61 protein-coding genes and 1 pseudogene (1 of these 62 cut by a window edge) are annotated in these 54,337 nt (G+C 66.0%); 40 read left to right on the forward strand and 22 right to left on the reverse strand.

Translation table 11 applies throughout. From position 1 onward, the window contains the following. From B9C43_RS27230 to B9C43_RS27245, 4 genes and pseudogenes are all read left to right on the forward strand, one after another. Window positions 1-963: pseudogene (locus B9C43_RS27230) on the forward strand (hypothetical protein); the annotation flags it as partial. Next, the gene (locus B9C43_RS27235) at window positions 963-2,006 is read left to right on the forward strand and encodes a right-handed parallel beta-helix repeat-containing protein (RefSeq protein ID WP_084429883.1); all 1,044 of its coding nucleotides are present in this window, start codon (window positions 963-965) and stop codon (window positions 2,004-2,006) included. The pseudogene B9C43_RS27230 and the gene B9C43_RS27235, both read left to right, overlap by 1 nt. An 81-nt stretch (window positions 2,007-2,087) precedes the next feature. Beyond that, window positions 2,088-2,699 (forward strand): methyltransferase family protein, encoded by a 612-nt coding sequence (locus tag B9C43_RS27240; RefSeq protein ID WP_033387870.1) that lies wholly within the window; start codon window positions 2,088-2,090, stop codon window positions 2,697-2,699. A gap of 23 nt (window positions 2,700-2,722) precedes the next feature. After that, on the forward strand, window positions 2,723-3,463 hold the full coding sequence (locus B9C43_RS27245; RefSeq protein ID WP_143446631.1) for an SIR2 family NAD-dependent protein deacylase: 741 nt from the start codon (window positions 2,723-2,725) through the stop codon (window positions 3,461-3,463). Here B9C43_RS27245 and B9C43_RS27250 read toward each other — a convergent pair. Next, window positions 3,454-4,524, reverse strand: coding sequence for a damage-control phosphatase ARMT1 family protein (locus B9C43_RS27250; RefSeq protein ID WP_033387868.1), 1,071 nt, complete (start codon window positions 4,522-4,524; stop codon window positions 3,454-3,456). The two genes, B9C43_RS27245 and B9C43_RS27250, sit on opposite strands and share 10 nt — an antisense overlap. A gap of 162 nt (window positions 4,525-4,686) precedes the next feature. Here B9C43_RS27250 and B9C43_RS27255 point away from each other — a divergent pair, with 162 nt between their 5' ends. From B9C43_RS27255 to B9C43_RS27310, 12 genes are all read left to right on the forward strand, one after another. Further along, on the forward strand, window positions 4,687-4,974 hold the full coding sequence (locus B9C43_RS27255; RefSeq protein WP_084429885.1) for a hypothetical protein: 288 nt from the start codon (window positions 4,687-4,689) through the stop codon (window positions 4,972-4,974). Next, window positions 4,961-6,370, forward strand: coding sequence for a sensor histidine kinase (locus B9C43_RS27260; RefSeq protein ID WP_235038864.1), 1,410 nt, complete (start codon window positions 4,961-4,963; stop codon window positions 6,368-6,370). The genes B9C43_RS27255 and B9C43_RS27260 overlap by 14 nt, the downstream gene beginning before the upstream one ends. Further along, the gene (locus B9C43_RS27265; RefSeq protein WP_033387866.1) at window positions 6,367-7,026 is read left to right on the forward strand and encodes a response regulator transcription factor; all 660 of its coding nucleotides are present in this window, start codon (window positions 6,367-6,369) and stop codon (window positions 7,024-7,026) included. Before B9C43_RS27260 ends, B9C43_RS27265 begins: the two co-directional genes overlap by 4 nt. A gap of 57 nt (window positions 7,027-7,083) precedes the next feature. Then, window positions 7,084-8,385: an SLC13 family permease gene (locus tag B9C43_RS27270; protein WP_084429887.1), complete on the forward strand. Its 1,302-nt coding sequence runs from the start codon at window positions 7,084-7,086 to the stop codon at window positions 8,383-8,385. Continuing rightward, a complete protein-coding gene (locus B9C43_RS27275; RefSeq protein ID WP_084429888.1) occupies window positions 8,382-9,512 on the forward strand; it encodes a glycerate kinase family protein in 1,131 nt (376 codons plus the stop codon). The genes B9C43_RS27270 and B9C43_RS27275 overlap by 4 nt, the downstream gene beginning before the upstream one ends. A gap of 85 nt (window positions 9,513-9,597) precedes the next feature. Next, a complete protein-coding gene (locus B9C43_RS27280) occupies window positions 9,598-10,326 on the forward strand; it encodes a class I SAM-dependent DNA methyltransferase (RefSeq protein ID WP_084429889.1) in 729 nt (242 codons plus the stop codon). Next, on the forward strand, window positions 10,319-11,359 hold the full coding sequence (locus B9C43_RS27285; protein WP_235038865.1) for a FecCD family ABC transporter permease: 1,041 nt from the start codon (window positions 10,319-10,321) through the stop codon (window positions 11,357-11,359). The genes B9C43_RS27280 and B9C43_RS27285 overlap by 8 nt, the downstream gene beginning before the upstream one ends. After that, on the forward strand, window positions 11,359-12,132 hold the full coding sequence (locus tag B9C43_RS27290; RefSeq protein ID WP_084429891.1) for an ABC transporter ATP-binding protein: 774 nt from the start codon (window positions 11,359-11,361) through the stop codon (window positions 12,130-12,132). Before B9C43_RS27285 ends, B9C43_RS27290 begins: the two co-directional genes overlap by 1 nt. After that, window positions 12,129-13,121, forward strand: coding sequence for an ABC transporter substrate-binding protein (locus tag B9C43_RS27295; RefSeq protein WP_084429892.1), 993 nt, complete (start codon window positions 12,129-12,131; stop codon window positions 13,119-13,121). The genes B9C43_RS27290 and B9C43_RS27295 overlap by 4 nt, the downstream gene beginning before the upstream one ends. Then, window positions 13,118-14,146, forward strand: a complete 1,029-nt coding sequence (locus tag B9C43_RS27300; RefSeq protein ID WP_084429893.1) for a pyridoxal-phosphate dependent enzyme — start codon at window positions 13,118-13,120, stop codon at window positions 14,144-14,146. Before B9C43_RS27295 ends, B9C43_RS27300 begins: the two co-directional genes overlap by 4 nt. Continuing rightward, window positions 14,143-15,315 carry an ATP-grasp domain-containing protein gene (locus B9C43_RS27305; RefSeq protein ID WP_084429894.1) on the forward strand — a complete coding sequence of 391 codons (1,173 nt, stop codon included), beginning with the start codon at window positions 14,143-14,145 and terminating at the stop codon, window positions 15,313-15,315. The genes B9C43_RS27300 and B9C43_RS27305 overlap by 4 nt, the downstream gene beginning before the upstream one ends. A 9-nt stretch (window positions 15,316-15,324) precedes the next feature. Beyond that, the gene (locus B9C43_RS27310) at window positions 15,325-16,107 is read left to right on the forward strand and encodes an alpha/beta hydrolase (protein ID WP_084429895.1); all 783 of its coding nucleotides are present in this window, start codon (window positions 15,325-15,327) and stop codon (window positions 16,105-16,107) included. Here B9C43_RS27310 and B9C43_RS27315 read toward each other — a convergent pair. Then, window positions 16,079-17,248: an MFS transporter gene (locus B9C43_RS27315; protein ID WP_200825710.1), complete on the reverse strand. Its 1,170-nt coding sequence runs from the start codon at window positions 17,246-17,248 to the stop codon at window positions 16,079-16,081. The genes B9C43_RS27310 and B9C43_RS27315 overlap by 29 nt on opposite strands. A gap of 95 nt (window positions 17,249-17,343) precedes the next feature. Here B9C43_RS27315 and B9C43_RS27320 point away from each other — a divergent pair, with 95 nt between their 5' ends. Beyond that, window positions 17,344-17,853 carry an Lrp/AsnC family transcriptional regulator gene (locus B9C43_RS27320; RefSeq protein ID WP_084429896.1) on the forward strand — a complete coding sequence of 170 codons (510 nt, stop codon included), beginning with the start codon at window positions 17,344-17,346 and terminating at the stop codon, window positions 17,851-17,853. Here B9C43_RS27320 and B9C43_RS27325 read toward each other — a convergent pair. The 3 genes from B9C43_RS27325 to B9C43_RS27335 all read right to left on the reverse strand — a co-directional run bounded on the left by B9C43_RS27325 (window position 17,847) and on the right by B9C43_RS27335 (window position 19,208). Further along, window positions 17,847-18,407: a nitroreductase family protein gene (locus B9C43_RS27325; RefSeq protein WP_051896645.1), complete on the reverse strand. Its 561-nt coding sequence runs from the start codon at window positions 18,405-18,407 to the stop codon at window positions 17,847-17,849. The two genes, B9C43_RS27320 and B9C43_RS27325, sit on opposite strands and share 7 nt — an antisense overlap. Window positions 18,408-18,411: 4 nt before the next feature. Continuing rightward, entirely contained in the window at window positions 18,412-18,927 is a 516-nt protein-coding gene (locus B9C43_RS27330; protein WP_084429897.1) for a UbiX family flavin prenyltransferase, read from the reverse strand. A gap of 89 nt (window positions 18,928-19,016) precedes the next feature. Next, the gene (locus B9C43_RS27335; protein ID WP_033387851.1) at window positions 19,017-19,208 is read right to left on the reverse strand and encodes a hypothetical protein; all 192 of its coding nucleotides are present in this window, start codon (window positions 19,206-19,208) and stop codon (window positions 19,017-19,019) included. Between the two features lie 177 nt (window positions 19,209-19,385). Here B9C43_RS27335 and B9C43_RS27340 point away from each other — a divergent pair, with 177 nt between their 5' ends. Further along, window positions 19,386-19,922 carry a TetR/AcrR family transcriptional regulator gene (locus B9C43_RS27340; protein ID WP_084430365.1) on the forward strand — a complete coding sequence of 179 codons (537 nt, stop codon included), beginning with the start codon at window positions 19,386-19,388 and terminating at the stop codon, window positions 19,920-19,922. Beyond that, a complete protein-coding gene (locus B9C43_RS27345; RefSeq protein ID WP_084429898.1) occupies window positions 19,919-21,082 on the forward strand; it encodes an FAD-dependent monooxygenase in 1,164 nt (387 codons plus the stop codon). Before B9C43_RS27340 ends, B9C43_RS27345 begins: the two co-directional genes overlap by 4 nt. Here B9C43_RS27345 and B9C43_RS27350 read toward each other — a convergent pair. Continuing rightward, window positions 21,079-21,723: a response regulator gene (locus tag B9C43_RS27350; RefSeq protein WP_084429899.1), complete on the reverse strand. Its 645-nt coding sequence runs from the start codon at window positions 21,721-21,723 to the stop codon at window positions 21,079-21,081. The two genes, B9C43_RS27345 and B9C43_RS27350, sit on opposite strands and share 4 nt — an antisense overlap. Next, entirely contained in the window at window positions 21,720-22,841 is a 1,122-nt protein-coding gene (locus B9C43_RS27355; protein WP_084429900.1) for a sensor histidine kinase, read from the reverse strand. The genes B9C43_RS27350 and B9C43_RS27355 overlap by 4 nt, the downstream gene beginning before the upstream one ends. Window positions 22,842-23,028: 187 nt before the next feature. On the opposite strand from B9C43_RS27355, the gene B9C43_RS27360 reads away from it, so the two are divergent. Next, window positions 23,029-23,592 (forward strand): right-handed parallel beta-helix repeat-containing protein, encoded by a 564-nt coding sequence (locus tag B9C43_RS27360; protein ID WP_084429901.1) that lies wholly within the window; start codon window positions 23,029-23,031, stop codon window positions 23,590-23,592. Here the strand turns inward: B9C43_RS27360 and B9C43_RS27365 are convergent. Beyond that, on the reverse strand, window positions 23,482-24,162 hold the full coding sequence (locus tag B9C43_RS27365; protein ID WP_033387847.1) for a CDP-alcohol phosphatidyltransferase family protein: 681 nt from the start codon (window positions 24,160-24,162) through the stop codon (window positions 23,482-23,484). The two genes, B9C43_RS27360 and B9C43_RS27365, sit on opposite strands and share 111 nt — an antisense overlap. 54 nt (window positions 24,163-24,216) lie before the next feature. Between B9C43_RS27365 and B9C43_RS27370 the strand changes: the two genes are divergently transcribed. From B9C43_RS27370 to ribA, 6 genes are read left to right on the forward strand one after another with little or no spacing between them, the layout of a single operon-like run. Beyond that, window positions 24,217-25,185 carry a zinc-dependent alcohol dehydrogenase gene (locus tag B9C43_RS27370; protein WP_033387846.1) on the forward strand — a complete coding sequence of 323 codons (969 nt, stop codon included), beginning with the start codon at window positions 24,217-24,219 and terminating at the stop codon, window positions 25,183-25,185. A gap of 29 nt (window positions 25,186-25,214) precedes the next feature. Further along, the gene (locus B9C43_RS27375; RefSeq protein ID WP_033387845.1) at window positions 25,215-25,613 is read left to right on the forward strand and encodes a 6-pyruvoyl trahydropterin synthase family protein; all 399 of its coding nucleotides are present in this window, start codon (window positions 25,215-25,217) and stop codon (window positions 25,611-25,613) included. Continuing rightward, complete coding sequence (locus B9C43_RS27380; protein ID WP_235038866.1) at window positions 25,586-26,662, forward strand: glycosyltransferase family 4 protein; 1,077 nt, start codon at window positions 25,586-25,588, stop codon at window positions 26,660-26,662. The genes B9C43_RS27375 and B9C43_RS27380 overlap by 28 nt, the downstream gene beginning before the upstream one ends. Further along, on the forward strand, window positions 26,650-27,456 hold the full coding sequence (locus B9C43_RS27385; RefSeq protein WP_084429902.1) for a class I SAM-dependent methyltransferase: 807 nt from the start codon (window positions 26,650-26,652) through the stop codon (window positions 27,454-27,456). The genes B9C43_RS27380 and B9C43_RS27385 overlap by 13 nt, the downstream gene beginning before the upstream one ends. Further along, window positions 27,453-28,370 carry a lysylphosphatidylglycerol synthase transmembrane domain-containing protein gene (locus B9C43_RS27390; protein WP_084429903.1) on the forward strand — a complete coding sequence of 306 codons (918 nt, stop codon included), beginning with the start codon at window positions 27,453-27,455 and terminating at the stop codon, window positions 28,368-28,370. The genes B9C43_RS27385 and B9C43_RS27390 overlap by 4 nt, the downstream gene beginning before the upstream one ends. After that, window positions 28,367-28,987: a GTP cyclohydrolase II gene (ribA, locus tag B9C43_RS27395; protein WP_051794656.1), complete on the forward strand. Its 621-nt coding sequence runs from the start codon at window positions 28,367-28,369 to the stop codon at window positions 28,985-28,987. Before B9C43_RS27390 ends, ribA begins: the two co-directional genes overlap by 4 nt. Before the next feature lie 2 nt (window positions 28,988-28,989). On the opposite strand, the gene B9C43_RS27400 is transcribed toward ribA, so the two are convergent. Both B9C43_RS27400 and B9C43_RS27405 read right to left on the reverse strand, forming a co-directional pair. Further along, window positions 28,990-29,691, reverse strand: a complete 702-nt coding sequence (locus B9C43_RS27400) for a creatininase family protein (protein ID WP_084429904.1) — start codon at window positions 29,689-29,691, stop codon at window positions 28,990-28,992. Between the two features lie 8 nt (window positions 29,692-29,699). Beyond that, complete coding sequence (locus B9C43_RS27405; protein WP_084429905.1) at window positions 29,700-30,530, reverse strand: transglutaminase domain-containing protein; 831 nt, start codon at window positions 30,528-30,530, stop codon at window positions 29,700-29,702. A gap of 53 nt (window positions 30,531-30,583) precedes the next feature. On the opposite strand from B9C43_RS27405, the gene B9C43_RS27410 reads away from it, so the two are divergent. Continuing rightward, window positions 30,584-31,486: a nucleoside hydrolase gene (locus B9C43_RS27410; protein ID WP_084429906.1), complete on the forward strand. Its 903-nt coding sequence runs from the start codon at window positions 30,584-30,586 to the stop codon at window positions 31,484-31,486. Here the strand turns inward: B9C43_RS27410 and pdxR are convergent. Beyond that, a complete protein-coding gene (pdxR, locus tag B9C43_RS27415) occupies window positions 31,461-32,927 on the reverse strand; it encodes a MocR-like pyridoxine biosynthesis transcription factor PdxR (RefSeq protein WP_084429907.1) in 1,467 nt (488 codons plus the stop codon). The two genes, B9C43_RS27410 and pdxR, sit on opposite strands and share 26 nt — an antisense overlap. A 29-nt stretch (window positions 32,928-32,956) precedes the next feature. On the opposite strand from pdxR, the gene B9C43_RS27420 reads away from it, so the two are divergent. After that, window positions 32,957-33,559: a LysE family translocator gene (locus B9C43_RS27420; protein WP_033387835.1), complete on the forward strand. Its 603-nt coding sequence runs from the start codon at window positions 32,957-32,959 to the stop codon at window positions 33,557-33,559. Here B9C43_RS27420 and B9C43_RS27425 read toward each other — a convergent pair. Together B9C43_RS27425 and B9C43_RS27430 are read right to left on the reverse strand one after the other, a co-directional pair. Beyond that, window positions 33,556-34,146: a DJ-1/PfpI family protein gene (locus B9C43_RS27425; RefSeq protein WP_235038867.1), complete on the reverse strand. Its 591-nt coding sequence runs from the start codon at window positions 34,144-34,146 to the stop codon at window positions 33,556-33,558. The genes B9C43_RS27420 and B9C43_RS27425 overlap by 4 nt on opposite strands. 78 nt (window positions 34,147-34,224) lie before the next feature. Continuing rightward, entirely contained in the window at window positions 34,225-35,394 is a 1,170-nt protein-coding gene (locus tag B9C43_RS27430) for a cytochrome P450 (protein WP_084429909.1), read from the reverse strand. Between the two features lie 91 nt (window positions 35,395-35,485). Between B9C43_RS27430 and B9C43_RS27435 the strand changes: the two genes are divergently transcribed. Then, window positions 35,486-36,088, forward strand: a complete 603-nt coding sequence (locus tag B9C43_RS27435; RefSeq protein ID WP_084429910.1) for a TetR/AcrR family transcriptional regulator — start codon at window positions 35,486-35,488, stop codon at window positions 36,086-36,088. A gap of 43 nt (window positions 36,089-36,131) precedes the next feature. Further along, window positions 36,132-36,515, forward strand: coding sequence for a nuclear transport factor 2 family protein (locus tag B9C43_RS27440; RefSeq protein ID WP_200825712.1), 384 nt, complete (start codon window positions 36,132-36,134; stop codon window positions 36,513-36,515). Here B9C43_RS27440 and B9C43_RS27445 read toward each other — a convergent pair. Beyond that, window positions 36,512-38,074, reverse strand: coding sequence for an AMP-binding protein (locus B9C43_RS27445; RefSeq protein WP_084429911.1), 1,563 nt, complete (start codon window positions 38,072-38,074; stop codon window positions 36,512-36,514). The two genes, B9C43_RS27440 and B9C43_RS27445, sit on opposite strands and share 4 nt — an antisense overlap. A 178-nt stretch (window positions 38,075-38,252) precedes the next feature. Between B9C43_RS27445 and B9C43_RS27450 the strand changes: the two genes are divergently transcribed. Further along, window positions 38,253-39,050 (forward strand): putative protein N(5)-glutamine methyltransferase, encoded by a 798-nt coding sequence (locus B9C43_RS27450; RefSeq protein ID WP_235038868.1) that lies wholly within the window; start codon window positions 38,253-38,255, stop codon window positions 39,048-39,050. Window positions 39,051-39,055: 5 nt separating this feature from the next. On the opposite strand, the gene B9C43_RS27455 is transcribed toward B9C43_RS27450, so the two are convergent. Then, entirely contained in the window at window positions 39,056-39,769 is a 714-nt protein-coding gene (locus tag B9C43_RS27455; RefSeq protein ID WP_235038869.1) for a class I SAM-dependent DNA methyltransferase, read from the reverse strand. Window positions 39,770-39,886: 117 nt separating this feature from the next. Here B9C43_RS27455 and B9C43_RS27460 point away from each other — a divergent pair, with 117 nt between their 5' ends. Next, a complete protein-coding gene (locus tag B9C43_RS27460; protein WP_143446632.1) occupies window positions 39,887-40,972 on the forward strand; it encodes a hypothetical protein in 1,086 nt (361 codons plus the stop codon). Here the strand turns inward: B9C43_RS27460 and B9C43_RS27465 are convergent. Beyond that, the gene (locus tag B9C43_RS27465; RefSeq protein ID WP_084429914.1) at window positions 40,961-41,608 is read right to left on the reverse strand and encodes an RraA family protein; all 648 of its coding nucleotides are present in this window, start codon (window positions 41,606-41,608) and stop codon (window positions 40,961-40,963) included. The genes B9C43_RS27460 and B9C43_RS27465 overlap by 12 nt on opposite strands. Window positions 41,609-41,703: 95 nt before the next feature. Between B9C43_RS27465 and B9C43_RS27470 the strand changes: the two genes are divergently transcribed. Both B9C43_RS27470 and B9C43_RS27475 read left to right on the forward strand, forming a co-directional pair. Next, window positions 41,704-42,855 (forward strand): metallophosphoesterase, encoded by a 1,152-nt coding sequence (locus B9C43_RS27470; protein ID WP_084429915.1) that lies wholly within the window; start codon window positions 41,704-41,706, stop codon window positions 42,853-42,855. Window positions 42,856-43,109: 254 nt separating this feature from the next. After that, window positions 43,110-44,432: a sulfite oxidase gene (locus B9C43_RS27475; RefSeq protein WP_235038870.1), complete on the forward strand. Its 1,323-nt coding sequence runs from the start codon at window positions 43,110-43,112 to the stop codon at window positions 44,430-44,432. Here B9C43_RS27475 and B9C43_RS27480 read toward each other — a convergent pair. Further along, a complete protein-coding gene (locus B9C43_RS27480) occupies window positions 44,419-44,943 on the reverse strand; it encodes an NUDIX domain-containing protein (protein ID WP_084429916.1) in 525 nt (174 codons plus the stop codon). The genes B9C43_RS27475 and B9C43_RS27480 overlap by 14 nt on opposite strands. A gap of 11 nt (window positions 44,944-44,954) precedes the next feature. Beyond that, on the reverse strand, window positions 44,955-46,328 hold the full coding sequence (locus tag B9C43_RS27485; protein ID WP_160096727.1) for an FAD-dependent oxidoreductase: 1,374 nt from the start codon (window positions 46,326-46,328) through the stop codon (window positions 44,955-44,957). A 129-nt stretch (window positions 46,329-46,457) separates the two neighbouring features. On the opposite strand from B9C43_RS27485, the gene B9C43_RS55785 reads away from it, so the two are divergent. Together B9C43_RS55785 and B9C43_RS27495 are read left to right on the forward strand one after the other, a co-directional pair. Beyond that, the gene (locus tag B9C43_RS55785) at window positions 46,458-47,027 is read left to right on the forward strand and encodes a TetR/AcrR family transcriptional regulator (protein ID WP_143446635.1); all 570 of its coding nucleotides are present in this window, start codon (window positions 46,458-46,460) and stop codon (window positions 47,025-47,027) included. 34 nt (window positions 47,028-47,061) lie between these two features. Then, on the forward strand, window positions 47,062-47,946 hold the full coding sequence (locus tag B9C43_RS27495) for a patatin-like phospholipase family protein (RefSeq protein WP_084429918.1): 885 nt from the start codon (window positions 47,062-47,064) through the stop codon (window positions 47,944-47,946). Here the strand turns inward: B9C43_RS27495 and B9C43_RS27500 are convergent. Both B9C43_RS27500 and B9C43_RS27505 read right to left on the reverse strand, forming a co-directional pair. Further along, window positions 47,887-49,032, reverse strand: a complete 1,146-nt coding sequence (locus B9C43_RS27500) for a 4-hydroxybenzoate 3-monooxygenase (protein WP_084429919.1) — start codon at window positions 49,030-49,032, stop codon at window positions 47,887-47,889. The genes B9C43_RS27495 and B9C43_RS27500 overlap by 60 nt on opposite strands. A 22-nt stretch (window positions 49,033-49,054) precedes the next feature. Then, window positions 49,055-49,552: a nucleotidyltransferase domain-containing protein gene (locus B9C43_RS27505; RefSeq protein ID WP_084429920.1), complete on the reverse strand. Its 498-nt coding sequence runs from the start codon at window positions 49,550-49,552 to the stop codon at window positions 49,055-49,057. Between the two features lie 89 nt (window positions 49,553-49,641). Between B9C43_RS27505 and B9C43_RS27510 the strand changes: the two genes are divergently transcribed. The 4 genes from B9C43_RS27510 (at window position 49,642) to B9C43_RS27525 (ending at window position 53,129) form a co-directional block, all read left to right on the forward strand. Beyond that, the gene (locus B9C43_RS27510) at window positions 49,642-50,220 is read left to right on the forward strand and encodes an ArsR/SmtB family transcription factor (protein WP_084429921.1); all 579 of its coding nucleotides are present in this window, start codon (window positions 49,642-49,644) and stop codon (window positions 50,218-50,220) included. Continuing rightward, window positions 50,217-50,912: an SRPBCC domain-containing protein gene (locus tag B9C43_RS27515; protein ID WP_084429922.1), complete on the forward strand. Its 696-nt coding sequence runs from the start codon at window positions 50,217-50,219 to the stop codon at window positions 50,910-50,912. The genes B9C43_RS27510 and B9C43_RS27515 overlap by 4 nt, the downstream gene beginning before the upstream one ends. 78 nt (window positions 50,913-50,990) lie before the next feature. Continuing rightward, window positions 50,991-51,782, forward strand: a complete 792-nt coding sequence (gene map / locus B9C43_RS27520; protein WP_084429923.1) for a type I methionyl aminopeptidase — start codon at window positions 50,991-50,993, stop codon at window positions 51,780-51,782. 129 nt (window positions 51,783-51,911) lie between these two features. Next, complete coding sequence (locus B9C43_RS27525; protein WP_084429924.1) at window positions 51,912-53,129, forward strand: MFS transporter; 1,218 nt, start codon at window positions 51,912-51,914, stop codon at window positions 53,127-53,129. On the opposite strand, the gene B9C43_RS27530 is transcribed toward B9C43_RS27525, so the two are convergent. Both B9C43_RS27530 and B9C43_RS27535 read right to left on the reverse strand, forming a co-directional pair. Next, window positions 53,098-54,066 (reverse strand): D-2-hydroxyacid dehydrogenase, encoded by a 969-nt coding sequence (locus tag B9C43_RS27530; protein ID WP_084429925.1) that lies wholly within the window; start codon window positions 54,064-54,066, stop codon window positions 53,098-53,100. The genes B9C43_RS27525 and B9C43_RS27530 overlap by 32 nt on opposite strands. Before the next feature lie 18 nt (window positions 54,067-54,084). After that, a protein-coding gene (locus B9C43_RS27535) for a DUF5134 domain-containing protein (protein WP_160096729.1) crosses the window boundary here: on the reverse strand, window positions 54,085-54,337 show its 3' portion. The gene runs 146 nt beyond the window's last position; only the last 253 of its 399 coding nucleotides appear in the window; the start codon falls outside the window, past its right edge; it ends in the stop codon at window positions 54,085-54,087.

Below are 54,337 nucleotides of genomic sequence, written 5' to 3' on the forward strand. Positions count from 1 at the left end.
ACCATCACCCTGGACAAGCCCCTCGAATTCGACGTCCCGGTGAACTCCACCTCCGACGGCTCACCACCGATCGGCGGCGCGACCTACGACTCGAAAGCCGCGCCCCTGGTGGATCCGGTGGTGGGGGTGGGGTTGGAGCAGTTCACGCTCACTCAGGACATGCCGAACCTGAACAAGGCCGACGCGGTCCACAACTACGGCAACATGGACCCCCGCGCGCAGATGCACGGGATCGTGTTCAAATGGGCCGCCAACTCGTGGGTCCGCGGGATGCGCGCGGAGATGACCGGGTCGCATCCGATCGTCACCGAGGAGGCCAAGAACCTGCAGATCGTCAACAACGAGCTAGACGGTTCCTGGAACAAGGGCAAGGGCGGCAACGGCTACTTCCGCGGCTCGCGAGTCTGGGACTCACTGTATGCAGGGAACACGTCACGGAATCTGCGGCATTTCACTTTCCAGTGGTCGGCGTCGGGCAACGTGGTGATCGGCAACGACTTCGACTCGGATCTGAACCTGCACGGCGGGTGGGAACGCAACAACCTGTTCGAGCTCAACACCGTGCGCGTCAGCTACGGCCACCGATCCGGCAACTGCCGGGCCAACTGCGGTGATGAGGGCGGTGGTGGGCCGGATGACTCGAACTGGTTCCCGATCTGGTGGGGCGCGGGCAAAAAAGCCGTCAAATGGTCCGGGGCGACCGGCGCACGCAACGTGTTCTTCAACAACACCATGACCAAACAACTGTCGGCCAACGGCCCGTTCCAGGACTACTACCCGGACAAGCAGCGGATCTACATCTTCGGCTGGAACGGCACCGGCTACCAGCACCTGGACATCGCCGGCACCCCGATCCCCGACTGGGCCAAGAACGAACAACGCGACTACACCAACGGCCGCGGCATCGACGCCACCAAAACCGACAGCGCACAGTCACTGTTCCTCAAGAATGTGAGCCGCTGATGAAAGGCACTCTGGCACTCGCCGCGGCCGTGCTCACCGCTTTCGTCACCGTGGCACCGTCGGCATCTGCGGCCACTGTGGACGTTTCCACCGCTGCGCAACTCCAGGCCGCGTTGGCCAGCGCCACCCCTGGGACGACCATCAGGATGGCCGCGGGCACATACCGCGGATCGTTCGTATCACAGAAAGCCGGGACCTCCTCTCAGCCGATCACGTTGACCGGTCCGGCGAACGCCGTGCTGATCAACGACGGCCCCAGCGGTACGGCGCCGTCCTGCCCGGCGCCGACCGCTGGGTGGGACTCCGGCTACGGGCTCTGGCTGTACGGCGCGCCGTACTGGAACCTGACCGGCTTCACCGTGGCGGAGTCGAAGAAGGGCATCATCCTCGACAATTCCCACCACATCACCATTGACGGCGTCTACGTGCATCATGTGGACGAAGAAGCCGTGCACTTCAGGCGTTCCTCTGCGGACAGCGTGATCCGCAACTCCCGGATCACTGACACAGGGTTGGTGCAGAAGGGATACGGCGAAGGTGTCTACATCGGATCCGCGCACTCCAACTGGAAGTGCCACGGCAACAACGGTGGCGTGGACAAAGCCGACCGGGTCCAGGTGCTGGACAACCGGATCGGCCCGAACATCGGCGCGGAACCCATTGATGTCAAGGAGGGCACCCAGGGCGGTGTGATCCGTGGCAACACGTTCAACGGCCAGGGCATCAGCGGCCAGAACTCCGCCGACTCATGGGTCGACGTGAAGGGCACCGGATACCTGATCGAAAACAACACCGGAACCTTCAGCAGCCCGGGCACGTTCGCCAACGGCTACGAGACGCACAACCCGAGCACGTCGCCGTCGTTCCTCAACGGGTGCGGAAACACCTGGCGCAACAACAAATCCGATCTTGGCGGCGCCGGTGAGTACGCCATCAGGATCACGTCGACCTCGAAGTGCCGGGAGCGGCCGAACGTGGTCTACGCATCGAACACCGTCACCAGGGCGACCAAGGGATTGACCAACATCCCTGTCACTCCTTGATGACGGCCCGTGAGTGACCCGGCCACCCGACACCCCATCGGGTCACTCACGGGGTTCGATTTCCGGCGTAAAATCACCACAATGGCAGCCTTAGCCCTGGCCCTGTACGTCGTGTTCCTGGTCGGCGGCTTCGCCCTGCGAGAGGTCGTGCACCGCAGAATGACTGGGGCGTCGGGGATCAACGGTGTCCTCAGCGGCCGCCCAGGATCAGCCGTGTGGTGGGCGGGTCTCGTCTTAGTGCTCTCGACGGTCCTGTGCATCGCGGCGCCGATCGTTCAGCTGTCCGGCCTGGATCCAGTATCGGCCCTGGTCACGCCGCCGATCCAGATCGCCGGAATCGTGCTGGCGGTACTGGGCTTCCTCGGAACTGTGGTGGCTCAGCACATCATGGGACCGTCGTGGCGTGTGGGCGTGGACCCCGATGAGACCACCGGCCTGGTCACCCGGGGAGCGTTCGCCATTGTCCGCAACCCGGTTTTCACCTCGACAGTCGTCTGCTTCCTCGGCCTGACCTTGATGGTTCCCAACATCATCGCCCTCATCGGGTTCATCGGACTTCTGATCGCCGTCGAACTCCAGGTCCGTGTGGTGGAAGAGCCGTACCTGCGGCGAACCCATGGTGAGGCTTATATCGGCTACGGCCGCGAGGTCGGCCGGTTCCTGCCGGGCGTCGGTCGTTTCGGAAATCAGTAGCCGCGCTGCTTATGCTCGTTGCCATGGAGTGGGCACGAGGGGTGACGCGGGTGTCCGTGCTGACGGGCGCCGGGATCTCGACTGATTCGGGAATTCCGGACTTCCGTGGGCCGGACGGCGTGTGGACGAAGAATCCGCGGATGGCGGATCTCTTCACGTATCAGAACTACATGGCCGATCCGGAGGTTCGCGAGCGGTTCTGGGCGACCTACAGCGGGCACAGCGCGTGGAGTGCTGAGCCGAACGACGCGCACAGGGCACTGGCCGAACTCGACCGTGCCGGCCTGGCCGTTCGCGTCCTCACGCAGAACATCGACGGCCTGCACCAGCGTGCCGGGATGCCCGATCGGAAAGTCCTTGAGCTGCACGGGTCCATGCATCGGACGGCCTGTACGAAGTGTTCCCGGACCTTGCCGAGCTCGCAGGTCCTGGCCAGGATCGAGGCGGGTGAGGCAGACCCGCCCTGCGTGGACTGCGGCGGCATCCTGAAGCTCGCGGTTGTCCTGTTCGGACAGTACCTCGATGCCGACGTGTTGGGTCAAGCCCGGAACATCGCGGCGGCGAGTCAGCTGTTCATCGCGATCGGCAGCACGTTGGAGGTCGAGCCTGCCGCGTCGTTGTGCTCGGTTGCCGTCGAGGCCGGGGCGAAGCTTGTGATCGTCAACCGCGACCCGACACCGTACGACGGCCTTGCGGTAGAGGTGATCAGGGAACCGATCGGAGTCGCGGTGCCCCGGATCTGCAAGGCGCTGCTTCAGGGCTGATACATCTGGATCATCGCGTGCGTGCCGGCGATCCGCGATGCGGGGTCGATGTTGCCGGCGCCGACGACCACTTCGGACTTCAGGATCCGCAGTGCGACGGCTGGCCCAGGCAGATAGGACACGGTCTGGCGGAACGGCGTGGCCTCGTCCCAGTAACAGTCGCCAACGAGCCGACGGTAGTTCAGGTCGCCCTTGAAGATGGTGAGCTGGGACTTGAGCTCCGTGGCGAGGTCGTCGGGCATGTCGTGGAACGACAGTGGGGCACAGTGGAACGGGTGGGTTCTGACCTTGAGCCGCCCTTCCGCTGCTGCCTCGTGCAACCGCTGCCCAGCGCCGCCGGGTAGTTGTCGAAGGCGCCGCATGCAGTCGCCGACGTCGGTCATGGTCGCGTCGGAGACGTAGTACGGATATGGCTTGGCGTGCAGCGTTATTTCCGTCGCGAGGCCGTTTGCCAGCAGATGGTCCGCGAACACCAAGTCGGACAACAACTCCCGGCCCGCGTTGTCGAGGATGAACGTGACCTTGGCAGGCTTGCGGAAGAACTCCTGCACCTGTGCGCTGTCGTCGGCCACGAGCTCGTCGTGGATCTTGGTGTTCCCAGCGATGAGCTGGAACCCAAGGTCAGCACGGTTGCCGTACAACGAAGCCATGAGGGCCGCGTCGAAGTCCAACGGCTGCGCGAGCCAGGCATAGTCGTCCTCAAGGGTGGACGAGTGCAGTTCAGCGGTCTTGAACGGCCCGAACGGGTCGACCCCGGTCTCGAAGTACCCGACCGCGCCGAGGAGAAGCCGATAGAAGTAACTCTCGGCCCAGAGGAACGGAGCCTTCGGCCATGGGGTGCCGAAGTGCCTGCGGTCCCAATCCAGCCACTGATCCCGGTCAAAGGCGTCGTCAGCGAGGCTGATCACACCCTCTTGGGACTCCCTGAGCAGCTCATCCAGGGCTTTCCGCTGCTGGGGGCCGTACGGATGCGCGTCCTTGAGCCGCTGGAAAAGAACGGGGTGCCGCTTGTGGAACACCTGACGGGCAAACGGGCTCTCAAGCGTAATGACCGGTGGCACGCAGTCAGCCTAGGTCTGTGACTGCGGTCACGTAGAGCGTGGAGGTCACGTCGAGGACCGTAGTTTCCGTCCGAGTGGCTGGTCAGGGCGGTACGAGGCAAGATGAAGAAGTTCTCATCTTGATCTCATCGATCAGTCATGGGCGAGACGCAAGGTAGGTATATGGCCCGGATCAAGAGCATTGCGGCGGTCATCGCCGTGCTCATGTTGCCGGTCCTTGCTGCGCTCACTGGGCTGATGCTCGCGCCCGACGCGCCTCCGCCGTCTGTTGACCCGGTTGTGCGGATTGGGGAGTCGAACACGCCGTATCCGACGCCGACGACGTCACCGACGCCGTCGCCGTCGTCGACGCCGTCGGCGCCGACGACCTCGGCATCTACGCCTCCTGCGCTGCCGCCGCCACCGCCCGTGGATGACGATGATGACGGGGACGACGATGGCGACGGGTAGCCGGCTGCCTGCGCGGGTGCGGATCATGGGGTGGCTGGTTCTGCTCATGCTCTCCGTGCTCACCACGGTCGTCTTGGTCGTTCGCGAGTACCAGTTGCGGGAGATCGACGATCGGGTCAACCGGGCGCTGGAGCAGGAAGCCGAGGAGTTCAAGATCTACGCCGCCACTGGGGTGAACCCGGTCAGCGGCCAGCTTTACGACCACCGCCATGAACTGCTCGAGGCGCACCTGCGTGGCCAGTACCCCGACCACGCGGAGATCTTGATCGGCGTTCGCGACCTCGGCACCCGGCTCGATCCGGATCGCCAGGTCAGCCCCTCGGTTCTCGCCGTTCAGCCCGACGACACGCTGTTGTTGTCGATCGTGCGCGACAACGCCAGCACCGGGACCGCGATCACGGCCGGTGGGGAGATGCGCTGGATCAAGGTCGGGGTTCTTGCCGCCAATTCGCCGCTGGACGCGCGACCTACTGCGTGGCTGATCGCGGGTTACTACTTGGACCTTGTGCGAGCCAGTGTCGCGTCGACCCTGCGCACGTTGATCGTGGTGAGTCTGATCGGTCTTGTGCTCACGGCAGGGGTCGCCTGGGTGATCGCGGGGTGGATCCTCGCGCCTGTCCGGACTGTGCGGATGGCGGCCGCCGAACTGACGGAGCATGACTTGACCAAACGGATTCCCGTCAAGGGGCGGGACGATATCTCCGCGCTCGCCGAGCAGTTCAACGCCATGCTGGATCGGCTTGAGCAGGCGTTCGCCACCAGGCGGCAGTTCCTCGACGACGCCGGGCACGAACTCCGGACGCCGATCACGATCATTCGTGGGCACCTCGAACTGATGGGGGACGATCCACTCGAACGCGCCGAGGTCATCCGGTTGTGCACCGACGAACTCGATCGGATGGCGCGGATGGTGGACGACCTGCTCCTGCTCGCCAAGGCCGAACAACCTGACTTCGTCAAGCTCGACATGACCTCGGTTCCCGAGTTGACCAGCGATATCGACGCCAAGGTGCGGGCGATCGCCGACCGGCGGTGGATCCTGGAGTCGCTCGGCGAGGGAGACGCGCGGCTGGACGAGCACCGCGTCACCCAGGCCATGGTTCAGCTTGCCCAGAACGCCGTCCAGCACACCAACCCCGGCGACGAGATCCGGATCGGGTCCGCGTTGTCGTGGGACCAAGTGCACTTCTGGGTCACCGACTCCGGTCCAGGCGTCGACCAGGCCGACATGGACCGCATCTTCGAGCGCTTCGCCAGGGGCCGGGACAACACCAGGGACGGGGCCGGCCTCGGACTGGCGATCGTCAAGGCGATCGCGGACGCACACCACGGCGTGGTCACCGTGTACTCGCCGCCGGAGGGTGGCGCGAGTTTCCGATTGGAGCTGCCGAGATGAGCCGGATCCTGATCGCGGAGGACGAGCAACGCATCGCGTCCTTTGTGGAGAAAGGACTACGCGCCAACGGGTACAGCACGACCATCGTGTCCGATGGGGACGCGGCGCTGGCCACGGCGATCACTGGCGACTTCGACCTGATCGTGCTCGACCTCGGCCTGCCCCGCAGGGACGGCTTCGAAGTGCTGCAAGGGATGCGCAAGGCGAACGTGATGACACCGGTGATCATCCTGACCGCGCGGGACTCCGTGCACGACACCGTCGCGGGCCTGGAAGGCGGCGCCGACGACTACATGACCAAGCCGTTCCGCTTCGAGGAACTGCTGGCCAGGGTCCGGCTCAGGCTCCGGACCGAGCGCACTCCCGAACTGACCGTCCTCAGGCACGGCGACCTCACCTTGGACCTGCGCACCCGCCGAGTCACCACGCCGCAGTCCACTGAGGACCTGACCGCGCGGGAATTCTCATTGCTTGAGCTGTTCCTGCGGCATCCGGGCCAGGTGCTCGCGCGTGAACAGATCCTGTCGCACGTGTGGGGCTACGACTTCGACCCTGGCTCCAATGTGGTCGATGTGTACGTGCGCACTGTGCGGCGGAAAATCGGCGCGGACTACATCGAGACGGTCCGGGGCATGGGTTACCGGCTGTCCACATGAAAGCCTCCTCATCTTTGTGTCATCTGTGTTTAAGATCCACGTCGCACAGTGGACACCATGGCAAGCCCGGCGGTACTCACCCTGGTCATCTTCGCGATCACGATCATCGCGTGGATGATCGGCAGGCTTGACGACACGTTCGTCGGCCTGCTGGCCGCGCTGGCCTTGCTGTTCGTCGGGGTCATCGAGCGGGAGGACTTGTTCGGCGCGCTCGGTGGCGACACGATCTGGCTGCTGATCGCCGCCTTCGTGATCGCGCAAGGACTCGCGGCGACCGGATTGCCCGAGAAAGTCGGCGCGATCCTGATCGCGAAAGCCCGGAGTGTCCGGCAGCTCGCACACCTGGTCACCGCCGGGCTCGTGCTGACGGCCCTCGCGGTTCCGGCGACCTCGGGACGTGCGGCCTTGGCGCTGCCCGTGTTCATGGCCCTCGCCGAAGTGCTCAAGCAACGACCACGAGTCGTCAGGGCACTAGCTCTCCTCATCCCGTCGGTGATTCTCCTGTCGGCCATTGCCACGTTGATCGGCGCTGGCGCGCACTTGATCACGAGTCAGCTGCTCGCCGGGCTCACCGGTACGGGCATCGGGTTCGGCCACTGGCTGCTGCTCGGCCTGCCGTTCGCGGTGATCAGCTCTCACCTGTGCGCCGAGATCGTGGTGCTGCTGATGACAAAAAGGACAGACCGGCGGGAGCGGCTGCCGCGGGTACAACTGGACAAGGAGCCCTTCACCGCGGCACAGAAGCGCGTCACAGTCGTGTTGGGCGTGGTGATCGCTTTGTGGTGTACCGGGTTTCTGAATCCGGCGATCGTGGCGCTAGTCGGCGCGGTCGTGATCACCTCGCCGAAGATCGGCACGATCGGCATGAGTGCCGCGTTGGCGAAGGTGCCGTGGAGTCTGTTGCTGTTCATGGCGAGTACCGCGGTGATCGGCAACGCGCTGTCCACTTCGGGCGCCGCCGACTGGCTCGGACGCGCCGCTTTCGGCAGTGCCACAGGCAATGCCGTTGTCCTTCTGATCACGGTCGTGGTCGTCAGTGCTGCCGCCCATCTGGTGCTGCAGTCGCGGTCCGCGCGGTCGGCTGTGCTGGTTCCGCTGGTCATCCCGATGGCGTTGGCGACAGGGATGAACCCGGCGGCGCTCGCGTTCGCCTCGACCGCCGCAGCGGGGTTCTGCCATACGTTGCCGTCTTCGGCCAAGCCGGTCGCGATGTTCGCGTCCGCTGAGGACGTTCCCACATACCGCAAACGTGATCTGGTCCGGCTGTCGTGTGTCCTCGGACCGCTGGTCGTCGCACTGGTCGTCGCGTTCGCGCTGTTCGTCTGGCCGATGCTCGGCCTTCCCATGGAGGTGTCATGAGGTTCGCAGTCGCTCCAAGTGGTTTCAAGGAATCGCTCGACGCACCGGCCGTCGCCGCCGCGATCGCGGCAGGTATCCGGCGGGTCGAACCCGGCGCGGTGATCGACGAGATCCCACTCGTCGACGGGGGAGAAGGCTCGGCCAAGGCACTCGCCGTCGCCCGTGGCGGCCGGATCATCCCGGTCACCGTGACCGGCCCGGTCGGCCGGCCCGTGACATCACACTTCGCGATGCTCGACGAGCACACTGCCGCACTCGACATGGCCGCGGCGGCAGGCCTGCGGCTCGTGCCGAGAGCACACCGGGATCCCGGGCTGACCACGACTTACGGCGTGGGCGAGCTCATCCGGCACGCCCTGGACCAGGGTGCCCGCAGGATCCTGGTGGGCTGCGGTGACTCCGGCACGTGCGACGGCGGCGCGGGCGCACTGGAAGCCCTCGGCGCCCGGATCCTGGACGTCGATGCCCAACCAGTGGGCCAAGGCGGATACGCACTCGGCCAGGCCGCGAAGCTCGATGTGTCCTCATTGGACAGCAGGCTGACCGACACCGAGATCATCGCCGCGGTCAACCCGTACAACCTGCTGACCAGCGTCGCCCAGGTGTTCGGCCCGCAGAAGGGCGCATCGGCGGAGCAGGTCCGGATCCTGGCAGGCGCGATGGACCGCTGGGCCGGCGTCCTGGCCGGGCACTGCGGCCTGGACCTGCGGCCATTGCCAGGCAGCGGAGCCTCCGGCGGCCTGGGCGCGGGCCTCGCCGGTGCCCTGAACGCGAAACTCATCCCGCGCTTCGACGTCCTGCTCGACCACACCGACCTGGACAACCGGCTGGCCAAGGCGGACCTGGTGATCACGGCCGAAGGTGCGATCGACTACCAGACACCACGCGGCAAGATCCCAGCCGAGGTCGCCACCCGTGCCAAACGCCATGGCAAGCCGGTGATCGCGCTCGCGGGCACGATCGGCGACGGCGCGCACCACGCGTACGCCACCGGAATCGACGCGTACGCGGGAATCCTGTCGGCTCCGGTGCGACTGGCCGAAGCGATCGATCATGCCGCTGAGCTGCTCCGCGACGCCACCGAACGCACTCTCCGGCTGGTGCTTGTCGGTGCCGCGATGAAGTAATTCCGATCTCCCGGGAACCCGCCGCCCGCGTCACCCGACTCCTACACCGGAACCAGTCTGGGCGAGCGCGGGAGGCTCTGGGGGAATGCGGTGGTACGAGAACGACGACTTGTGGTCGGGCTTCGCCGAAACGATGTTCCCGCCGCGCCGGGCCACGGAAGCCGCTGACCTGGTCGCCACGTCACCGCTGCTCCAGTTCGCTCCGGAAGCACGGGTACTGGACCTGTGTTGTGGCCCAGGCCTGTGGCTGTTGCCCTTGGCGCAACGCGGATACCGGGTCATCGGCGTCGATCTGAGCCCGGTGATGCTCGAACACGCCAAAGCCCGGTGCCCCGAAGCGGAGCTGATCTGCGAGGACATGCTGGAGTTCACCCGGCATGGCCAGTTCGACGTCGCCCTCAACGTGTTCACCAGCTTCGGGTACTTCGCCGAAGCCAAGGACAATCTGCAGGTCCTGCGCAACGCGTACTCCTCATTGGCCAACGACGGCCAGCTGATCCTCGACGTGCTGGGCAAGGAGGTGCTCGCGAGCTGGGTCGGCAGGCCGAAGTCCGTTGACGTCGAAGGTGGTTACGTCGTCATGCGCGACACGATCCTCGACGACTGGACCCGGCTGCGCACCGACTGGACGCTGATCAGAGGTGAGACAGCCAGACACGCGGTGATCGAGTGCTTCATCTACAGCGCGGCCGAGCTCAAGGCGCTGGTGACCGAAGCCGGCTTCCAGGACGTCGAGTGTTTCGGCGACTTCGACGGCGCGCCCTATGACAACCACGCGAAACGGTTGATTGTTCGTGGCTACCGGCGTGACTGAGCGGGTCCGGCTGGTCCCGGTCCTCGCGACACTGTCCGTGGCGTTGATCGTGTCGATCGCCGCGGGTATCGCGCTGGGGCCAACCGTTGTCCCGGTCGACGAAGTGCTGCGATATCTGCAAGCCGCGTTGACCGGCGGCACGATCACCGCGGACGAACTGTCCAGCTACACAATCGTGTGGGAAGTCCGGACACCGCGCGTGCTGCTGGCCGTGCTGGTCGGAGCCGGGCTGAGCGTCGTCGGCGTGGTGATCCAGGCGTTGGTACGCAACGCTTTGGCGGACCCGTTCGTGCTGGGCATCTCCTCGGGAGCGTCGGTTGGTGCGACCGCAGTGGTCGTGTTCGGTGTCTTCGCGAGCCTCGGCGTCTACGCGTTGTCCGCGGCGGCGTTCCTGGGTGCGCTCGGCGCATCAGTGCTCGTCTACATGGCGGCCATGAGCAAGGCCGGTCTCACGCCGCTCAGGCTCGTGCTGACCGGAATCGCTTTGGCGTACGGATTTCAGGCCGTGATGAGTGTGCTCGTGTTCTTGGCACCGGACGGCCAAGCAGCTCGGACGGTGCTGTTCTGGCTGATGGGCAGCCTCGGCGGAGCAAACTGGGGATCCCTGCCGATCGCGGGAGTTGCCGTGCTGCTGGCGATGGTTGTGTTGCTGCGCAACAGCAGACCCCTGGATGTGCTCGCGATGGGTGACGAGACGGCGGCGAGCCTGGGCGTGGACGCAGCACGACTCAGGCGCTGGCTGTTCGTGCTCACCGCTGCGGTGACCGGGTTGCTCGTCGCGGTCAGCGGTGCAGTCGGGTTCGTCGGGCTCGTGATGCCACACCTGGTTCGGATCGTGGTCGGGTCGGGGCATCGGCGGGTGCTCGCGGTGGCGCCGTTGGCGGGCGCGGTGTTCATGGTCTGGACCGACCTGGTGGCCAGAACACTGGTGGCGCCGGAGGAACTGCCGCTCGGCGTGATCACGGCCGTGATCGGTGTGCCGGTGTTCATCACGTTGATGCGCCGCCGTGGATACCTGTTCGGGGGGCGCTGATGGACATCTCGCTGACCGGTGTCACGGTCGAGATCGCCGGGAAATCCCTGATCCGCGAGCTGCACCTGGAAGCTGACGCCGGACAGATCGTCGGGCTGGTCGGCCCCAACGGAAGCGGCAAGTCCACAGCTCTGCGGTGCGTCTACCGCGCATTGACACCCAGCGCTGGAGCCGTGTTCCTGGACGGCACGGACATCGCGACCTTGACGCTGCGGGAGAACGCGAAGTACGTCGCCGCACTCACCCAGGACAACCACACGGATCTGGACTTCACGGTCTCGGAAGTGGTTGCCCTCGGCCGGACTCCGCACCTGCGCGGAAACGAGGCGTTGTCGGCGAAGGAGCACGACCTGTGCCGGGAGGCCATGGCACAGACCGACGTCCTGCACCTCAAGGACCGCAGCATCCTCACTTTGTCAGGCGGCGAACGGCAACGTGTGTTCATCGCGCGAGCGCTCGTGCAGGAACCCAGGGTGCTCGTACTCGACGAGCCCACGAACCACCTGGACGTCCGCCACCAGGTCGAACTGTTGTCCTTCCTGCGTAAATCCGGGCTGACCGTGCTGGTGGCGATCCACGACCTGAATCTCGCGGCCGCCGCGTGCGATCGCCTCGGTGTGCTCGCGCAAGGCGAACTCGTCGCCGCCGGAGCGCCGATCGACGTTCTCACACCCGCACTTGTCCGCCAGGTGTTCGGTGTCGAGGCGACGGTCGTGCCACATCCCAAAACCGGTGTCCCGCAGTTGCTTTACGACCTCAAGGAGAGAGCGTGACCAAGATCCTGCCCCTTGTGCTGGTCGCAGGGCTACTCGCCGGGTGCGGCGCCACCGTGCAGCAGACGGTGCAACAGAACGGGGATCCCAACGCCCCGGTCACGATCACCAACTGCGGACAGGAAATCAGCTATCCGACGCCGCAACGCCCGGTCGCCTACGACGTCAGCGGGGCCGAGAAGATGTTCTCGCTCGGCCTGGCGGATCGCATGCGCGGCTATGTGATGAACAAACTCGGCGACCCGTCCATCGCCGGATCGCCGTGGAAGGACGACTACACGAAGGTCCAGCGGCTGGGCACGTCCCGGATCACGCGGGAGATCGTGGTCGACGCCAAGGCGGACTGGGTGTTCGCCGGCTGGGGTTCCGGGTTCAGCGAGGAGCGCGGGATCACGCCGCACCTGCTCGACCAGGTCGGCATCCGCAGCTACCTGCACACCGAGACGTGCTGGAACTTCGGTGACAAGAAGACCAAGGTGCCGCCGCTGGAGGCGTTGTACGCCGACCTGGCGAACCTCGGCAAGATCTTCAAGGTCGAGCAGCGCGCCGCCGACCTGGTCGCCGACCTCAAGAGCCGGGTGGCCAAGGTCCAGCAAGCCAAGCCGGCGAATGCCGAGCCGGCCAAGGTCTTCGTCTACGACTCCGGCACGGACCAGCCGTACACGGCGGGCAAGCACGCTGCGCCCACCGACATCATCGCGACCGCCGGTGGGCGCAACGTGCTGGGCGACTTGGAGAAGGGCTGGACGTCGGTCGGCTGGGAGCCGGTCGTGCAGGCCGCACCGGACGTGATCATCATCATCGACTACGCCGACCAGCCCGCCGTGGACAAGCAGAAGTTCCTCGACTCGTTGCCCGCGTTGCAGGCGGTCCCGGCCGTGCGGGAGAAGCGCTACTTCGTCATGTCCTACGGGGACGCCGTGAGCGGCCCGCGTAACGTCAAGGGTGCCGAGGACTTTGCCGCCTACCTCAGGTCGGTCGGCCGATGAACCTGGTGCACGAGCACATCACCGACGCGATCAAGGCGCCTGACCTGATCCGGTTACGGGACAACATCATCCTGGCCAGGTTCGAGACCATGAAGGTCTACGCGGCTCTCGGTGCGGTCCGCACTTTGCTCGACCGCGGTGTCGTCCGGCCGGGTCAGACCCTTGTGGACAGTTCGAGCGGCATCTACGCGCTGGCGTTGGCCATGGCTTGTCATCGATACGGGCTCAAATGCCACATCGTGGCGTCGACCACTGTGGACGCGGCCATGCGGGCGCAGCTGGAAGTCCTTGGCGCGACCGTGGATCAGATGCCGCCGTCCCAGTCTCTGCGGCTGGACCAGGAGCGCCGGGTGCACCGCGTCCACCAGTTGTTGGCGCAGCGTCCGGACGTGCACTGGATGCGGCAATATCACGACAGCGTGCACTATGAGGGTTACAAGCACTTCGCCGACCTCGTTTCGGAGGCTGTCACCGGGCCGCTCACGGTCGTCGGCGCGGTCGGTACAGGTGCGTCGACCGGCGGGCTCGTCGAGGCCTTGAGGGCGACCGATCCGTCCGTGCGGCTGTTGGGGTTGCAGCCGTTCGGCAGCATCACGTTCGGCAGTGAGGGATTCACCGATCCGGAGGCGATCATCGCCGGGATCGGCAGCTCGATCTGGTTCGACAACGTCCGCCACCACCTGTACGACTGTTTGCACTGGGTCGATTTCCGGCACGCCATGGCCGGAACCATCGGGCTGCTGCGGGACCACGCGGTCTTCGCCGGACTGTCGACCGGGGCCGCGTATCTCGTCGCGGAGTGGGAGGCAAGGCGCAACCCGGACCGCACCCACTTGGTGATCGGCGCCGACACGGGACACCGCTATGTGGAGCGTGTGTTCGCACGGCACGAGGAAGCCCCGCACGTGGAGTCACTGCGCCCGTTGGAGATCACTTCACTCGATGACTTGGCCATGCCGTGGTCGGTGATGGAGTGGCAGCGTCGTCCGTGGCTAGCCGCACGACAGGAGGAACAAGCCTCATGACCATTGTGGCCCTTGAGGCACTCACATTCGGACTCGGGCACATGGTGCGGGCCGCGGCCAAAGCGGGGGAGCGGTTGTGCCTGCTGACCGGGGTTCGCGAGATCTACCGGCATGAGCTTTCCCAGCTGTCATTGGACGTCATCGACGTCGACACCACAGACACGGCGGCTTGCGCGGCGGTCCTCAAGGAGATCCCGGACCTGCACGGGCTGATCAACTCGACTGACACCTGGTTTGTTCCTGGTGCCGAGTTGACGGCCCAGTTCGGGCTTCCCGGGCGGACCGTCGCATCGGCACAGTTCCTGCGGGACAAGCTGAAGGTCCGGCAGCGCCTGCATGAGCACGGTCTGAGCCCGGCTCCCGGCAACACGCTTCCGGCCGTGCTGAAGGACTCCGCAGGCACGTCGTCGCGGAACGTATGGCTGGTGCGGACGGGAGAGGAACTCCAGGCCGCACTGGATGAGGCTGCGAGTAGTGACCTCAAGGGCAGACTGTTCGCCGAACCGTTGTTCGCAGGCCCGGTCTACAGCGCCGAGACCATCACCTGGGAAGGACAGACGCGGCTCCTTGGCGTGCTCAGCCGCCAAGTGACCGGGGTGCGCGAGGACGCAGCGGCCTTCCCAGTCGCCTTCCCGCAGGAGGTTCAAGCCGAGCTGGCGTGGTGGGTCAGCCGTGTGCTGGACGCCGTCGAGTACGAGCAAGGCTTCGCGCACATCGAGTTCGTGTTCACTGTGGACGGCCCGCAACTCGTCGAGATCAACCCACGCATCGGCGGTGCCCTTGTGGGCGAGGCTTTGTGCCGCACACTCGGCGTGAACGTGTACGAGTCGATGATCGACATGGCGCTCGGCAAAGCGCCCAGCCTGCTTGAGCACGCGGAGGCGACCGGGCCTGCGGTCGCGTTCGCACTGGTTTACCCCACCGAGCAAGGCATTCTTGAGACGATCGACGGCCTTGACCAGTTGGCCGCCTACCCAGGCAAACCCGAGTGGTACCCGACGAAAGCGGTCGGTGACCGGATCGACCACCTGACCGACCAGCGTGGGTGCGTCGGCATCGTGCTGACCGAAGGACCGACGGCGGAACTGGCCATGCACCGGGCCATGGCCGCAGCGGCTGCGGTTTCGCCATCAGCAAAATCGGGCGTCCCCACGTCCGAACCTAACTAGGGTGACGGCATGGGTGAGCCGATCACGGGCACAGCTGCAGGCGTGCCGTACACAGCGTTGCCTCCGTCTGTCGAAACTGACGCCCTGCTGGTGTCCTGGCACATGATGGACGCTCCACGCACGAATGCCGCGTTCGCCGCCGCCCTGCCGCTGAATGATCTCCCCGCCTGGCGCGTCCACTTCGGGCTGCCCTTCTGCGGCGCGCGGATGATCGACGGCAGCATGGATGCCATCATCGAGCGTGCCCAGCGCGACCCGGTACTGTCCTACTTCTCGTTGTTCGTCCGTTTGGCGGTCGACGAGTTCCCGGCGGCCCTTGCCGCCGTCCGCAGTCAACTGTCCATTGGCGACGGACCACTCCTCGCGCTCGGCGGATCCCTCGGTGGCGCTGTTGTGCTGCAGAACCTGACCAAGACCGAGTTCAAGGCGGCGGCGATCGTCAACGGGCTGATCCGGGTCCGGACGGGCGTGAGCCTCATCGAGAGCATCTGGGGCAACCCTTACCCGTGGAACGCGGAGTCCGCCGCGGCGGCAGACGCTCTCGACTTCGTGGCTCGCGCGGGGGATATCGGCGCAACGCCGTTGCTTGTGGTCAGCGGTGACGAGGATCATCCGGGATTTCGCACCGATGCCAAGGAATTGGCCGACTCGCTGCCGAACGCCGAGCTCGCAGGCGTTCCGGACCTGGCGCACCCGCTCGCCGAGGAGCCAGGAATGCAACCGGCACCGCAGTCGCCCTTGGCCAAGAAGGTCGACGAGCGGCTCACCCAGTGGTTTCTGCGTCACGTCTGACCAGCAGGAACACCGGAAGCAGGGCGAGGATCCCGGCCACCCCGGCGACGAGCGGGTAGCCGCCGTAGCCGAACAGGTGGCCGGATCCGATACTCGCGAACGCCGACGACCCCCAGATCACCGCGTCGATCGCGCCTTTCTCCCTGGTCTGCACCATGCTGCTGAGCAGGCTGCTGCCGCCGACGAACATCAGGTTCCAGCCGTACCCCAGCAGGAACAGGGAAATCGGCAGGCCGGACGTGTGCGACGAGGGCAGCATGATCGCGAGCACCGTGGCCGCGGCCAGGACGACGATTCCGCACGCGATGGTGCGTCGCCCGCCGATGCGGTCCGCGATCCGGCCGCTGATCGGTGACAGCGCGAACATCCCGAAGATGTGTGCACTGAGGATCCAGCCGACGACGTCCAGTCCGTGCCCGAGGTGGTGCAGCTGCGGAGGCGTCATCGTCATCACAGCGACCATCGTGATCTGCGCGGCCACCATGGCAGTCAACGGAAGTTTCAGCGCCGGACGCCGGAACACCGCCCAGCCTTCCGGTTTCGTGGACTGGGCGACCTCGTCCGGCGGCAGGATGAACGACGTCGCCGCGGCCAACGCGACCGCAAGGCCAGCGACCATGATCGGGCCGGAAAGGTCAGGCAGATCAAGCCATTTCGCGGCGTGCGCGGTCGGCGCGATCATCAACGGCCCGGTCAGCGCACCGATCGTGCCCGCCCACACCACCGACGACAGCGCGAACGCCTTGCGCTCCGCCGGATACATGTCGGCCGCGAGATACCGGGACAACTGAGCGGCGCCGTTGCCGAGGCCAAGAGTCATCAGGCCGGCCAGCATGAGGATCAACGAACCTATGACGGCACCGATCGACGCGGCGAGCGCACCGGCGGTCGCGGATCCGTACCCGACGAGCAAAGCGAAACGCCTGCCGTGCCGGGAAGTCAGCGCACCCGATAACAGAGCGCCAACCGCGGTGCCGATGACACCGGCCGCACTGGGCAAACCGCTCGCTCCCGGACCGCTCGTCTCGGCAGCGATCAGCGTGCCCGCCGTATTGGCGAGCACCTGCGCGGTGTTCATCAAGGCCACAGTGGCGAAAAGCGCCGACATCGCGCGCCGCCGAGTATTGGTCCCCAGGTCCATGGCTAAGGATGGTATGCAGGTCCGGACGGGTTTCGAATGGCCGCAGAACGGAGTTCGCGGCCGGCGACCGTGTCGACGCAAGGAGGAAGTGGCCGATGACCTTCCGAATGGAAAGGCAGCTCGACGAGCTGGACTGGCGCATCGTCGAGCGGTTGCAGGCCGACGGCAGGCTGTCGTTCAAAGAGCTTGGCCGTCGGGTGAACCTCTCCGCGCCCGCGGTGGCTGAACGCGTCCGCAGGCTTGAGGAGAGCGGCGTGATCACCGGCTACCACGCGCGGGTCGAACCGCGCAGAGCCGGGTATCCGATCTCCGCCTTCATCGAAATGCGGTGTGCGCTCGGCAAATGCCTGCTCAAGACCAGTGCGTCCGACGACTATCCGGAAGTGGTCGAAGTGCACAAGCTCAGCGGCGACCACTGCTCGATGCTCAAGGTGCGAGCGGCGTCGCTGGAACACTTCGAAGGACTGCTCGAGCGGATCGGCGCGCACGGCGAGATGCGGTCGTCCGTCGTGTTGTCCACCCAGTACGACGGACGACCAGTCGAGCGCCCGGCCGCAGACTTCTTCCGCGCCTCATCCAGCAATGGCTGGAGCAGCGCTCAGTAGCCGATCCATCTCACGCGGTTGTCCTTGCGTGCCGTGGGTCTCGCCTCTTCGTCGGGAAATCCGACGGGCACGATGCCGACCAGGGTCTTGCCGTTGTCGGCCAGCCCGGCCGCGCGTTCGACCGAGTGGGCGCACGGCAGACCAGCCCACGCTGTGCCCAAGCCTGCCGCGTGCGCGCCGAGCATCATGTTGTGCACCGCGACCGAGATACCGAAGGTGTCGTCGCGGCCGTCCGGCAACGTACCCGCGTAGGCGAAGACGAGCACGGGTGCACCGCCGAAGTCACGGTAGAAGGCGGTGACTTCCTCAGCGATCTTGTGTCCGTGATCGCGTTCGCAGTCCGCTCGGATGCTCTCCAGTTGTTCGACGACCGCTTCCTGGATGCGGGCCCGCAACGCGCCTCGGGTCACCACGAGCTCGTACTCGTGTTCGCCGCCGGAAGACGGTGCCCACAGTGCGAGGTCCATGACTTCGGCCAGCAGGTCACGGGGGACGGGTGTCGGTTTGAACTTGCGGATGGGGCGCCTGCCGCGGATCGCTTCGTGCAGGTCCATCGCGTCACGACCGCGCAGGAAGGCCGGTGGCCAGGGAGAACTGTTCCAATGCGCGTTGGACGGTGCCCTCGACGTCCTGTGGCGGGATGACGATCGCGCCCGATGACGTGGCGTCCCGCATCAGGCGGACGTGCGTCAGGCTTTGCGAGGCTTCGCGTAACACGAGGACGAGCTTCCTGCCTTCGTTGAGATGCATGGTGCCAGCGCGGCTGAGCAGGTTGTCGTTGCGTGCGTTGGTGATGGCCGAGAGACTCTTGCCCGAGCAGGGGGCCACGATCATGCCGTCGGTACGGAACGATCTTCTTGAGATCGCCGCGTCCAGGTCGCCGACGTCGTACACCTTGGTCGCCAACCGGTAGACGTCATCCAGAGTGTGCTGCGTCTCGTACTCGAGAGCGGCACGAGCCCATTTGCTGACCACGAGGTGAGTCTCGATGGTCCCGGCCTGCTTGAGGACCTCGAGCAGCCTGACGCCGAAGATCGAACCCGAACTGCCGGACATGCCGACGACTAATCGCATTGCGGAATCTTGCACCGCGACCGCACGACCAGACCGCCGAGTGACTACTTCTTGCCTGGTCCGGTCAAAACGGGCGTGTCGAACACGGGCTAGCTGTCCCGGTGCTGATGCGCGTCGATGCGCTCGTCGAGCTCGGCCAGGTCGTTGTGCAGGGCGGTCAGCTCGCGAGCGTGTCTGTTGAGTTGCTGTGATTGCTGGTCGATGCGGGTGCGCAGGTTGTGCAACTCCTTGCCGGTCTGCGAATCAGGGACGGCGGCGGTGTCGCCAGTATCTTCGGTCATACAAATCTCCCAGCGGACTGATCGCGTCCCCCCACCAGGGCGTGGAGACCCAGCACGGATTCCCCACGTGATCGAGGACTAAACGCATGGACTTCACGATCCTTGACCGATACCTTGGTCATACGACTTGGACGATCGCCCAAGACGAATGACCAGGAGCGTGGCACGATGTCGGTGATGGCTGAGCGTGGCCGGGACGTGCGGCTGCGCCTGATGGCCGCAGCGGTCCAGCTGATCGCGCAAAAGGGCTGGTCAGCGGTGAGTACGCGGATGCTCGCCGAGCGGGCTGGAGTCGCCCCGGGAGTCGTGCACTACCACTTCTCGTCACTGCGCGCATTGCTCACCGAAGCGGCCATCGGGGCGATGCGCGAGGCCGTGGCCGGTCTCGAACCGGCCGACGACGTGGTCGCCGGACTCATCGACCCGCTGGAGAAGTTCACCGGGGACGACCCGGTGTCGCTGGTGTTCATCGAGACCTACTTGGCCGCCACCCGGGACGCGGAGCTGCGCGCGGCGATCAGCGCACTGGTCGCCGAGTTCCAGCAGAAGCTCGCCGGGTGGCTGGCCGACCGCGCGGTTGTTGCGCCACAAGAAACAGCGGCCGTGCTCGTGGCCGCCATCGACGGCCTGATGTTGCACCGCGCGTTGAACCCGTCGGCGAAGACAGACCTCCGGCCGGTGCTGCGCCGGTTGGTCGGAGGGACAGACGTATGAAGATCCTGATCTGCGGGGCGGGGATAGCGGGCTTGACCCTGGCGAACCAATTGGCCCCGAACCATGACCTGACCGTCGTGGAGAAGGCGCCGGGGCCGCGGCCGCAGGGCTACATGATCGACTTCTTCGGCCCCGGCTACGACGTGGCCGAGAAGATGGACCTGTTACCCAGCTTGACAAAGGCGGGCTACCAGGTCAGCGAGGCCGCGTACCTCGACGAGACCGGCCGTCGCCGGGCCGGTCTGCCGTTCGGCACTTTCGCGAAGGCGGTGGACGCCAAGCTGGTCAGCATTATGCGGCCGGATTTGGAGGCGGTCCTGCGTTCGCGTCTCCCCGCCTCGGTCGACCTGCGTTTCGGCACGTCCGTGCGTGACATTGACACTTCGCCGGACAACGTGGCAGTCACGTTGTCGGACGGAAGCACAGTTGTCGCGGACCTGCTCGTCGGAGCGGACGGCATCCATTCCGTAGTGCGGTCGTTGACCTTCAACAGCTCGGACTGCCTGCGTTATCTGGGTTTCCACACAGCTGCGTACGTTTTCGACGATCCATCAGTGCACGCACAAGTGGGCGACAGGTTCTGCCTGACGGACACCGTCGGCAAGCAGTTCGGGTTCTACGCCCTGCGCGACGGCCGTGTCGCCGCGTTCACCGTGCACCGGACGCCCGATCCGACGTTGCCCGTCGATCCGCAGGCCGCGATTCGCAGCGTGTACGCGGACCTGGGATGGGTTGTCCCGCAAGCGCTTGAGGCCTGCCCCGGTCCTGCGGACGTGTACTACGACCAGGTCGCGCAGACGGTGCTGCCGGAATGGAGCCGGGGCCCTGTCGTCCTGATCGGTGACGCGTGCCATGCCGTGTCGCTACTTGCTGGTCAAGGCGCATCCCTGGGCATGGCAGGCGCCTTCGTGCTGGCAGCTCAACTCGACAGGACCCATTCCGTGCGCGAGGCGCTGACCAGCTACGAGAAGCTCTGGCGCCCGGTCGTGGAGGAGAAACAACAGGTTGCCCGCAACGGCGCCCGCTGGTTTCTGCCCGCGTCCGAGAGCCACCTGCGAATCCGCCGCGCCGCCATGCGGTTGGCCCGTGTCCCGGGCTTCAGCCGCTACCTCGCGAGCACGATCGCGGGCAAGACCACCGCGGTGATCAAGCAACTCTAGGGCCGGGAACACAGACCGGCGTCGTAGGCCAGCAGTCCGGCCTGAGTACGGTTGGCGCACCGCAACTTGACCAGGATCTGGGAGATGTAGTTCTTCACGGTGCCCTCGCTCAAGTGCACGCGAGCCGCGATCTGGGCGTTGGACAGGCCGTCACCAAGGCAGGCCAGAATCTCGGTCTCCCGTTCGGTCAACTCGGCGAGCAGGGCCGATTGGGCCGGACGCCGCTCGACCGTGTTGGCGATCAGCCTGTGGGACACGGCAGGCGACATCACAGTGTGCCCGTTGGCCGCGACACGAACCAAGCCGATGAGATCCTTGGGCGGCGTGGACTTCAGCAGATATCCGGCGGCCCCGCTGCGCAGCGCCCGGAGGATGTAGTGATCACCGTCGAACGTCGTCAACGCCACGACCGCGGGTGGTTGCTTGAGTTCGCTGATCTTCTGGATCGCGGTCAGCCCGTCCACACCGGGCATGTGCAAGTCCATCAAGACGACGTCGGGACGATGCCGCAACACCGCCTCGACGGCCTCGGCGCCGTCGTACGCCTCCGCGACGACACCGAGATCCTCTGCGGTACCAAGGATTGTGCGCACGTGGGCACACACCATCGGGTCGTCGTCCACGACGAGAACTCGGATCATGAGACTGGCTCCGTCAGGGTCGCCGAAACGTGGAAACCGCCTTCCGAGGACGGGCCCGCGTCCAGTGTCCCGCCGATCATGCTGACGCGCTCGCGCAGGTTGTCCAGCCCCGAGCCGGAGCCGGCCAGGCTGAGGCCCGGCCCGATCGGCGGGGAGTTGCGCACCGAAACCCTGGTATCGGACGGGCCGTAGGTCACGTGCACGCGAACTTTGGCTCCGGGCGCGTGCTTGCGGACGTTGGTCAACGCCTCCTGCACGATCCGGTGTGCGGTCCGGCGGACCACAGCGGATGCCTGCCCGGCAGCGCCCTCCTCGACCAGTTCCACAGGCACGCCAACAGACGTGGACTCGGAGACCAAAGTGGATAGTTCGGGTACCGGCGCCTGCGCCGTCTTGCCGGTGCTTTCCCCGCCCTGCTCCCGCAGGATCGCCACGACCTCACGCAGCTCTTCCAATGCCTGGCAGCCGTTCGCGCGCAGTTCCTCGGCCGCGCGGCGGGTTTCCTCGTCCCGTGCGGTCATTTCCAGCCCGCCGGCCTGCAGGACCATCAGGCTGACGCGGTGCGTGACGACGTCGTGCATCTCGGCGGCCAGTTTGGCCCGCTCGTCGGCTCTGGCCGACTCCATCAGCACCTTGTACGTGCGGTCTCGGGCCGCGATGGACATGCCGATCACCGCGGGCACGATGACCAGGATCAGCGACTGGGCGATGCGGGCTCCGGTGAGCTCCCACGGCCGCAATCCCAGGATGAACAGCACCCCGGTCGGTATCCACACGGCCGTCTGATTGCGGTAGTGCGACATGGCCCCGCATACCGCGAACGGGGTGACGGCCTGCGGAATCCACAGAGTGCCATGGTCATGGGCCAGATCGATGATGGTGCCCGGTGCGACGAGCTCGGTGATCGACATACCGATCGCGGTCGCCGCGGTGAACCAGATGACCGCCAGCGGCGCCAGCCTGCGGAACACCAACGGCCCGACGGCCATCACCTGGACGGCGATCCCGACGCCGGTGTACGCGAGGTTCTCCGGCGGGCCGACGACCGACACGATCAGCAAGGCGATCGCGCCGGTCAGGCTCAAGGCGTCGAACACCCGGTCACGCGTGATGGTCACGTGCCCAACGGTATTCGGCGTCACCGCGCAGTCCACACCAATCGGCACAAGACCTGACGAAAGTCACCCGGTTCATGACCTTCGTCAGCGCCGTTGGTGAGGTTGCGGACTGCCGATGTGACCCGGTGACTCGCTGTGCTTGTGCCTTGATGCACATGTTCGGCCGAGCCAACTGGTGGATGCCCCGATGGCGCAGCATTTCAAAGATCTGACCGGCGTGACGATCGAGGACATCGTCATCGACACCGCAGGCGACGGTCTCGTGCTTGAGAACTGCCGTGACGTGACCATCGCCCGCGTCACGATCAACGCATGCGACGGCGACGGGATCCGGCTGATCGGCTGCACAGGCATGGCCATTGTGGACTGCGCGGTCTACGGCTACGACACAGGCTCAGTCGCCGACGGCACGTTCCACTACCGGACTCCGTGGCCGCAAGGGGGAATCAAGGTGCTCGCATCGAGCCGTATCACGGTATCCGCCGTGGTCCTCGAACACTGCCAAGGCCTAGTTCTGGACACAGTGGACGATGTCCGCGTGCACGGGCTCAGCATGACCGACATCTGTGGCATCCCGCTGACCTTGCGTGGCAGGGGCCGCCGGGTCGATCTCGGCGACATCGACGTGTGCAACGTGATGTCAGGCCCGCGAGCGGTACAGCCAGATCGTGTCCCGGCCGAACGACCAGGCCAATGTGGCCAGTGCGGCAATGATGATCATGAGGGAGACCGTGTGGGGCAGCGCGCCTGAAGCCGCCGCCACCAAAGCGATTCCCTGGGCGGCAGCCACGGTTTTACGCGCCATGCTGTGCGGGAGCGGAGCGTTGAGCCACGGGAACACCCAACTCGCGGCGACGAACACATATCGCATGGCGCCGAGCAGCACCACCCACGGCCCTAGGAACTGTGCCACGAGCACGCTCAGAACAAGGATCAGGAACGCGTCCACTTCCATGTCGAAACGCGCGCCCAACGGTGTCGCGCAGCCCATGCGCCGGGCAAGCTGGCCGTCGATCGCATCGCCGATCAACGCGACCGCCGCGATAACGGTCAACAGCACCAACGGAGCAGGCCGCCAGAACGAGTCGACCACAAAGGCCGTCACGCTTCCCACAAGCGCGGCTCTGGCGAGCGTGACGCGGTTCGCGGCACCGACGGTCTTCGCACCTGTGCGGAACAGAGCTGTCATCAACATGCCGCCCATCACAACGGCGTAAGCAGCCCCTGCCACCCACCCTTCGACGCCGAGCGGTGTGACCATCGCGAGGGCAGTGAGCAGCAGCAACTGTCCGACCACGGCCACAAGGGGCTCGACGGCCAACGCAGTCCTCCCACTACTTAAGGTGATCGAGACCTTGAGTGGAGGGTAGAACGAATGGAACGGGCGTTCTGGGTGCGTTCGGCTGGTCGTGGCGACATTGGGCCTGCTCATGTGCAACAACACGCGCCGGACGATGTGTTGGTTCGAACTATTTTCACCGGAGTCAGCCGGGGCACCGAAACGCTTGTCTTCCGGGGTGAAGTCCCGCCAAGCCAGTACGAGGCGATGCGGGCTCCGTTCCAGGAGGGTGACTTTCCTGCACCGGTCAAGTACGGCTACCTCAACGTGGGTGTGGTCGAGGAGGGGCCTGGCCACCTCGTCGGCAAGACAGTGTTCTGCCTCTATCCACATCAGACTCGATACGTCGTTCCGGCGGCCGCCGTGTCGGTCGTTCCGGACAATGTGCCGCCCGAACGGGCGATTTTGACCGGAACGGTCGAAACAGCCGTCAACGCCGTATGGGACGCGGCACCCATGATCGGTGACCGGATCGCCGTGATCGGGGCGGGCATGGTGGGCGCGTCCGTGGCCAAGGTGCTGTCCGGTTTTCCCGCCACCCGGGTCCAGTTGGTCGACGCCGACCCGGCGAAGGCCGAGGTGGCGGCGGCACTGGGGGTCGATTTCGCGCTGCCGGGGGATGCCAAGGACGGCTGTGACCTTGTCGTGCACGCGACGGCGACCGAGGCAGGCCTGGTCAGGGCGCTTGAGCTGCTCGCCGAGGACGGCGAGGTCATCGAGATGAGTTGGTACGGCGACCGCCGGGTAAACCTCCCGCTGGGGGAGTGGTTCCACTCGCGCAGGTTGACGATTCGAGCAAGCCAGGTAGGGAAGGTGGCCAAGGCCCGCCGCGACAGCCGCGGCTATGCCGACCGGCTGGCCGTGGCCCTCGACCTGCTGGCTGACCCGGGGTTTGACGCCCTCATCAGCGGGGAGTTCCCGTTCGATGAGCTGCCCCGGGTGATGAGTTCTCTGGCCAGCGGTGAACTACCTGGCCTTTGTCACCGTATTAGGTACGACGGTTGACGACACGAACCGATTGGGAGGGCCCCCGGGTGTTCAGCATCACCGTCCGCGATCACGTCATGGTCGCTCACAGCTTCCGTGGCGAGGTTTTCGGACCCGCACAGCGGCTGCACGGCGCGACGTTCCTCGTGGACGCAACGTTCTCGCGAGCCGAACTCGACGACGACAACATCGTCGTCGACATTGGACTCGCCACCGAGCAGCTCGGGGAGGTGCTCGCTCCGCTCAACTACCGCAACCTGGACGATGAGCCGGATTTCAAGGGCATCAACACCTCCACCGAGTTCCTCGCCAAGGTGATCGCCGACCGGTTGGCCGGCCGGATCGGTGAAGGCAAGCTCGGTGACGGCGCGCGTGGACTGTCCGAAATCACCGTCACGCTGCATGAGTCCCATGTGGCGTGGGCAAGTTACCGGCGTCAGCTGTGATCACCTTCGTTGTCCCTGGCGACATCGACGACCAGGCAGTGCCGAGCGGCGGGAACGTGTACGACCGTCGCATGGTCCGCGCGCTCGGCGCCACCGAGGTCGCGATCGCCGGGACTTGGCCGACGCCGGACGACAAAGCCCGTCAGGACTTGGCGAGCGCCCTCGCGAAGATGGACGAGGGCGCGACCGTCCTGATCGACGGACTCGTCGCCTGCGGTGTCCCGGAGGTCGTGGTGCCGCAGGCCCGCCGGTTACGCCTGGCAGTGCTGGTGCACTTGCCCCTGGCGGACGAGACGGGCCTGGACCCTGACCTCGCCAAGGACCTCAACACCCGGGAACGGGAGACGCTGCACGCCGCGGGCATGGTCATCGCGACCAGCCCGTGGGCGGCGCGCCGGATCGTGCAGCACCACTGGCTCGACGGCGACCGTGTGCACGCCGTGCCGCCGGGTACCGATCCCGCGCCGCTCGCACCCGGCACCGACGGCCGCTCACGGTTGCTGTGTGTGGCCGCGGTGACCCAGCGCAAGGGCCAGGACCGGCTCGTCGAGGCCCTCGAAGACGTCCGTGACCTGCCGTTCAGCTGCGAGCTCGTCGGCTCGTTGCGGCGGGACACCGACTACGTGCTCCGGCTGCACGAGATGATCAAGGAAAGCGGGCTGGCCGACCGGGTCACGATGACCGGGCCGAAGACCGGCGCGCAGCTGGAAGCCAGCTACGCGGCGGCGGACCTGTTCGTCCTGCCGTCGCACACCGAGACCTACGGCATGGTCCTGACCGAGGCGTTGGCCCGGGGAATTCCAGTGCTGGCAACAAAAGTCAGCGCGATGCCGGAGACCGTCGGCAAAGCACCCGACGGGACCGTGCCCGGCATCCTCACCTGGCGGCTCGCGGACGCGCTGCGCCGGTTCTTCACCGACGCGCCGCTGCGCGACAAGCTGCGGGCCGCCGCGCACGCCCGGCGGGAAACGCTGATCGACTGGGACACAGCGGCGCACCAACTGGCCGATGTGCTGGCTGACCTGGAGGAACCGGCATGTCGCAGCTGAGCAACAACACCACGTACCCGGCCGAGTGGTTGTCGCTGCGGGAGGACGCGGACGCAGCGGCCCGGTCGGCCGAACTCGTCGAGCCGCTGCGGGCGTACCTCGGTGACCGGCCCGGGCTGATCATCCGGGACCTCGGCTGCGGCATCGGCTCGATGGGCCGCTGGCTGTCGGCCAAGCTGCCCGCACCGCAGCACTGGATCCTGCACGACCGTGACCCGGGTCTGTTGTCGCGTGCCGTGGCCGGGATGCCCAGGAACGTCACGGTCACCGGCGAGCTGCAGGACATCACCCGGCTGCGCGCGACCGACTTGAGCGGGACGTCGCTGGTGACCGCGTCGGCCCTGCTCGACCTGTTGACCGCGGACGAGATGGCCGCACTGGCCGAGGCCTGCGCCAAGGTCCCGGTCTTCTTCGCCCTGTCGGTGGTCGGCCGGATCGAGCTGGACCCGGTCGACGCACTCGACGGCGAACTGGTCAAGGCATTCAACGCACACCAGCGGCGGACAGTGGACGGCAGACGGCTGCTCGGGCCGGAGGCAGTGGACACCGCCGCCAAACTCTTCCAAAACCAAGGAGCGACCGTGCACCGCAGGCCCAGCCCGTGGCGGCTCGGCGCAGGCGACGCCGCACTGATCACTGAGTGGCTACGGGGCTGGGTGGCAGCCGCCGTCGACCACCAGCCCGGTCTCGCCGAGCACGCCGAGGCGTATTTGGACCGCAGACTGGGCGACTCACAGCTGCGCGTCGTGGTCCACCATGAGGACCTGCTCGCCCTGCCGGCAGGTGCGTCATGACGAAGACCATGTGGGCGTGGGCCAAGCTGCTGATCGGCGCCGGAATTCTCGTTGCGCTTTTTCTCCAATTGGGTACCCAGAGCTTCGTGGACGGGCTGCGCGTGATCACCGTGGGCGAGATCTTCGCGGCCCTCGGCATCGGGCTGGCGACCACAGTGCTCAGTGCGTGGCGCTGGTGCCTGGTCGCCCGCCGCCTCGGCCTGCGGCTTTCTCTTCCCCGTGCGGTGCTGGACTACTACCGTGCGTTGTTCCTCAACGCCGTGCTGCCGGCGGGAGTTCTCGGTGACGTCCAGCGAGCGGTCGAACATGGACAACAGGAAGGCGACCTCGGCCGAGGTGTGCGAGCTGTTGTCCTCGAACGCATCGCGGGCCAAGCCGTGATCGTCGTCGCCGGTGTGGCCGTGCTGCTCGCGGTCCCGTCCCTCGGTCTGCCCCGTGACATCATCCTGATCATCCTCGGTGTACTCGCCGTGATCGCGGTCGCGTTCGTCGCCGCGAAACGATGGGTACGCGGCAACACCGGTCTGTCAAGGACCATCGCTGACATCAGAGCGGGACTGTTGGCCCGTAACGCGTGGCCGGGAATCACGCTACTGTCAGCGGCAGCGCTGGCTGGGCACATCTGCCTGTTCGTCGTCGCGGCCCACGCGGTCGGGTCGACGGCACCGATCGCCCAGCTGGTGCCGTTGATGGTGCTGTCGCTGCTGGCGATGGGACTTCCGGTGAACATCGGGGGCTGGGGACCGAGGGAAGGCGTGGCCGCGGTGGTGTTCGGTGCCGCCGGTCTGGGCGCCGCGCAGGGACTGACCACAGCGGTGGTGTACGGAGTGCTCGCGCTGGTCGCGAGCCTGCCCGGGGCCGGAGTGCTGATCCTCCGCGCACCGGTGCTGCGGAGATTGGAAAAGGCACTATGACGGAACTTGCCGGCTTCACCCGACGAGCCGCCGAAACCCGGCTGCCCACCCGGTACGGTGACTTTCTCGCTGTGGGATACCAGGACCCGACGTCCGCGATCGAGCACATGGCACTGGTGTACGGCGACATCACCGGGCGCGACCCGCTGACCCGCGTGCATTCCGAATGCCTGACCGGTGACGTGTTCGCGTCCACCCGGTGCGAGTGCGGTGATCAGTTATCCGCGGCGATGAAGGCGATTGTCGCCGAAGGCGCGGGCATCCTGATCTACCTGCAAGGCCACGAAGGTAGGGGCATCGGCCTGCTGGCCAAGCTGAAGGCCATGCGGCTGCAGGAAGACGGCCTGGACACAGTCGACGCCAACGTGGCGCTCGGCCTGCCCGTGGACTGCCGTGACTACCAAGCCGCCGCGGACATCCTGCAGGACCTCGGCGTGCCGGCGATCCGCCTGCTGTCCAACAACCCGCACAAGGTCGAGTCGCTTTCGCAGTACGGAATCCGTATCTCCGAACAAGTTCCGTTGCTCATCGACGTGAACGACGACAACCTGCCCTACCTCAAGGCGAAGCGGGAGCGGCTGGACCACTACCTGCCCCAGCTCGACGACCTGCTCTGAGGCTACCCCTGTTCGAGTGCCGTGAGGACGGCCGCGAAGGAAGTCACCAGGCTTGCCAGCACATCGCGGCCCTTCTCCGCTGTGGCACGGGACGGCAGGCCGACCACGCCGGATTTGGTGTACGCCTGCAAGCCCAGTGTCAGCATGTGATCGCGGTCGTCCGCCAGGTGGTCGTGTTGCGCGTAGTCCGCGCGCACGACCTCCGGGTGGGTGTGCAGCAGGATGGCCACTTCCAGTTCGCCCGCGTGCATGTCGCTGATCATCGGAGTCTCGATGCCGCCCGCGATCCTGGCGTTGTTCCAGTCCACTTCAGTCGGGAACAACGCCATCCCTGCCGACTCCTGGACCACATTGGACAGTACGTAGTTGCCGCCGTGCCCATTGATCAGGACGAGTTTCTCGATCCCTGAACGGCGCGACGACTCGGCGATGTCCCGCACGACCGCGTACAACGTCGGCGCCGAGATGCTCACGGTGCCCGGCCATGCGGCGTGCTCGTGCGAGCACGACATGGTGATCGGCGGCAGCTCCAGCACCGGATAGGCCGAGCTCAGCGCACGTGCGACGGTCGAGGCGATGATCGTGTCGGTGGCCAGCGGCAGGTGCGGTCCGTGCTGTTCGTGGCTGCCGACGGGCAGGATCGCGACGGTCGGCTGCTGGTCACGCACGTCGACGGTGGTGTTCAGGGGGAGGAACTCGGTCATGTCGTCCTTCAGATGATCGCTTCCTCGCGCTTGCGCGCCATGTTCATCACCTTAGCCGGGACACGGACCCGTTCGTCGTCCCGGAGCATCGCCTTCAGCTCGTCGGTCGGGGCGTCCGGGTGCTCGGTCAACGTGCCGAGCCGGTCGAAGAACGCCATGTCCACGTCGTCTTCGGGCTCGGGCATCATGCCCCACACGTCGAACGGCAACAGGGGCACGTCGATCAGCGCGGCGGCGTCGCGAATCATGTTGGCCGCGATCCACCAGTAGCCGGACTCCTCGAACATGCTCAGACCGAACTTGTCCGGGTCGGCTTTGCCCGCGCGGCACCACTGCCAGGCGCGGCCCGCGGTGAGGAACTTGTCCCGTGGCACGTCCGTGACGTCGAAGTCGATCGGGAACTTGGTCATCTGCACGTCGTCGATCTGCCCGTCGACCAGCACCCAGCGTGTGCCGTTCCAGTACTCGGCGACCCAGTGGTCCTCGTAGAAGCCATCGTTGAAGTACGAGCCGAACCCGCAGCGCGCCCTCGCGGTACGGCCTTGCGATCGCAGCATCGAGACGAGCAACACCGTGAAATGACGGCAATTGACGGCTGTTCGCTCCGCGGGTGGCCGCGCGATGCCCAGTGGGCGGTCGTCCTCGCCGGTGATGGCCGACAACAGCTCCTCCACCGGCCGGATGTGCACGGTCTTGCGGTCCTCTTCGGACAGTTCGACGTCGTAGAAGTGGGTCATGTACTCGTGGATCAGCAGGCCGTGGCCGACTTTGGTCAGCCCGGCGATGTCGGACGGCAATGACTCGAAAAGACCGGCGTGGCGGCCCGGCGAGGTCAGCATGTCGTCGAGCTTGGCGGAATTTATGCCTGATTCGCAAGGTATTCTCGCCAACCATGACCGCTGTGGTGCTCGACTGCGACCCTGGCCACGACGACGTGTTCGCGATGCTGCTGGCTGCCGCGCATCCGGCGATCGACCTGCGGGCGATCACGACTGTGGCCGGGAACGGGACCCTCGATCAGGTGACGGCCAACGCGCTGAAGGTCTGCGCCTTGGCAGGCATCGATGTTCCGGTCGCGGCAGGCTTGTCGCAGCGGGAAAACGAGAACGCGCCGTCGATCCACGGCGCGAGTGCGTTGGACGGCGCGGATTTGCCGCAACCCGCGGACCTCCTGGTGGACGAGGACGCAATTTCGTTGACCGAGCGTTTGCTCGCCGAAGGTCCGCTGACGATCGTCGCGACCGGACCGCTCACGAACGTGGCCGCGTTGCTGCGCAAACGTCCGGATCTCAAGCCGAGGATCGTGTTCATGGGCGGTAGTTGCGGGCGCGGGAACTGGCGGCCGCTGGCGGAATTCAACATCTGGGCCGATCCGGAAGCGGCCGACACCGTGCTGTCCAGCGGCCTGGCGGTGACCATGTGCGGCTTGGACGTCACGCACCAGGCAACGGCCACCCCGGAGGTGTTCGGCAAACTCCGTGCCATGGCGACACCGTTGGCCGACACAATGGTGGATTTGTTGCGGTTCTTCGCATCCACGTACGACGAAGTGTTCGGGATGCCGGACCCGCCGGTGCACGACCCCGTCGCGGTCGCCGCTGTGGCCGAGCCCGGTTTGCTGCGAACGGTTGCCGCGCCGGTCGCCGTCGAGCTCGCCGGAACCCACACGCGCGGCGCGACTGTGGTCGATTTGCACGGCGTGACAGGCAATCCCGCCAACGCTCATGTCGCGGTGGAGCTCGATCGGCGTGGTTTCTGGGACGTGATGCTCAGAGCCGTCGAACGGCTTGGCTGATCGTGGCGATGCCCGCTTGGATGTCGCTCGGCGTGTTGGCGGCGTATCCCAGGATCAGCCCTGGCGAACAGGGATTCTGGCAATGCCAGGACAGTGGCTGCACCTTGACGCCCGCTTTGAGGACGGCCGCGGCAAGGTCCACATCGGAGAACTCGGTGTCGAACGTGATCATCAGGTGCAGCCCGGCGGCCACGCCGTGGACTGTGGCGCTGGGCAAATGCTCACGGACCGCCTCGACCATCGCGTCGCGGCGCCGGATGTGCCGCCTGCGCAGGAACCTCAGTTGCCGTTCCAACTCGCCGGAGGACATCAGCTCGGCCAGGACCAGTTGGGGGAGCGAGGCATTGCCGAGGTCGGCAAGGCGTTTCGCGGCGATGACCGCGTCCCGGTACTTCGTCGGCACGAGCAGCCAGCCGACTCGCAGCGCGGGAGCGAGCAATTTGGACACACTGCCCGCGTAACACACGCGCTCGGCCAGCACCGACCGCAACGCGGGTACGGGCGGCCGGTCGTAGCGGTGTTCGGCGTCGTAGTCGTCCTCGATGATCAACCCGTCCCAGCGCATCAGCTGGCGCCGACGATCGCCGTCGAGGATGACACCGGTCGGGAACTGGTGCGCGGGCGTCATCATCACCGCGTTGATTCCGCTGTCCTGCAACATGTCGACGCGAAGACCTGCGGAATCCACTGGAATGGGCGGGGTTTCCAGTCCTGCGTTGCGCATGTGCTGCCGTACACCGAGAGATCCTGGGTCCTCGACGGCGACCTGGGTGATCCCGTCGTCCTGCAGGACCCGTGCGATGAGACCAAGCGCTTGCGCAACACCGGCGACGATGACCACTTCGCTCGGATCCACCCGGATCCCCCGTGTTCTCGCCAGCCAAGTCGCTACAGCAAGCCTTAGTTTGGGCGTGCCGCGCGGATCACCGTAACCGAACTCGGCTGGCGCGACTGTGTTGAACACCGTGCGTTCAGCGCGTAACCACGCCGTCCGCGGGAACGCCGCGAGATCGGGCACACCGGGGGAGAGGTCGATCCGGGCTGTCGCGGCCCGGAAGGAGTCGAACACGTCGTCCGCGGGATCGGTCGCGAACACATCCGCGGTCGACGGCGGCCGGTATGGCTTCGCGGTCGGCGCGTCAGTCGGCACGGCGACGACGACCGTTCCGCCTCGGCCGCGTCCGGCGACGTGACCATCCTCGATCAGGCGCTGATACGCCTCGGTCACGACGCCACGGGACACACGAAGGTCCGCGGCCAGTACCCGGGTCGCCGGGAGCCTGCTGCCGACGGGCAGACGTCCGTCGGACATCGCCAGCCGGAGCTGCTCGGCCAGCCAGTCGGCCCGGCCGCCCGGCGGCGCGTGTTCGATCCGCAGCTGCAGGAAGTCCGACCCCGAAGTTATGGACCTGTCAACCTGGCGCGGTTTGGCCCTACTCATGGGACCATTGTGGCAGCACAGTAGCGGCTATGAGTATCGCTTTCCTGGTCACGACGTTGATCGCGGTCGCAACGCCGGGCACCGGCGTGCTCTACACGCTGGCCGCCGGTCTCACCCACGGGCGCCGGGCGAGCGTGATCGCCGCCTTCGGGTGCACGCTCGGCATCATCCCGCACATGCTCGCCACGATCACCGGCCTGGCGGCGCTGCTGCACACCAGTGCGGTGGCCTTCGAGATCGTGAAGTACCTCGGCGTCGCGTACCTCATCTACATGGCATGGAGCACGCTGCGTGACAAGGAAGCCCTTACGATCTCGCAGGCCCCGGCACAGTCAGCCATGAAGATCGTCGTGTCGGCGGTGTTGCTGAACTTGTTGAACCCGAAGCTGACGATCTTCTTCGTGGCATTCCTGCCGCAGTTCGTGAGCGCGGACGACCCGGCACAGCTCTGGCGGATGCTCGAGCTGAGCGCGGTGTTCATGCTGCTGACCTTCGTGGTCTTCGCGCTCTACGGGGTGTTCGCCGCGTCGATGCGCACCCACGTGATCTCCCGGCCGCGGGTGATGGCTTGGCTCCGCAGGTTTTTCGCAGCCTCGTTCGTCGCCCTGGGAGCCAAGCTCGCGATCACCTAAGAGCGCCAGACGCTGCCACGCCGCTCGTACTCAAGCACGGTCTCCACCTGCTGAGCCTGCTTGGCACCGATGAACCGCTCCACCAACCACAGCGCCACCTCGAGGCCGGACGTGATGCCGCCACCCGTGATCAACGTGCCGTCGTCCACGACCCGCGCGTTGATCACGTTCGCACCCTGCTTGGCGAGATCGGCCTTGGCCCGCGAATGCGTGGTCGCGGGACGGCCCTTCGTCATGCCTGCCGCGGACAGCACCATCGTTCCGGTACAGATCCCAACTGGCAGAGCCGTGACCGCTGCCAGCTTCTTGAGGAACACCGCGTCGTTGATCAGCCGGTTCACCCCAGGCCCGGTCTTGTCGGCGTAACCACCACCCGGCACGACCAGGATGTCGGCATCCTGCGGCGACCACCCCGCCGGCACCTCGACGCGTGTGCCGAACCTCGCCGTCACCGTTGCCGGATTCCCTGTGGTGACAAGCGTTGTAGTCCACTCCGCACCCATGGCCTTTGCCAGGCCCAACACTTCGACCGGAGCCACGAAGTCCTGCTCCTCGACGCCGTCGAAGACCACGATCTGCACCCGCACTGAATCTCTCCTTAGCCTCGTCCACCCCACAGGTCGGCCAGGAAAGTCCGTTGGTTCCGTCGAACCGGATGTTGTGCGCTACCAAGTGATCGGCAGCGCCTGCAGGCCGTGAACCGGTGAGTACGGCCGGAACGGCACCTCCTCGAAGGGCACGGCCAACGCCAGCGACGGGAACCGTTGCAGCAGCGCGGGGAACGCGATCTTCAGCTCCATCCGGGCCAGTGGCGCACCCAGGCAGTGGTGCAGGCCGTGGCCGAACGCCATGTGCGCGGAGATCTTGCGGGTGATGTCGAAGCGCTCGAGGTCCTCGCCGAGCACCGGATCCCGGTTCGCCGCGGGCAGCGAGCAGATCACGGCCTCGCCCGCGGCGATTTTCACCCCGGACAGCTCGACGTCGGCGACCGCGGTACGGGGGATTCCGGAGTGGACGATCGAGAGGTAGCGCAGCATCTCCTCGATGGCCTCGTCGACCAGTCGCCCGGCCCGCACCTCGGCGAGCTGGTCCGGGTTGCGCAACAGCAAAAGCGTGCCGAGGGCGAGCATGTTCGACGTGGTCTCGTGCCCGGCGAGCAGCAGCAGGTCGGCGACGCCGGTCAGTTCCGTGTCGTCGAGCTCGTCGCCGTGGTCGCGGATCAGCATCCCGATCATGTCGTCGCCTGGGTCGGCGCGGTGTTTGGCGACGAGCTTGGCCATGTACCTACGGGACGCCTCGATCGCGGCGGTCCGCTGTGCCATCTCAAGGGTCATGTCCAGCCGGATGCTCGCGTACTGCTGGAACTCCGCGCGGTCCTCGTAGGGCACGCCGAGCAGTTCGCAGATCACCAGTGACGGAACCGGCAACGCGAAGCCGGAGACCAGGTCCGCGGGTGGCCCGGCCTGTTCGAGCGCGTCGAGGTGGTCGTTGACGATCGTCTCGATCCGGGGTTGCAGCCGCCGGATACGCCGGACGGTGAACTCAGGCGTCAGCATGCGGCGCAGGCGGGTGTGGTCCGGCGGGTCATAGCCGAGCAGGAACCCGCTCCTGGATCCGTTCAGGTCGCCGAAGGGACGGCCTTCGGGGGAGTTGCTGAACTTGGTCGCGTCGCTGAACACGACCCGGATGTCGGCGTAGCGGGTCGCCAGCCAGGCGCTGCCGCCCCATGGCAGGTCGATCTTCGTGAGCGGCTGCTCGCGGAGCTGGAGCAGGTCGTCGGGTGGGTCGAACCGGTTGCGTTGGGCGTGTAGCGGTATCTCGGGCGCTGAAGTCATCGGACTCTCCCGGTAAGTGATATTCAACTATCGCTTATTGCCACGCTAGCACAAGTGGAAGTGGGCTATCAGTCTGTTAGCGTTGCCAGATATGACCGGGCCTTCGCAGCGCCCGTTGCGTGTGGACGCGGCACGCAACGCCGAGTTACTCGTCCGGGCCGCCTGGCGGGCGTTCATCGAATCGGGTACCGAAGTCCCGCTCGACGAGATCGCCAAACGCGCGGGCGTCGGCGTGGCGACCCTCTACCGGAGGTTCCCGACCAAGGACGACTTGCTCCTGGCGGTGCTGGAATGGCGGTACGCCGAGCACATCCAGCCAGCGGTGGCCCGTGCCCTCGTTGATCCGGATCCATGGCGCGCGGTCGTCACCGCATTGGAGACGGCTCTGGCCATGGCGGCGGAGGCGCACCCCGTGATCAAGGCGCTCCGGGACCCCGGTTATTTGCTGTCCGGGTTGAAGAACCGTTTCATCGCCGACCTCACCACCATCGTCGATCGCGCACAGGACGCGGGTGTGGTGCGTCCGGACCTGCGCCCCAGTGACCTGCCGATGGTGGTGTTCATGCTGATCAGCACGCTCCGGGTGTCGCCGGATCCGGTCGAGGGGTGGCGGCGCAGTTGTGCCCTGCTGCTCGCCGGGCTGCGTCCAGGCTCCGACATCCCGCTGCCCGAGGCGGCTGTTGAAGACTGCTGAGGCAGCGGCGTTTTTGTCGGTACCCGGGTCTAGCGTGCGGCACATGGACGAAACTTCGAGGACTCGTCAGACCGCGCAGGCGTACGTCGACCGCACCGAGCGGCGTGACTGGCAGGGGCTCAGTGACCTGCTTGCTGAGGACGTCGTGTACGAGATGCCGCAGTCGCGGGAACGGATTCGTGGCCGGGCGGCGTTGCTGCAGTTCAACCAGGAGTACCCCGGTGACTGGCACTTACAGGCGCGTCGCGTCGTCGCGGACGGTCGCCATGCGGCGGCATGGATCGACGCCCGAGTCGGCGATGAGCACCAGGATGCCAACGTGTGGCTGGAGCTGTCCGACGATGGATTGATCACGCGGATCACTGACTACTGGCCAGAGCCGTACGATCCGCCTGCGGGCCGCGAGCACCTCGTTGAACGGTTCTAGGCCCGCTGCCGGAGCTTGAACCGCTGTACCTTGCCACTGCTGGTTTTCGGCAACTCGTCGAGGAATTCCACGGCACGCGGGTACTTGTAGGGCGCGATGGTCCGTTTCACGTAGTCCTGCAGCTCGGTGACCTCGGACTGGCCTTTGTGGACACCGGGCCGCAGTACGACGAACGCCTTCACGATCATGCCGCGGTCCGGGTCGGGGGCGCCGATCACGGCGACCTCGGACACGTCCGGGTGCCCGGCCAGCGCGCTCTCCACTTCGGGACCGGCGATGTTGTACCCGGCTGAGATGATCATGTCGTCGGTCCGGCCCTGGTACCAGAAGTAGCCGTCGGTGTCCTTGACGAACGTGTCGCCGGTGATGTTCCAGCCGTTGTGGACATACGTCTGCTGCCGGGGATCGGCCAGATATCGGCATCCGGTCGGGCCTTTCACGGCGAGACGCCCTGGTGTGCCGTCGGCGACCGGGTTGCCGTCGTGATCCAGGACGGCTGCCTCGAACCCCGGGACGGGCTTGCCTGTCGAGCCGGGGCGGATGTCGTCGTCTGCGGCGGAGATGAAGATGTGCAGCAGTTCTGTGCCGCCGATCCCGTCGATGATCCGGACACCGGTGGTGCGGTGGAACTCCTCCCACACCGGCTGGGGCAGGTGTTCGCCTGCGGACACGCACCTGCGCAGGCTGGTCAGGTCGGCGCCTTTCCCGGTGGCCAGTATCGCCTTGTACATCGTCGGCGCGGTGAACAGCACGCTGACCCGGTGGCGTGCGATGGCGTCGGCGAGTTCGTCCGGCGTCGCGCGTTCCAGCAGCAGAGTCGATGCGCCCACGCGCATCGGGAAGATCACCAGGCCGCCAAGGCCGAATGTGAAACCGATCGGGGGAGTGCCGGTGAACACGTCGTCGGGCTCGGGCTTGAGGATGTGCTTGCCGAACGTGTCCGCGATCGCGAGCACGTCCCGGTGGAAGTGCATGGTCGCCTTGGGCCTGCCGGTCGTGCCGGACGTGGCGGCCAGCAAGGCGACATCGTCTGCGGCGGTGTCGACGGCGTCGTAAACGTCGCTTTTGGACTCGGCCATGCTCGGCAGTTCGCCTGCGTACGTGATCACGGGCAGGCCGACGCCGGTGAGCGCGTCGGTGAACCGGTCGTCGCTGATGATCAGGCTGGGCTTGGTGATCTCGACCATCGTGTCGATCTCGACCTTGCGCAGCAACGGCATGGTCGTCACCACGACGCCGCCAGCCTTGAGCACGCCGAACCAGGCCGCGACCAACCACGGATTGTTCGGGCCACGCAACAGGACGCGATTGCCCGGCACCAAGCCGTAGTCCTCGGTCAGCACGTGCGCGATCTGATTGCTGCGCCGGTCAAGCTCACCGTAAGTCCAGGTCTCGGTGTCGGTCCGTAAGCACGGCCGATCCGGGCTGACTGGGGCGAGCAGTGCCGTCGCGCAGTTGAGCCGCTCGGGAGCGGCCGGGTCGAGCAGGAACTCCGGCTGTTGCTCCTGCGGCGGGAGGTTGTCCCGGCAGAACGTGTCCACGTGGGCGGAGCGCGCCATCGCACCCTCCTGCGGGTCGGGTATGTCACTTGGGTGACGACCGTCAAGTTCACTCTACAAGCAGGCGGGTGTCAAGGGCGTGTACTGTGGATCGCGGCAGACCGACCGAGGAGGTGAGACCCATTAACGCCACGTCAGGCCGGGTGCTCATGCTCCTGCACGGTTCCGATCGCGAACGGTGAGCCAGCGAGCGCCTGAGGATCATCGAAAGGCGCTGGACATCTATCCCGAAATCGTTTCCCAACTGCGTGCTGTCGGCTGCGTGTTCGCCGAAGACGAGGCACGCCTGCTGATCAACGCGGCCCGGACCCCCGTCGACCTCGCCGAGATGGTCGACCGAAGGGCCGCGGGCCTCCCGCTGGAGCACGTCCTCGGCTGGGCCGAGTTCTGCGGCCAGCGCATAGCCGTCGACCCCGGGGTCTTCGTTCCCCGGCGGCGCACGGAGTTCCTGGTTTCCCAAGCTCTTGCGCTGACCGCGCCGGGCTGTGTCGTCGTGGACTTGTGCTGTGGGTCAGGTGCGGTCGGTGCGGCGTTGGCTGCCTCGGCCGATCTCGAGCTGTATGCGGTCGACATCGACCCCGCCGCCGTGCGGTGCGCTCGGCGCAATGTGTCCAATGTGTACCTTGGTGATCTGTACTCGCCGTTGCCGCCGGGATTACGCGGGCGCGTGGACGTCCTGGTCGCCAACGCGCCTTATGTTCCGACAGAGGCGATCGCGTTGATGCCGCCGGAGGCTCGGGATCATGAGCCTTTGGTTGCTCTTGACGGTGGAGCGGACGGACTTGACGTCCAGCGCCGGGTGACTGCCCAGGCTTGGCAGTGGCTGGCCCCAGGCGGGCATCTGCTGATCGAGACCAGCGACCGTCAGGCTCCGCACACGGCTGCGGCTTTCGCCGAGCACGGTCTGCGCCCCAGGATCGAGAGATCAGAGGAGCTGGGCGCGACCGTGGTCATCGGAAGCAAGGCGGCGGCGTAGGAACGCTACTGCTTGCGCCATACCGAGATGTGCTTGTGGCTGTCGCTGGTGAACGGGCTGCGGTCCCAGTCTTCGAAGCGTTCGTGCAACGCCATTCCCGCCATCCGGGCCATCAGGTCCAGTTCAGCCGGCCAGACGTAACGGAACGGCATGGAGAATCGACGTTGCACCGCGCCGTCGGCCAGATGGTAGTGGTGCGAGATCATTCCCTGGTTGGCGATGTCGTATTCGTCGAAGCCAAGGTGTGTCGGGCTGATGTTGAACGGGCGCGCCGTTTCGCCCGGCGGAATTCGTTGCAGTTGGGGCACTCCCACCTCGATCACGAAGAATCCGCCGGGCACCAGGTGCTCCGCGACATTGGCGAAACACGCGACCTGAGCGTCCTGTGTGGTCAGATTCGAGATCGTGTTGAACACGAGGTAGGCCAGCTGGAACCGGCCGGGTGCCTTGGCGGTCGCGAAATCGCCGACCGTCACGCCGATCCGCTCCGCGCCGGGTTTGGCGTGCAGCCGCGCGAGCATTTCCGGCGACAGGTCGATCCCGTGCACCGCGACACCGGCTTGGCTCAGTGGTACGGCGATCCGGCCGGTGCCGATGCCCAGTTCGAGCGCGGGTCCGTCACCCGCCAGGTCCCGCAGGAACTGGACCACGGGTACGACGGGCATGTCCTTGACGCCTTTGTCGTAGTCCTTTGCCACATCTTCACCGAAATGGTTCACACACCACCCTGGCATCGGAGAACGGCGCCGGGCCACCCAATTTCGGGCGAATGGGTCTTGACGGCCCGCGCGTGATCACTAGCGTGAGATGCATCCACTATGGACCTAGGGGTGGCCATGTCATGGTTGCTGAGCGCTGTTCTCATGGTGTTCAGCAGTGTGATCACGGTTTTGCCGGTGAAGGTCACGTCGAACTTCGAGAACTATTGGGGCGTCAGCCTCAACCGGGACTGCGGGTTTTCTGAACCGCTGGACAACGGCCAGGCGCTTTGGTTGTTCTGCGACACAGCGTGGAGCGACTTCAACGGCAGTCACTTCGTTTCCGGGTCCACCGCCGCAGTCGGGCCGTACAGCGCTGGTCTGGTGCCCACTGAACTGAACGAGCTGTCGATGTCGCCAGGACCTCCACCGAAGCCGCCGCATTACGGCAGCCCGTCGCAATTCCTGCCTGCTCCCGCGGGCTTGCTCAATCCGAGTGGGCAGCCGTGCACGCCGAACGTGGGGCAGTACCCGGCGTCGTGGATCACCGGGATCGCCACCGTCACGCCGGACAACCTGCTCGTCACCTACGCCGATCTCTGTGTCACGGACACCGAGAAGCCGTTCTTCATCCAGGGCTTCGGTATCGCGGAGTACAACCCCGCCAACAACGCCGTGACCGCACGGACGACGGTGTTCTCCACGCCAGGCGTTCAACTCCCGGCCGCGAAGATCCTCGGTTCGCCGATCTACACCGGGGGGTTCGTGTACCTGTACGGCTTCGAATGCACGAACTGGTTCAGCGGAGTCTGTGTCAACGGCAGCACGAACGTCGCCAGAACTGATTCCTGGCGTGCGCCCGGCAACTACCAGTGGTACTCGCAGGGCGCGTTCGTCTACAGCCACGCACAAGCGACCAACATCATCCCCTCCGCCGCGGCCGGTGTGTCGGTGCACCGGTTCGGGTCCGCGGGTCTGCACGCCATCCTGCAGAAGGATCTCGGCGGCGGGTTCGAGGTGTGGCGCGCGGCAACCCCGGTGGGCCCGTGGATCCAGCGGTCGAGCGGAAAGGTCGCGTGCTCGGGCGGCAGCGGCCACGACCTGTGCCGTGCGCTGACCGGGCATCCGGAGTTGTCCACGGCCGATCACATGATGATCTCGTACTTCAACCCGGGCAGCGGTCACGTCGAGGCCGCGCTTGTCCCGTGGGACTCAGCTGAATGACAGCTTGCTCGGCTCGCCACGCTTGAGCGCTTCGACGTGCACGGCGAGGTTCGTGCCGTCACTCAGCGTTCCGCCCGCGGCCAGGTGTTCGGTCAGCTTGCGCTCGGCTTCCTTGACGGCCAACGCGGCGTCGAGCAAGTCCGAGACCCTGCCGGGATCGACGACGATCAGGCCTTCCTCGTCGGCGAGGACCATGTCGCCGGGGTTCACGACCACACCACCGCACGTCACCGGGACCTGCAGTTCGCCGAGTTTCACCGTGGTCCCGGCCATCGGCGTGAGGAACCGGCTGTAGATCGGCAGCTGGCAAGTCGACACGAAACCGATATCCCGGTAACCGGCGTCGATGACGATCCCGCCGAGGCCACGGGTCAGTGCGCCGCGGGCGAACATCTCACCCGCCAGCGCCAGCTCGCGCGCACCGCCGTCGACCACGATCACATCGCCTGGTGCTGCGGTTTCAATGGCCTGGAGCACGCCGAGGAAGTCGTCACGGCACCGCACGGTGTACGCCGGGCCGAAGATCCGGGGCTGCGCGGACCGCAGCTTGATCGCGCTGTGCATCACCCTGGTCGTCTTGTCCGCGTCGCAGATCGCAGTGGTGTCCACCTCGCGAAACCGTGCCGCCAGCTCCATCGGTCCTCCTGGTTTGGTGCTCGGCGAACAGGCTAAGCCGAGTGCACGGTAGCTTGGATCCCGGAAGGTCATCTTTGCCCGGAAGGTCACTGTCCTTGTTCTTTTTGCTGCTCGGTGTGCCTGCCGCGCTTGCCCACTATTACCTCTGGCGAAGACTCGTGCGAGACACGACGCTCAAGGGCAGCCGCGGCAGATTGTTCGGGAACGTGGCGCTGCCCGCGGCCTTCGTCCTGATGATGGCCGCCTTCGTGCTCCAGCGGGACGTCGAGTTCCTGGCGTGGCCGGGCTTCATGTGGCTCGCGCTGATGTTCTATCTGACGCTCGTGCTCGGTGTGCTGGAGATCCCGAGGCTGCTGGTCAACCGCCGGGTCAAGGCACCCGTGCTGGTCGGCGCGGACGAGCCCGACGCGGTGCCGCTGCCGAGCAGGCGCGTGTTCATCGCCAGGTCCTTCGCGATCGCCAGCGGGATCACCGCGGGCAGCATCGTCGGCTACGGCGTGAGCAAGGCACTCGGCGCGCCCGAGATGACGTCGGTTCCCGTGCCGATCAGGCGGCTCGACCCGGCACTGTCCGGGTTCCGGATCGCGGTGGTCAGCGACATCCACCTCGGGCCGCTGGCCGGACGCGGGCACACCGAGCGAATCGTCCGGATGATCAACGAGCAGCAGCCCGACCTCGTCGCGATCGTCGGTGACCTGGTCGACGGCAGCGTCGACAGGCTTGGTGACGCCGCGGCACCCCTGCGTGACCTGGTCAGCAAGCACGGCAACTTCTTCGTCACCGGTAACCACGAGTACTACTCCGGGTTCGAGCCGTGGCTGGCGGAGTTGGAGCGCCTCGGCGTGAACCCGCTTCGCAACGAACGAGTCGCCATCGAACGCGGCGGCGCGACCCTCGACCTCGCCGGCGTCAACGACGTCACGGGCGGCCAGTTCGACGACGGCCCCGACATCGCCCGCGCACTCTCCGGCCGCAACACCGCCAACCCCGTCGTGCTGCTGGCACATCAGCCGATCCAGGTGGAGACGGCATCGAAGCACGGCGTGGACCTCCAGCTGTCCGGGCACACGCACGGCGGCCAGATGTTCCCCTTCCACCTGGCTGTCCCGCTTCAGCAGCCCGTCACCGCGGGACTGGAGAAGATCGACGACACGTGGGTCTACGTCACCCGGGGCGCCGGATTCTGGGGCCCGCCGGTGCGTGTCGGTGCGCCGCCCGAGATCTCGATGATCCAACTGACCACATAGGACCATGTTGGCCCTGCGGCGGACGCGGCGTGATGGACGGTCCCTTGACCGAGAACCACTTGCCTTTGAAATCAATGCGCGTCTGCCGAAGTGCCGGTAGTCGCGCTGGTCTTCGGAGACTTGGACGTGCGCGCCCGTTGCTGACGTAGTCGAGCGTCACGATCGCCTTCGACAGATGGAAAGGCCCGACGCGGGACGCGATCAGCACCGCATGCCGCTGGATCCGCCCCCGCGCCATCCAGGGCAACAGCAAGGTGCACACCGGCATAGCGCGCCGCGCAAGCCTGATCCGCCGCGGCGTCCGCTATGTGGACGTGCTGGAACAAAAAGCGGCGCACCAGAAAACTGCCCGCATGCTTACCGACGAGTCGACCTACGACCAAGTACGCCACCGGCAATGGCTTGCCGGCGCGGCCCGCGGCCTGTCCCGCCGTACCGTGCTGCGGATGTCGGTGATCGGGGGAACTGCGATGGCCGTCGGGACGGCGGGGACGGCATCCGCGACCGGTCCGATCGTGAAACCGTTGCCTCCGGAATTCTTCGAAGTGTACGGGGCCAACGCGGAAACGAAGTGGGAATCGTTGAGCGGACAGGGATACCTCACGCCGATCGACCGGTTCTTCGTGCGCAACCACACTTCCACGCCCACGATCGACGTGAACGCTTGGCGGCTGCGGGTGTTCGGCAGTGGACTGCGCCGTGGCCCGGCCGAGTTCAGCTACCGCGATCTGCGTGCGCTGCCCGCCGAGACAACCACTGCGTTCATCGAGTGCGCGGGCAACGGCCGCAGTTACTTCACCAGCCAACAGGGCCAGCAAGTATCAGGCACGCCCTGGAAACTCGGGGCTGTCGGCGTCGCACGATGGCGCGGCGTCAAACTGTCCACTGTGCTCGCCAAGGCCGGGCTGAGCAGGAACGCTGTCGACGTGCTGCCGTCCGGTCTTGACGCCGACTTCGTGACCGGTGGCGTCAACCTCGGCAAGGTCCGCAGGCCGCTGCCGATCGGCAAAGCACTGGACGACGTGCTGCTGGCGTACGAGATGAACGGCCGGCACTTGCCGCTCGATCACGGTTTCCCGGTCCGGCTGGTGGTCCCGTCCTGGATCGGGATCTCGTCGATCAAGTGGCTCGGCGAGATCGAGGTGTCCGAAACGCCGCTCGTGTCGCCCTGGAACACGCAGTTCTACCGGCTCGTCGGCCCGACGTACCCGGCCGAGGGCACAGTGGTCAGCCGCCAGGTTGTGAAGAGCGCGTTCGAACTGCCCCGGGACGCGACCTTGGCCGCTGGGCAGCGGCACGTCCTACGTGGCCGTTCCTGGTCGGGCAACGGCAGCATCCGTAACGTCGACATCAGCGTGGACGGCATCAAATGGCATCCCGCGAAGCCGACGAGCCACGCTTACGAGCGGGGCTGGCTTCAGTGGGAGTTTCCGTGGCGTCCCAAGCAACCGGGCGCCTACACACTCCACGCCCGCGCGACGGATTGGAGCGGCGTGACGCAGCCGGTCGTCACGCCGTACAACACGCAGGGCTACCTGTTCGACGCGATCGTGCCGCATCCCGTCACAGTGGTTTGAAATCAGCGGGCCCGTCTGAGCCGAAGAACTTCAGCGCGGCTTCCTCGTGCAAGGAGAAAGCCAGCCCACGCGGGCCGAAGATCACTCCGCGCTCGGATGCCTCGCTGTTCGGCGTGAAAGGCGGCAAATCGGACACCTGCACCTGCGGGGCGACGGAGAAAAGCAGGACATGCCGTGGATCCGGCTCGGTCGAGGTGAACCACATCGGCTGCAGCGTCGCGGAGTCCACGAGCATGCCCGCTTCCTCGCACAGTTCGCGGGCGCCTGCCTGCTGCCATGTCTCGCCTTGGTCGACGAATCCGCCGACCAAGGCGAGCTGGCCGACTGGCGGGATGGCTCGCCGTACGACGAGCAGCCCGGTCCGCGAACCGTCCTTGACCGGCACCAACACGATGGCGACCGGCGTCGGGTTCGCCCAGGTCTGCATGCCGCAACCAGGGCAGACGCGGGGATAGCCGGACGTGTCGGCGTAGGCGGTCCCGCAGGAGGAGCAGTAGGCGTCGCGCTTCATGACACGGGAATCTAGATCCTCGGCAGGAGACTTTCGGTGAACCGCCACAGGAGGGTCGAGTCGTTCGTGTGGAACGCGGCCCCGGTGTAGAAGGTGTTGTGTCGGCCTTGCAGGGCGCTGAGTCTTCGGTAGAACCCGCCCGCGATGTCCCGGCCGCTGACGCTCAGCAGGAAAGGCGCGTGGCTGGCGAACATCTCGAACCGCGGCTGGGTGGTGGGAAGGACACCGGTGGATTGCAGCCTGCCGAGGGCGGCGAGGATGTCCGCGCGTACTCGCGCTTCGGGCAGTGGACGGCTGCTCCCGTAGTAGGCGATGAAGATCTCGGGAATGCCTGTGGCGGCGAGCAGGTACAGCCCAGGCATGGTCGGCATGTGCTGCCGGGCGGCGTCCGCGCTGACGTTCTGGATCGGGACCTGCGCAACGCCCGGCAGCCGCAGCACACTGGTGTAGTAGCCGCCCGGGCTGAACCGGCTGAACAGTGCCCGTTCGGTGCTGTCGAGATCGAACCTGGCCAGGTTGGCCAGCAGCGGCGGCACGGTCACCACCAGTCTGCGTGCCCGGATCGTGCGTGGTCCGTGTGGAGTGCTGACAAGCACCTGGACTCCGGCACGCTCACGGCTCACCTCGGTTACCGTGGCGTTCAGCAGCACATCGTCGCCGAGATGTGTGGTGATCTTCTCGTAGAGCTCGCTGTTGTCGCGACGGCTGGTGGTCACGGTCGTCTGGGTGAGCATTCCGTGAACCGCCGGGCCATTGAGGTACTTCATCTCATAAAGGGCAGGCAGGTCGAACAGGTCGCTGCGGCCCTGGCTCACCAGGTACAGCAACGGGGCCAGATCCGCGAACCCGTGCTTGGCCATCAGGTCGGTGAACGGTGCCACCAGTTCCGGCGGTACCGGGTTGGGCAGGTCCGGCCCGTCTTCCAGATACGGGTACTGCTCCAGCACCTCCGCGTACTCGGCCAGCCTGCTCATCGGCGGCATCCGGTAGTTGTCGACGGGCAGGCCGGTCCGGTAGTCGGCGAATCGGATCGTGCCGGGATTGGTCTTGGCGAAGCTCAGCGGCACATCGAACCGGCCGAAGTGGCGGCGGACGAGCGGGATGTCGTGGTACCCCACCACACCGATGTCGGCGGTGCCGCCCGTGACCGGATCGCGGAACGTCTCGGTGTGCCCGCCCAGCCTGTCCTCGCGCTCGACCACAACGACCGAACGGCCCAGGTCACGCAGTCGGACGGCGGCATAACTGCCGGATGCTCCGCCGCCGATGACACAGACATCTCGCTGGATCACCCGGCCACTGGAGGCATGCGCTTGCGGTGTGACCATCACCGCGGCGCCCGCTCCCGCCATGGCCTTCAGTAATTGCTTTCGGGTCAACGTCATGCGCGAACCCCCTTGATTCAAATGACTTCCCATCATTGAATCCACGAAGATCGAGGCGCGACCAGCGGCTGAACGGAGGCGGGCGGACCGCCGTTTGACAAAGTGAAGACGACTGGTCACATTGAGGGCATGCCCAGGGCAAGTGTTCGTGAGGTCATCGTCGAGACGGCCGTGCAAGAGATCCACAAGTACGGCTATGCCGCGTGCTCGGTCGACACCATCACAAAAGCCGCGGGCGTGCCGAAAGGGTCCTTCTACAACCATTTCAAAAGCAAGGAGGACCTCGGCGCCGAGGTCGTCCGCCGCTACGCCACCGAGTCCGAGTGGCACCGGTCGACGCCGGGCCTCTCACCGGTGGAGCAGCTCAGGGCGCGGTTCACCACGATGGCGGACCTCTTGGCTGGCAACGACTTCACCCGGGGCTGCCTGATCGGCAACATGGCCGCCGAACGCGCCGACCACAGCGACATCATCCGCACGCAAGTCGCGATCAGCCTTGGCACTTGGTCGGACAGCATCGTCCAAGCCATCAAGGAAGCGCAGGCCGCCGGCGAGGTTGGCGCCGACCTGGATGCTGATCGGCTCGGCCGGTTCGTCCTGAACGCGTGGGAGGGCACATTGCTGCGCGTCAAAGCTGACAAGAACACACAACCACTGGACGACTTCTTCACTGTCGTGTTCGACACGATCTTGCGGTAATAATGATCGTGCGTCCGGTCAGTGAGGAGCCCCGATGTCGCACGTGGAAACATTCGTGGGCCGATCCGTGACCAAACATGCGCTTGTGCTGGGCGGTGGCGGTGTCGCCGGTATCGCGTGGATGACCGGAGTGCTCGCCGGTCTTGCCGAGGCGGGTATGGACGTGACTGGCGCGGATCTGGTGGTCGGCACGTCGGCAGGTTCCACCGTGGCCGCGCAGCTGGGCAGCGGCTTGAGCCTGGACGAGCTCTACGCGAGGCAAGTCGATCCCGCGTTGCAGAACAAGGAGATCGACCCAGGCGTCGACCTGGAGTCCTATGTGGCCAATCTGGCCGATGTCCTCGACGGCGTTTCCTCGTCTCTGGAGATCGGGCGCAGGATCGGCGCGTTGGCCTTGGCCGCGGACACCGTGCCGGAGGCCGAACGGCGAGCCGTGATCGCGTCCAGGCTCCCTTCGCACGAATGGCCTTCCTTCAAGCTGAAGATCGTCGCGGTCGACGCGGAAACCGGTGAGCCGCGCGTGTTCGACAACTCCTCAGGCGTCAGTTTGGTCGACGCCGTGGCCGCGAGCTGTGCCGTGCCCATGATCTGGCCACCTGTGACCATCGATGGCCGGCGCTATGTCGACGGTGGGATCCGCAGTACTCACAACGCCGATTACGCGGCGGACTATGACAAGGGCGTTGCGCTGCTGCCGATGGGCGTGACGCAGTTGGTGCCTTCCCAGGACCTGTTGCTTCCCTCGTGGGGTGATGACATGACTATCACTCCGAACGAAGCGTCCGCCGAGGCGATCGGTACCACTCCGCTGGACCCGAGTACCCGGGCACCGGCTGCCAAGGCAGGCCGCGCCCAAGGACTAGAAATCGGCACGCTGTCCGATGTAGATCTCCGCGAAGGACTCAGCGGCTCGTCGTGATCCCAGCAGCCGCCGCAGGCGCGCACGGGAAAGCTCGTTCTGGAACGGATCCGGCGAGCCGTGGAAGATGTCGGACAGCCACTGGGAGAATTCCTGGTACTGCCAGACCCGGCCGAGGCACGCGGCGGTGTAGTTGTCCAATGTGGACTCATTGCCCTCGTAGTGCGCGATGATGCCTTCGGCCAGCAGCAAGGCGTCGTGAATGGCGAGGTTCATGCCCTTGGCGCCGATCGGCGCGACGAGATGGGCCGCCTCACCAGCGAGGAAAAGCCGCCCGGACGACATCCGGTCGAGCACGTAGTTGTGCATGTCCAGAACGCGTTTCTCGATCAGCGGCCCCTCGATGATCTTCCCGTCGGAGACCGTGAGCCGCGCGTGCAATTCCGTCCACACCCGGTCATCCGGCCAGTCGGCATCGGTGTCGGTGGGAGAGCATTGCAGGTAGAACCGAGTCACCGTGGGCGTTCGTGCCATGTGGGCGGCGAAGCCTCGGGGGTGGATGCCGAAGATGACGCCGTCCGCTGACGGCGGCGCCTCGGCAAGCAAGGCGAGCCAACCGATGCCGTAGTCGTGTCGTGCGATATTTGCTGGCACGTATGCCTGCGTGACGCCTCGCGCGCCGTCGCATCCGGCGACGAAGTCGCAGTCGATCCGGTGGTGGCCTTCGTCGTCGGTGAAGGTGACGAACGGTTCGGTCGTCAGGTCGTGCAGCTGGACATCGCTTACGCTGAACCGGACTTCACCCCGGTACACGGCAACGAGATCCTTCACCAGTTCCTGTTGCGGATAGACGAAATGCCGCTGTCCGGTGAGTTCGGCGTAGTTGAACGGATGCCGTTCGCCCTCGAACCGGAACTCGAACTTCCCGTGCGTCTGCGCCCGCTCAACCAAGCGATCGGCCAAGCCGTGCCGTTCGAGTTCGCGGACCGCCCACTCCTCGATGAACCCGGCCCTGGGACGGTGCTCGATGAACTCGCGGGTCTCCTGTTCGAGCAGCAGGCAGTCGATGTCCGCCTGACGCAGGAGGTTGGCGAGGGTAAGTCCGGCAGGCCCCGCCCCGACGATGACAACCCGAGTACGCCCCATGGACCGAAACTAACACCCACCCTCAGAAGTGCGTGTGAATACCGAACGCCTGACGCAGCTGAGCCATGTCATGCCGATCGCGTTCGCTCGGCTCATACCCCTGATGGAAGTAAACCTGCTGCTCAGCGGACAAGCACGGCACTTGGCGGCCATCAATGACGCCCGTGACGAAGCAATCGGCCGGGTAGACGAACGGCTTGTCCGGTTGCAGCGAGGCTTGACGGGCACTGCCGTCCGGTTGGAAGACCAGGGGATGCAGATCGATTTCGCGGCTGTCCTCGTGGGCGTGGACGAACCGGATCGGGCGCCAGTTCAGGATTTCGGTGAAGCCCGCGGCTGTGAGGGCATCGAGAATGCCTGGCTCCTGCTCTTGCCTGTACATGAGGTCGAGGTCTCGGTGGTCACGGGTCTGTTGCCCGATCAGTGCGTCGATGCCCCAGCCACCGCCGACCCAGACGTCGAAGTCCCGCAACAAGTCCAGAATCCCGAGAACGTCCTTGCCTTCCACACCCGCAAGCATGCTCCACCGCAACGACAACGCCCCAGGGAGTTGTGCTGGCTTCTGTCGAGGCCTTGACAAGTTTTCTTTTCCGGACGACTATCACTTTCGTGAAGTCGATCGCCGAGGTCACCAGCACCGAAGCCGTGCAAGCCATGGCGCATCCAATGCGCCTGCGGATCCTTGCCGCGCTCAGGGAACCGGGTTCCGCGGCGGGCGTCGCGCGTGAGCTGGGGGAGCCCCGCCAAAAGGTGAACTACCACGTCAAAGAGCTGGAGCGGGTCGGTCTCGCGCATCGTGTCGGCGAGCGCCGCGCAGGCAACTTGGTCGAAAGCCTCTACCAGGCAACCGCCGCCACCTACGTGGTCTCGCCGCGTCTCGCCTGGGTCGACCGGCCGCGGATCGAGGCGCTGGCCGAACAGGTGGCGTTGGAGAACCTGGTCGCTGTCGGTGAGCGGTTGCAGCAGGCGGCCGCGCTTCTGCTTGACCGGGCCGCGTTCGATGGCGAGAAGATCGCCAGCGCCGCCGTCGAGGCTGAGGTTCGCTTGGCGGATGCCGCGCAGCGGACCGCTTTTCTCAAGGAGTACATGTCGGCCGTCGGGCCGATCTTGAAGAAGTATGGGGACTCGCAAGGAGATCCGTACCGGGTCGTCCTCGCCGTGCATCCGGATCCGAAGGAGCAGTCGTGAACTACGGCAAGTACGAGAAGACTTTCTCGCTGTCCGTCCCGGTCGAGCGCGCGTGGCAGGCGTTCACCGACGCGAAGGACCTCGAGGCGTGGCTGACGGGCACGGTCGAGGAAACCGACGTTCGCCCCGGTGGCCGGATCGCGTGGGCCGCGGACGATTACGGGCAGCTAGTGTGGGACATCGTCGAGGCCGACCCGCCGAACAAGCTTGTCTACAAGGAAGGCCCGGGCATTCTGCCGGTCGAGACCGACGTCACCGTCACGTTCGAGGAGACCGACAGCGGCACCCGGATCACGGTGACCCAGGCGGGTTTCGGCGAAGGCGAGGACTGGGGATCGCATCTGGACAGCGTTGGTCTCGGCTGGGTGCAAACGCTGGCCGCGCTCGATCTGTACCTGCGCACCGGTGTGCGCTACGACAGGTTCTTCACGTTCCAGTCCGGACTGGGCATGATGACCGAGGACTGGCTCGCCGGTCCGGTCGTCGTGTCGGTCGATGACGGCGCTTTCGCCGCCAAGGCAGGGATCCAGCCCGGCGACATCATCCTGAAGCTGGGCAGCGCTCCGGTGTTCGGGCGCACCGATCTGTGGCTGCTCACCCGGGAACACCCTGTCGGCAAGGAGATCGAGGTCGTGTACGCGCGCGGCAGCGAGGTGCTGACTGCCCGTGCCGCACTCACTGACCCGACATAGCGTCCGGAGGTGGTATTACTATACCGGCAAGTGCTAGGGTGCCGGTATAGTAATACCAACCCGTGACGTGAGGTATTCGTGATTGAACTGAAGACGCCCGCGGAGATCCAGCGCATGCACGTGGCCGGGCGTTTCGTCGCCGAGGTGCTCTCCGAGATCGGCCGGCTCGCTGACGTGGGCGTCAACCTCTTGGACCTGGAGCACCATGTGCGGGGCATGATCAAACGGCGCGGGGCGCAGTCGTGCTACTGGGATTACGCCCCGCCCTTTGGCAAAGGCCCGTTCCGCAACGTCATCTGCCTGTCGGTCAACGACGCCGTCCTGCACGGCTTGCCTCACGACTACACGCTGCGCGACGGAGACGTGCTCAGCGCGGATCTCGCGGTCAGTATCGACGGATGGGTGGCCGATTCGGCGCGCACGGTCGTGGTCGGAACCGCCGCCGAGGAGGATCTGCGGATCATCCGCGCCACCGAGGAAGCGTTGGAAGCGGCGATCGAGGTGGCACGTCCGGGTAACCGGCTGGGTGACATCTCCGCGGCGATCTGGGCGGTCGCCTGTGATTACGGCTATCCGGTCAACACCGAGTTCGGTGGTCACGGCATCGGCCGCACCATGCACGAAGAACTCCACGTTCCCAACAAGGGCCGGGCGGGCCGCGGCCTGAAGCTCCGGCCGGGCCTGACCCTCGCGCTCGAACCCTGGTTCGCCCGCACCACCGACCAAATCGTCTATGACCCCGACGGCTGGACGATCCGATCAGCCGACGGCTCACGCACGGCCCACTCCGAGCACACGGTTGCCATTACCGAGGACGGCCCCTTGGTGCTCACCCGGCGGGAAACGGAGAAGTCCGCCCAAAACGCCTGACGGCCACGCTGGGTACGTCGATGTCGGTCACAAAGTGCTGGCATCACCTCACTTCCAAGAAAGATCGCCCCCGGATCGAACATCTGTTCGAACGCGTGCTAGGGTCTCCGGGCGGCGAAAGGGGGAGTGATGGTCCGGGGCCCGATCTGGTCTGCTGCGGTGGTGTTCCTCTTGGGACTCAACCTCAGGCCTGCGGTGACGAGCCTCGGATCGGCGCTGCCGGACATCGCGGCCGCACCGGGAGTGACCGGTGCGGTCGCGGCGGTCCTTGTCGCGCTTCCCTTGTGGGTGTGCGGAATCGGCGGTTTGCTCGCGCCGTGGTTACAGGCTGCGACGGGTACACAAAGGACGGTTCAGGTCGCGCTGGTCCTGCTGGCGGCCGCACAGGTGGTCCGGGTCGCGGATGGACCGTTCCTGCTCATCGCTGGAACTGTGTTGGTGTGCGTGGCGATCGCGTTGATCGCGACCATGCTTCCGTTGCTGGTCGGTGGAAAGTCCACGGCGTTCAGTGTCTGCTACACGCTGTCACTCGGCTGCGGCAGCACAGCGGGAGCGCTGATCACGCCGTGGATCGTCAGCGAGTCGTCGTGGCGCTTCGGCTTGGCCGGGTGGGCCGTGTTGGCGGCGGTCACTGTGCCGTTTTCCCGACGACTGGACGGAAATCGGCCACAGCGGGGTGTGCTGAGCCCGCTCGCGGTGTCGAAATCGGGCCGGGCATGGGGTTTGACGGTCTATTTCGGACTTGTTTCCACGGTGACGTTCCTGGTGATGGGCTGGTTACCGGCGATCCTGCGGGACGCGGGCGTGTCGGCGGATGTCGCCGGGGCTTGCCTGAGCCTGTCCATGATCCTTGGCCTGCCGATGATGTGGCTGGTGCCGTGGTGGGTGCATAAGCGGCACAATCAGCACGCGTTGCTGGCCTTGCTCGTGCTGCCAAGCATGATCAGTGTTGCCGGGTTGCTTGCCGCGCCAGCCGTGATGCCGTGGTTATGGGCGACTGGGCTCGGCGTCGGCATGGGCGGTATCGCCTTGGCGTTGACCAGTATTCCGAGACGGGCGGGCGCGGATCCACAGATCACAACGGCGTTGTCGGCGATGGTTCAGGGCGGCGGGTTCCTCATCGCCGGAGTTGGCGCGCTCGCTTGTGGACTCGTGCACACCATCACACAGTCATGGCAAGCCTCACTGGTGATGGTGCTCGTTGTCCTCTGTGGACAGGCGGGTGCCGGGTTGGTCGTGGTGCGGCCGGGGGTGGTGCGGTCCGCCGCTGTTCCACAGCAGCGGACCGCTGCCTGGCCTGAGCGCGTGCCACATCTCAGTGCCAATGAGCCTTGTCCACCACGTTGATCAAAGGGTCGCCCGCGGCGAAGCGTTTCGCGTTCTCCACGGTGACCGCGAACCGGCGTTCTTCGGCGTGCGGACCCGCACCCGCCACGTGCGGCGTGATCAGCACGTCCGGCCGTGTCCAGAGTGGATGCTCCGGCGGGAGCGGCTCCGTTTCGAAGACGTCGAGGGCGGCTCCGGCGAGTTTGCCTGCGGCCAATGTGTCGTTGAGTGCGTCGAGGCGTAGCGTCGGGCCGCGGCCGATATTGACCAGATAAGCATTGCTGCGCATTTTCGCCAGCCGCTCGGCGTCGAACATTCCCTCGGTTTCCGGTGTGTGCGGCACGGTGATGATGACCAAGTCGGCTTGACCGAGCCGCTCGTCCAGTGCGGCCGCGGGCAGCATTTCGGCGAATCCTTCGACCAGGTCGGTCTGCCGCGCGTCGATGCCGATCACGCGGGTGCCGAATGCCGAAAGCATCCGGCCGACCTCTTTGCCGATCGCCCCGACGCCCACGATCAACGCGGTCGACTCGGCCATCGCCAGCACCGACCCGGGATCCCAGTCGGGCGCCCAGTTCGACTGAGCCTGTGCGCGGACGTACTGCGGCAGTCCGCGCGCCAGCGCCAGGACGAGTGCCATGGTGTGCGTGGCGACGTGGTCGGTGTACGTGTCCCGCATGTTGGTGACCTGGACCGGGTGCTCGATCAGCTTGGGGTGGTAGAACCCGGCGGGCGGCCCGGCTTGCGGAGCCTGCAACCATCGCAGCTGTCCGGCGTGCGCCAACAACTCCTCAGGCAGTGCACCGTAGGCTGCGTCCGCCGTACGCAACGCCTCGGCAGCTTCCTCGGCGGTGTCCGGTCGCAGCACGCGAAGGCCGGGGACGGCCTCGGCGAGCCGCTGTGGCCACGTGGCGGTCTCGTCCTGCTGCGGCGGCACAAACACCATGGTGAAGCTCATGCCCGGCATTATCCCTGCTCACATCGCCAGCAACATCAGGCCGGTGCCCGCGCTCATGGCGGCGTGGCCGAGCGCGTCGACCTGCTTCCCAAGCAGTGGGATCGTGGCAATCAGGAAATACCAGGCAAAAACGACCATAACCTGATGGCCGACGGGAACGGTCATCGCGCAGACCATCCACGCCATGCTCGCGCCCATGAGCGCGTGGTGCACCGCACGCAACCCGTGCCGCCGGTCAGGCACGGTGGCCAAGCCGGCGAACCACACCGTG

The sequence above is a fragment of the Kibdelosporangium aridum genome, from assembly GCF_900176515.1.
GTDB classification, from domain to species: domain Bacteria; phylum Actinomycetota; class Actinomycetes; order Mycobacteriales; family Pseudonocardiaceae; genus Kibdelosporangium; species Kibdelosporangium aridum.

Bases quoted from the DNA above. Each gene is read 5' to 3' on its own strand.
- B9C43_RS27275 (WP_084429888.1), top strand. From the start codon at position 8,382: ATGAGGTTCGCAGTCGCTCCAAGTGGTTTCAAGGAATCGCTCGACGCA.
- B9C43_RS27270 (WP_084429887.1), top strand. From the start codon at position 7,084: ATGGCAAGCCCGGCGGTACTCACCCTGGTCATCTTCGCGATCACGATC.
- B9C43_RS27400 (WP_084429904.1), bottom strand. From the start codon at position 29,691: ATGACCGAGTTCCTCCCCCTGAACACCACCGTCGACGTGCGTGACCAG.
- pdxR (WP_084429907.1), bottom strand. From the start codon at position 32,927: ATGAGTAGGGCCAAACCGCGCCAGGTTGACAGGTCCATAACTTCGGGG.
- B9C43_RS27305 (WP_084429894.1), top strand. From the start codon at position 14,143: ATGACCATTGTGGCCCTTGAGGCACTCACATTCGGACTCGGGCACATG.
- B9C43_RS27525 (WP_084429924.1), top strand. From the start codon at position 51,912: ATGGTCCGGGGCCCGATCTGGTCTGCTGCGGTGGTGTTCCTCTTGGGA.
- B9C43_RS27255 (WP_084429885.1), top strand. From the start codon at position 4,687: ATGGCCCGGATCAAGAGCATTGCGGCGGTCATCGCCGTGCTCATGTTG.
- B9C43_RS27410 (WP_084429906.1), top strand. From the start codon at position 30,584: ATGACCGCTGTGGTGCTCGACTGCGACCCTGGCCACGACGACGTGTTC.
- B9C43_RS27495 (WP_084429918.1), top strand. From the start codon at position 47,062: ATGTCGCACGTGGAAACATTCGTGGGCCGATCCGTGACCAAACATGCG.
- B9C43_RS27260 (WP_235038864.1), top strand. From the start codon at position 4,961: ATGGCGACGGGTAGCCGGCTGCCTGCGCGGGTGCGGATCATGGGGTGG.
- B9C43_RS27310 (WP_084429895.1), top strand. From the start codon at position 15,325: ATGGGTGAGCCGATCACGGGCACAGCTGCAGGCGTGCCGTACACAGCG.
- B9C43_RS27370 (WP_033387846.1), top strand. From the start codon at position 24,217: ATGGAACGGGCGTTCTGGGTGCGTTCGGCTGGTCGTGGCGACATTGGG.
- B9C43_RS27265 (WP_033387866.1), top strand. From the start codon at position 6,367: ATGAGCCGGATCCTGATCGCGGAGGACGAGCAACGCATCGCGTCCTTT.
- B9C43_RS27445 (WP_084429911.1), bottom strand. From the start codon at position 38,074: ATGGCGCGCTCCGCCCACGTGGACACGTTCTGCCGGGACAACCTCCCG.
- B9C43_RS27505 (WP_084429920.1), bottom strand. From the start codon at position 49,552: ATGCTTGCGGGTGTGGAAGGCAAGGACGTTCTCGGGATTCTGGACTTG.
- B9C43_RS27465 (WP_084429914.1), bottom strand. From the start codon at position 41,608: ATGGAGCTGGCGGCACGGTTTCGCGAGGTGGACACCACTGCGATCTGC.
- B9C43_RS27435 (WP_084429910.1), top strand. From the start codon at position 35,486: ATGACCGGGCCTTCGCAGCGCCCGTTGCGTGTGGACGCGGCACGCAAC.
- ribA (WP_051794656.1), top strand. From the start codon at position 28,367: ATGACGGAACTTGCCGGCTTCACCCGACGAGCCGCCGAAACCCGGCTG.
- B9C43_RS27330 (WP_084429897.1), bottom strand. From the start codon at position 18,927: ATGCGATTAGTCGTCGGCATGTCCGGCAGTTCGGGTTCGATCTTCGGC.
- B9C43_RS27480 (WP_084429916.1), bottom strand. From the start codon at position 44,943: ATGAAGCGCGACGCCTACTGCTCCTCCTGCGGGACCGCCTACGCCGAC.
- B9C43_RS27500 (WP_084429919.1), bottom strand. From the start codon at position 49,032: ATGGGGCGTACTCGGGTTGTCATCGTCGGGGCGGGGCCTGCCGGACTT.
- B9C43_RS55785 (WP_143446635.1), top strand. From the start codon at position 46,458: ATGCCCAGGGCAAGTGTTCGTGAGGTCATCGTCGAGACGGCCGTGCAA.
- B9C43_RS27420 (WP_033387835.1), top strand. From the start codon at position 32,957: ATGAGTATCGCTTTCCTGGTCACGACGTTGATCGCGGTCGCAACGCCG.
- B9C43_RS27385 (WP_084429902.1), top strand. From the start codon at position 26,650: ATGTCGCAGCTGAGCAACAACACCACGTACCCGGCCGAGTGGTTGTCG.
- B9C43_RS27315 (WP_200825710.1), bottom strand. From the start codon at position 17,248: ATGGACCTGGGGACCAATACTCGGCGGCGCGCGATGTCGGCGCTTTTC.
- B9C43_RS27240 (WP_033387870.1), top strand. From the start codon at position 2,088: ATGGCAGCCTTAGCCCTGGCCCTGTACGTCGTGTTCCTGGTCGGCGGC.
- B9C43_RS27405 (WP_084429905.1), bottom strand. From the start codon at position 30,530: ATGCTGACCTCGCCGGGCCGCCACGCCGGTCTTTTCGAGTCATTGCCG.
- B9C43_RS27320 (WP_084429896.1), top strand. From the start codon at position 17,344: ATGACCTTCCGAATGGAAAGGCAGCTCGACGAGCTGGACTGGCGCATC.
- B9C43_RS27350 (WP_084429899.1), bottom strand. From the start codon at position 21,723: ATGATCCGAGTTCTCGTCGTGGACGACGACCCGATGGTGTGTGCCCAC.
- B9C43_RS27300 (WP_084429893.1), top strand. From the start codon at position 13,118: ATGAACCTGGTGCACGAGCACATCACCGACGCGATCAAGGCGCCTGAC.
- B9C43_RS27290 (WP_084429891.1), top strand. From the start codon at position 11,359: ATGGACATCTCGCTGACCGGTGTCACGGTCGAGATCGCCGGGAAATCC.
- B9C43_RS27530 (WP_084429925.1), bottom strand. From the start codon at position 54,066: ATGAGCTTCACCATGGTGTTTGTGCCGCCGCAGCAGGACGAGACCGCC.
- B9C43_RS27360 (WP_084429901.1), top strand. From the start codon at position 23,029: ATGGCGCAGCATTTCAAAGATCTGACCGGCGTGACGATCGAGGACATC.
- B9C43_RS27390 (WP_084429903.1), top strand. From the start codon at position 27,453: ATGACGAAGACCATGTGGGCGTGGGCCAAGCTGCTGATCGGCGCCGGA.
- B9C43_RS27280 (WP_084429889.1), top strand. From the start codon at position 9,598: ATGCGGTGGTACGAGAACGACGACTTGTGGTCGGGCTTCGCCGAAACG.
- B9C43_RS27325 (WP_051896645.1), bottom strand. From the start codon at position 18,407: ATGGACCTGCACGAAGCGATCCGCGGCAGGCGCCCCATCCGCAAGTTC.
- B9C43_RS27245 (WP_143446631.1), top strand. From the start codon at position 2,723: ATGGAGTGGGCACGAGGGGTGACGCGGGTGTCCGTGCTGACGGGCGCC.
- B9C43_RS27345 (WP_084429898.1), top strand. From the start codon at position 19,919: ATGAAGATCCTGATCTGCGGGGCGGGGATAGCGGGCTTGACCCTGGCG.
- B9C43_RS27440 (WP_200825712.1), top strand. From the start codon at position 36,132: ATGGACGAAACTTCGAGGACTCGTCAGACCGCGCAGGCGTACGTCGAC.
- B9C43_RS27460 (WP_143446632.1), top strand. From the start codon at position 39,887: ATGTCATGGTTGCTGAGCGCTGTTCTCATGGTGTTCAGCAGTGTGATC.
- B9C43_RS27235 (WP_084429883.1), top strand. From the start codon at position 963: ATGAAAGGCACTCTGGCACTCGCCGCGGCCGTGCTCACCGCTTTCGTC.
- B9C43_RS27430 (WP_084429909.1), bottom strand. From the start codon at position 35,394: ATGACTTCAGCGCCCGAGATACCGCTACACGCCCAACGCAACCGGTTC.
- B9C43_RS27340 (WP_084430365.1), top strand. From the start codon at position 19,386: ATGGCTGAGCGTGGCCGGGACGTGCGGCTGCGCCTGATGGCCGCAGCG.
- B9C43_RS27335 (WP_033387851.1), bottom strand. From the start codon at position 19,208: ATGACCGAAGATACTGGCGACACCGCCGCCGTCCCTGATTCGCAGACC.
- B9C43_RS27485 (WP_160096727.1), bottom strand. From the start codon at position 46,328: ATGACGTTGACCCGAAAGCAATTACTGAAGGCCATGGCGGGAGCGGGC.